Origin of the sequence: Rhodobacter maris, from assembly GCF_900217815.1 — a bacterium.
GTDB classification, from domain to species: domain Bacteria; phylum Pseudomonadota; class Alphaproteobacteria; order Rhodobacterales; family Rhodobacteraceae; genus Rhodobacter; species Rhodobacter maris.
In genome coordinates this window covers 1-56,331 of the sequence record NZ_OBMT01000007.1, presented here as the reverse complement: position 1 = coordinate 56,331, position 56,331 = coordinate 1, and the positions used below count along the sequence as shown (strand labels likewise).

Below are 56,331 nucleotides of genomic sequence, written 5' to 3'. Positions count from 1 at the left end.
AACATCCCTGAGTTCATGGGCGCCGGTCTCCCGGCGCCTCCCCCCCTCTCGCATGGAGCAAGGCCGATGCCCTACCATGAGTTCGAAGTCTCCAAGTGCATTCCCGAGCGGAAAGAGCACGCCGTCATCAAGGGCCCGGGCGAGGATCTGACCTCCTGCCTGCCCAAGGGCTATCTCAACACCATCCCCGGCACGATCTCGGAGCGCGGCTGCGCCTATTGCGGCGCCAAGCACGTGATCGGCACGCCGATGAAGGATGTGATCCACATCTCGCACGGGCCGAACGGCTGCACCTACGACACCTGGCAGACCAAGCGCTACATCTCCGACAACGACAACTTCCAGCTCAAATACACCTTCGCCACCGACGTGAAGGAAAAGCACGTCGTGTTCGGCGCCGAAGGGCTGTTGAAAAAGTCGATGCACGAGGCCTTCGACGCCTTCCCGAACATCAAGCGCATGACGGTCTATCAGACCTGCACCACCGCGCTCATTGGCGACGACGTGGACGCCATCGCCCGCGAGGTGATGGAAGAGCGCGGCGATGTCGATGTGTTCGTGTGCAACTCGCCGGGCTTTGCGGGCCCGAGCCAGTCGGGCGGCCACCACAAAATCAACATCGCCTGGCTGAACCAGAAGGTCGGCACCGTCGAGCCCGAATATCTGGGCGAGCATGTCATCAACTACGTGGGCGAATACAACATCCAGGGCGACCAGGAGGTGATGATCGACTATTTCAACAAGATGGGCATTCAGGTTCTGTCGACCTTCACCGGCAACGGCTCCTATGACAGCCTGCGGATGATGCACCGCGCCCATCTCAACGTGCTCGAATGCGCCCGCTCGGCCGAATATATCTGCGACGAGCTGCGCCAGCGCTACGGCATTCCGCGGCTCGACATCGACGGTTTCGGCTTCCAGCCGCTCGCGGATTCGTTGCGCAAGGTCGGGCTTTTCTTCGGCATCGAGGACCGCGCCGAGGCGATCATCGCCGAGGAATATGCGAAATGGAAACCCCAGCTTGACTGGTATCGCGCGCGGCTCGAGGGCAAGCGTGTCTGCCTCTGGCCGGGCGGCTCCAAGCTCTGGCACTGGGCCCATGTCCTCGAAGAGGAAATGGGCGTCAAGATCGTCTCGGTCTACACCAAGTTCGGCCATCAGGGCGACATGGAGAAGGGCGTTTCGCGCTGCGGCGAAGGCGCGCTCGCCATCGACGATCCGAACGAGCTCGAGTCGGTCGAAGCGATCGAGATGCTCAAGCCCGACATCATCTTCACCGGCAAGCGCCCGGGCGAATTCGTGAAGAAACATGGCGTGCCCTATCTCAACGCCCATGCCTATCACAACGGCCCCTACAAGGGCTTCGAGGGCTGGGTGCGCTTTGCGCGCGACATCTACAACGCGATCTATTCGCCGATGCGCCAGCTTGCGCTGGTCGACATCTCCGCGCCGGATGCCGAGATCACCTCGGGCTTCCGCACCGCGAAGATGAATGCCGATGTGGCCGTGCCCGATGCGCTCAAATTCGACGCGCGCCTGCACGAATACACCGGCAAATATGACTCGATCGCCGAGATCCGTGCCCGCAACCAGGCCTATGCCGCCGAACAGAAGGCGGCGCGTGCCGCCACCGCCGCCGAGTGAGGAATCCATGAAAGACATGAACGAAAAGCTCGACATGCTGGTCGATCACATCATGAAGAACTGCCTGTGGCAGTTCAACTCGCGCGGCTGGGACCGGCTCAAGCAGAATGCCGGCATCCTGAGCCAGACCTGCGAGATCCTCTGCGGCGAGGAGCCGGCGCACGAAACGCCGCTTGACCGCTGCTACTGGGTCGATGCGGTGATCCTTGCGCGCGCCTACCGCGCCCGCTTCCCCTGGATCCACGCGCTCTCCAAGGCCGAGCTGAAGGAGATCTTCGCCGCGCTGCACGAGAAGATCGACCACCTCACCGTGCACGGCTCGCTCAATACCGAGCTCACCGTCCCGCATTACTGACCCGCATCACTGAAAGGAATACCGAAATGACCTGCCAGGTTACCCAGAAGGGGCGGGAAGGCACGATCAACCCGATCTTCACCTGCCAACCCGCCGGGGCGCAATTTGCCTCCATCGGCATCAAGGATTGCATCGGCATCGTGCACGGCGGCCAGGGCTGCGTGATGTTCGTGCGCCTCCTGATCTCCCAGCACATCAAGGAAAGCTTCGAGATCGCGTCTTCCTCGGTCCATGAAGACGGCGCGGTGTTTGGCGCGCTTGATCGCGTTGAAACCGCGGTCGAGGTGCTGCTCACCCGCTACCCGGATGTGAAGGTGGTGCCGATCATCACCACCTGCTCGACCGAGATCATAGGCGATGACGTCGACGGGCTGCTCTCCAAGCTCGAGGATGAACTGCTGCCCACCAAGTTCCCCGGGCGCGAAGTGCATCTGATGACGATCCACTGCCCCTCCTTCGTCGGCTCGATGATCACCGGCTATGACAAGGCGGTGCATGATTTCGTGAAGAAATTCGCGACCAAGGATGAGCCCTCCGAGAAGATCAACCTGATCACCGGCTGGGTGAATCCGGGCGATGTGAAGGAGCTCAAGCACCTGCTCGACGTGATGGAGGTGAAGGCGAATGTGCTCTTCGAGGTGGAAAGCTTCGACAGCCCGCTGATGCCGAACCTCGACCATCATTCGCACGGGAACACCACGATCGAGGATCTGCGCGACACGGCGAACGCCAAGGGCACGATCGCGCTCAACCGCTATGAGGGCGGAAAAGCCGCGGAGTATCTGCGCAAGAAGTTCAAGGTGCCCTCGGTGATCGGGCCGCCCCCGGTTGGCATCCGCAATACCGATGCGTTCCTGAAATCGCTCTCGGAGATGACCGGCCAGCCGATCCCGGCGAAACTCGTGGAAGAACGCGGCATCGCGCTCGATGCGATTGCCGATATCGGGCACATGTTCCTCGCCGACAAGCGGGTGGCGATCTATGCCAACCCGGATCTGGCAATCGGGCTCACCGAGTTCTGCCTCGATCTGGAGATGAAGCCGAAATTGCTTCTGCTCGGCGATGACAACTCCCAATATGTCAAGGATCCGCGGGTGAAGGCGCTTGAGGAAAACGCGCCCGATCTGGAGATCGTGACGAACGCCGACTTCTGGGATCTGGAAGACCGGATCAAGAACAAGGGGCTCGAGCTCGACCTGATCCTCGGCCATTCGAAAGGCCGCTTCATCTCCATCGACTACAAGGTGCCGATGGTGCGCGTGGGCTTCCCCACCTATGACCGCGCCGGCATGTATCGCCACCCGGTCGTGGGCTACGGCGGCGCCATGTTCCTTGCCGAAACGATGGCGAACACGCTGTTTGCCGACATGGAGGTGAAGAAGAACAAGGAATGGATCCTCAACGTGTGGTGACGGCATCGCCATACCACCTGCCGGGCCGCCACGGGTGGCCCGGCCCTTTCCCTCACCCCCGGAGCCTTCCCATGCAGATCGCGCTTTATCTCGATGATACCGACACCCCCGTTTCGCTCACGGAGCCGGGACGGCTCTGCCTTTATGAGGGCACGGGCCAGGACTGGGCACTGATGGAGGAATGGCCCGTCGAGCTGCCGCGCTCGGGGGGCATTGCGGGGCTGCGCGCCGCGGTCGAAAAGATGGTCTTCGCGCTCGCCCCCTGCACCGTGCTGATTTCGTCGGAGGTGCGCGGCTATGTCTATGCGCTGCTTCAAGAGCAGTATGGATTCAGCGTCTGGAAATCCGCGGGCTCGGTTACGGCGATGCTCACCTCGGTCGAAGCGGGGGAGATCGAGCGGCTCACGGCGCAGGCACAGGCCGAGGCCTGCGACTGTTCGAGCCAGTCGGGCTGCGGTTCCTGCGGCTCGGCCCGCCTGGTTGCGATCACGCCGCCCCCCGCGGTGCTGGCCGAGATCCGCCCCGATGGCTCGCGGTACGTCGACCTCGCCCGCGCGCTGGCCGAGGACGCGCGGCACAATTCGCGCTCGGTGCTGGGGCCGATCCTCTCGGCCACGCCGTTCCGCCCGCTCACCATCCGCATGGATCATCCGCCACGCTGGCTCGCGCGCGCGGTGAAATCGCTCGGGCTCGAACGCCACGAGGAACGGCGCGACGGCGCGCTTTTCATCACCCTCATCCAGCCAGTGGCCGCGGAGGTTGCGCCATGAGGGAGGTGCTCGTCTTCGCCTACGGGCTCGACCTCCACCCCGAGGAGATCGCGCGTTTCTGCCCCTCGGCCAAACCGCGCGCCCGGGCCACGGCGCAGGGCTGGCGGCTTGGTTTCTTTGGCTATTCGCGGGTCTGGGACGGGGCGGAAGAAAGCCTGATCCCCGACCCGGAAGCCTCGGTGCCGGGCGTGCTTTATGCCGTCGCCCCTTCCGAGGCCGAGGCGCTCGAAGCTGCACGCGGCGTCAAGCTCAACGGCACCGGGCGGTATTTTCACACCCCGATCGAAGTGGTGACGGAAGAGGGCGAGGAGATCGGCGCCGTCGCGCTGATCAAGACCGAGCGGCGGGCGGAACAGCCGCCCAGCCGCCCCTACCGCGACCGCATCGCCGAGGGAGCGGAGCGGCACGGCCTCTCCCCCGCCCATGTCGCGGCGCTGCGCGCGCTCCCTGTAACCGACCCCGCCTATCCGGTGCCGATGGCCATCACTCTGCCGATCTTCGCCGGCTCCTGCTGTTGAAAGGAACGACCATGACTGTACCCCATGCGCCCTCCGAGCGCACCCGGCTCAAACGCTATCACTGGCTTGCCGCCTATGACCGCGCCACCATCGACGCGATCATCGACGCCGCGCTCGTGTGCCATGTCGGCTATGTGCATGAGGGCACGCCGATCGTGACGCCGACCTGCCACTGGCGGCTTGACGATTACATCTACTGGCATGGCTCCTCTGCCAGCCGGATGCTGCGCAATCAGGCGACGGGGGTGCCGGTCTGCGTTTCTATCACCCATCTCGACGGCGTGGCCTTCTCGCGCGCGGCCTTTGATCACAACATCCTTTATCGTTCGGTGATGGCGTTTGGCAAAACCGAGCTGGTCGAGGGCGCCGAAAAGGAAGCTGCACTGGCCGCCTTCGTCAACCGGCTCGCGCCGGGGCTGTGGGATTACGCCCGCCCGCCCACCGAGCAGGAATGGAAGGCCTCGAAGGTGATCCGCATGAAGCTCGACGAGGTCTCTGCCAAGGTCGCCGCGGGGCTCCCCGAGGAGGACGAAGCCGATATGGCGCTCGATCTCTGGGCCGGGCATGTGCCGGTGCGGATGGTGACGGGCGACCCGGTTCCCGATCCGAAGCTGCGCGAGGGCATCGAGATGCCCGATTTCGTGCGGGATTTCCGGATCTGAGCGGCGCGGCGGCGGCGCTCAGAGGGCCTCGGGGCAGGCCGCAAGCACCGCCGCCACCAGTGCTTCGAGCGGCGCGGTGCCGTTGAGTTCAAGCACCGGCTCGGCGCGCCCCGCAAGCCAGGCGCGATGGCGCGCAAGCGAGCGGCCGGAGAAATAGGGGTCGTCATAGCCCGCCGCCCATTTCAGGAATTGCGCGTGCGACACACCCATGTCGCCGCCCGCCTTGATCCGCTCGCCCCAGCGCGCGGCCTCGCGGCGGCGGATCCGGGCCAGCCGCACCGGGGCGGGAGCGGTCAGAAACACAATGAGACCGGCGCCTGCAATCGCGGTATCGCCCCAGCCATCGGCCGAGCCTGCAAGCACCCAGCCGCCCTCCTCGCCCTGCCCCAGCTGCGCCGCGGCAATCAGCGCGAGCCGCTCCTCGACGGGGCGCTTGGTGGTGAATGGCGGCTCGGTCGGCGCCCAGTAATAATCGTCGGTGTCGAGATAAGGCACGCGCAAAGCTTCCGCCACCGCGCGCCCGACGGTGGAGGTTCCCGTTCCTGCGGCGCCGGTGATGTAGACCCGCGCCGCCATCGCCTCAGTCGTCGCCCTGGGCATCCGCGCGCGATTTCCCCGCCACATCCATCGCCAGAGTCGCCGCCATGAAGGCGTCGATATCGCCATCGAGCACGCCCTGCGTATCCGAGGTCTCGTAGCCCGTGCGCAGATCTTTCACCATCTGATAGGGCTGCAGCACATAGGAGCGGATCTGGTTGCCCCAGCCCGCATCGCCCTTCGCCTCGTGCTGGGCGTTGATCGCGGCATTGCGCTTGTCGAGTTCAAGCTGATAGAGCCGCGCGCGCAGCGCGATCATCGCCGCCTCGCGGTTCTGGTGCTGCGATTTCATCGAACTCGTTACCACGATATTGGTCGGCAAGTGGGTGATCCGCACCGCCGAGTCGGTGGTGTTGACGTGCTGTCCGCCCGCCCCCGAGGAGCGGTAGGTGTCGATGCGGATGTCATTGGCGGGAATGTCGATCTCGATATTGTCGTCCACCACCGGATAGACCCAGACCGAGCTGAAGGAAGTATGCCGCCGCGCCGCCGAGTCGTAAGGCGAGATCCGCACAAGACGGTGCACGCCCGATTCCGACTTCAGCCAGCCATAGGCATTGGGCCCGGAAATCTTGTAGGCCACGGAACGGATGCCCGCCTCGTCGCCCGCCGTTTCCGATTGCAGCTCGACCGTGTAGCCCTTCTTCTCGGCCCAGCGCGTATACATCCGCGCCAGCATCGAGGCCCAGTCGCAGCTTTCCGTGCCGCCCGCGCCTGCGTTGATTTCAAGGAAGGTGTCATTGCCGTCCGCCTCGCCGTCGAGCAGCGCTTCCAGCTCCTTCGCGGCGGCCGTTTCCTTCAGCGCGCGCAAGCTCTTTTCGGCCTCGGCGATGATTTCGGGGTCTTCCTCCATCTCGCCAAGTTCGATCAGCTCGACATTGTCGGTCAGCTCCCGGTCGATCATCCGGTAGGTTTCAAGCTTGTCCATCAGCATCTGCCGCTCGCGCATCAACTTTTGCGCCCGCGCCGGGTCGGACCACAGATCGCCATCCTCGATCAGCGCGTTGAATTCCTCAAGCCGGTGCGGCGCCGTCTCGAGATCCATCCGCTGACCGAGCAGTTTCAGCGACTTGCGGATCGCGTCAACGATATTGATCATCTCGGCGCGCATGAAAGCTCCTCCTTGGGTTCGGGTTTCTCTACAGCCCGACGCCGGTTGGAGCAAGAGGGGCACAGGCGCCAAAGCGCGCGGCAGGGCGCAAGCTTGCGGCCAGCGCCTAGAGCTTTTGCAAGGCGAGCCGGATCGCCCGGTTGTCGCCGCGTTTGAGCACCCAGGCGCCGAATCGCCGTGCGAGTTTCAGATGCCCCTTTTGCACCGCACGGTCAAAAAGCTCGCGATGATAGCGGGCAAAATCGCGCCGCGCGCGCAGGCGGCGGTAAAATTCCGCCTCGGTGAGCGTGCCGGCAAGTGCCGCAAGAATGATCGGGCTCAGGATCCCCATCTGGCTCAGCGAGGAGCCGAGCCGGTGGCCCAGAAGCGGCGCCCGCAGCTTCATCACATTGGGGGCGGTAAAGCGGTTGGCATGACCTGCATCAAGCGGCTCATAAGGGTCATAGAGCAAGAAGATCCGCCGCGCCGCGCTTGAGACCCGGGCCGCATCACCGTATTTGCCAGAGAAATCGGCGTCCCACACCACCTTGTAGCGCATCTCAAAGGGGACGACGGCGCGATCCACCGTCGATTGCGGCGAGATCGCCACCACATCGGCCCCTGGACAAGCGCCCGAGAAGGCACAGGCGGCATAGCCCCCCATCGAGGCACCGTAAAAAACCACGCGCTCGAACTGCGCGAAAAAGCCCTCTGCCGCGAGCCGGTCAAATTCATCGCTCACCCAGCGGTCGCGATACCAGGTCCAGCCGCCCGCCATCACGCCAAGCATCGACCACCCCTGTTTTTCGATGAACTCGAACCCCCAGGGGCGCCGGTCCTCGCGCTTTGTCATCGCAATGTCGAGGTTGTCGAAGCTGACGACGAGGGTTTTCCCGCGCGGAATGTAAAGGAAACTATGCGTACTGTTCCCGGTATAGAAGCCTTCGGGCCCGGCGAGGCCGCGCGCGATTTTCCCCCAGCCGTGATCGGTGGCCTGCGGCGCGGGCGGCGCCGGGGTGAAGCGGACGCGCCGCACCTGCTTGCCATCGCGCGGGCCAAGCTCGGCCAGGATCTCGGTCTCGCCAAGTTCCTTCAGGAAAGGAAAGCTGCCGGTGCCCTTGCGGATGTCGAGAACCATCCGGCTTTCGGCATGAAGGGCCGCACCAAGCACCGGGGCCAGATGCTTGATCTTGTGCCGGTCGCCCCAGCCCGCAAGGTTGAAAATCAGATCGACCGGGCGCAGATCGCGCAGATCGCGCCACACGCGCACCCGCCCGGGGGCGATCCCCGCCGCTTCAAGCGCGGCACGGTAGGGCACGACCCAGTCCGACGGCGCCGCGGGCCAGCGGCCATCCGCCGCCATGTCGATCAGCGCGATGTCGCATTCCCACAGATCATGCGCCGCGATCACCTGATCGAGGGCGCCACCGCCCAGATCCGCCACTGTGGCGACCCGCTCAAGCCCCGCCAGAGCGGCGATCCCGGCGCCTGCGCTCACCTCATTCCTCCGCGTCGGTCTCGGGCGCGGCGCCTGCGGGCAGTCTGAGCGGCGCAAGCGCGGGGTCGATGCCGTGTTTCTTCAGAAGTCGCCCCACCATCGAGCGCGGCCGCGGCACGCCGTCAAATTTCTCGATCAGCCGTGCGCGCATCCGCCGCCCGTAGAAATGGATCGAATAAGTGTCGGGCTTGATATGGCTTTTCCACTCGTAGCCGGGGCGCAGCATGAGCGCGCGATCAGCATATTCAAAGGGGTAAAGCGTCCAGATCGGCATCGCATGGCGCACCTCTCCGGTGGTTTTGAGAAAATGCGTGATCGCATGCGGCCCCCAGACCCCCCAAGGCATCTCGCCGGCATGAACCGGCTCACCGGCGGCCTTCTTTTCCTCAAGCTCGCGCTGATACTCGTCGCCATACCAGCTCGGGATCGCATATTCGTCAGAGGTGAAACCGAGCAGCGCCTGCAGGGTTTCGCTGTCTGGCGGCAGGCCCAGCACGCCGCCGTTGATCCCCTCGGCGCTCTCCCAGGCGTAAAAATGCCCGGTCTCGGTCTCGAAGGGTTTTACGCAATAGGCATCGGTATCCGCCCAGATCGTGCGGTCGTTCTTGGCGAGCAGATGATAGCGAAACAGATCCGAATGCAGCGCCGGGCTGTTGGTGCGGCCGTGGCGCAAAAAGTTCTCCTGCGACAGCACCTCATTGGCATCGGCCATCTCGCAGCCCTCGGGGGCATTGTCGATCGGCTCATAGGAATAAAGCTTCACGTGATGACCGACATCGAGAAAGGATTTCAGGCAGAGCTGCTCGAGGTAGCTCAACGACCCTCCGATCCACAGAGCCGCGATCTGATAGTCATGCGCCATGGCGCGCCTCTCCTCGGTGCTTCGCCAAATGCTTCGTTTTCCGGCATCTATTCAGAAAGCCGGAAGCCTGCCAACGGTTTTCGGCGCCCGTGCGCGTTTGCCTTGTCGCGGGGCTGTGTTAGGAAGACCGAAACGAGAGGGCGGAATGGCACAGGCGAGTGGCGCGATCTTCGCGCGGGAGATGGCCGGTTCGGATGCGCAAGCGCCGGCGATGCTCGACGCGCTCGAATGGGAGGAACCGGCCGAGGCGGGAGCTGGTGCCCTGCGTCAGCTCAGGCTTTTCCTTGCCGGACCCGCCAGTGCCGCACAGCTGCCCGATCAGCCCGAGGGCTGCGTCGAGGTACTGGAGCGGCGCGAGGTCTCGGGCGGCGTTATGGTGGTGGCGCGCGCCCCGCTCGAAGGGCCGCTGAGCATCGCGCTTGCGCCCTCCGCGCCGGACCCGGCCATGCCGGACACCAAGCCTGCGGTGCAGATTGTTTCGCTCTCCCCCGCCACGCCCGAGCGTGCGGCCTTTGCCGGGCAGAATTGCCTTTTCGGTCAGCGGCTCGAAGAGAGTGCCGAAACGCTGGTGGACTGGCTCTCGTGGCATCACGACTATCATGGCGCCACCGCTGCGGTGGTACTCGACCGCGCCCCGCCCGAGAGCCCGGCGCTGCGCGGCGCGGATCTCGCACAGGCCATCGCCGCAGGGTTGGAAGCGCGCGAACTCACCATAACCGTCGCCGTGCTCACCTCTCCCCTGCCGCTGGGCAAACCCGGCCTCGGCCCCGAGAGCCACCCGTTCCTCGCGCCCGATGCGCCGGGCAAGGACCGGATGGAAGTGCCCGCCCCCGACCCCTGGCGCGCGCCGCTCGGGCAAGGCCTCGTGTTCGAGACGGTCAAATGGCGCTTTCTCGCAGATGCTCGGGCCGTGCTCACTCTTGATGTGACAGACCTTCTCAGCCCCCGCCCGCATGGCGCCCCCTCGGCCTTTGATGCCTGCGTGGCGGCGCAATCGGGCGTGGTGCTGCTTGTGGGCCGCCGGATCTACCCCTGGCGGGTGCGCAACGGCCAGCCCGAGCGGTTCTCCGATCATATCTGCCGCCAGTTCGATGCCCGCCGCGGTATTGCGCGCTGGGGCGTTGCGCCCGCAAAGGCCGGGCTTGAGGCGACCTGGCGGGCGATCCGCGTGGCCTATGCCAAGCCCGACCCGCAGAGCATCTTTCCGTTCTGGCGCGCAATGGGGATCCGGGTGCCGGGTCGCGCCGCCTCGGAGCTTGCCCCCAAGACCTCGCTGATCGAGGATGCGCAGCTTCTGGAGCTCGCCACGCAGGTCTGGGGCGCCAAGCCGATCCGTCCGCCCGTTTCGGCCCCCAAGCCCGCCCCCACACGCGCGCTGGATGCCGGGCGCACCTGCATCGTCACCACGATGAAGAACGAAGGCCCCTTCATCCTCGAATGGATCGCCTATCACCGCGCCATCGGCGTCGAGGATTTCCTGATCTATACTAACGACTGTACCGACGGCACCGATGCGATGCTCGACCTTCTGGAGCGCAAGGGGATCTGCCAGCACCGCGAAAACCCGTTTCGCACCATGGATCTGCCGCCCCAGCATGCGGCGCTTCAGGCGGCCGAAGCGGAGCCGCTGATCCAGAATGCGGGCTGGGCGATCTGCATGGATGTCGACGAGTTCATCGACATCAAGATCGGCGATGGCACGCTCAAGGCGCTTTACGAAGCGATGGGCGAGGCCAACATGATCTCGCTCACCTGGCGGCTCTTTGGCAATGCCGATGTGCATGAGTATGAAGACAAGTTCCTGATCGAGCAGTTCACCGCCTGTGCGCCGGAAATCGTGCGCAAGCCGCATCAGGCCTGGGGCTTCAAGACGCTTTTCCGCACGATCGACATTTACAAAAAGCTCGGCGTGCACCGCCCCAAGGGGCTGATCCCCGATCTCTGGGATCAGGTCAAATGGCTCAACGGCTCGGGCCAGCCGATGCCGAAGGAGATGTTCCGCAATGGCTGGCGCTCGACGCTCGAGACCTATGGCTACGATTGGGTGCAGCTCAACCATTACGCCGTGCGCTCGGCCGAGAGCTTCCTTGTCAAGCGCGACCGCGGCCGGGTGAACCATGTCGACCGCGATCAGGGGCTGAACTACTGGTTCCGCATGAACCATAACGCGGTCGAGGAGCGCTCGATCCAGCGCATGCTGCCGCGGCTCCGCGCCGAATGGGACCGGCTGATGGCCGACCCCGAGATCCGGGCCGCGCATGACGTTTCGGTTGCCGCGCATCGGACCAAGATTGCCGAACTCCGCGCCACCGAGAATTACGAGAAGTTCTACGGTGAGCTCTGCTCGGAGCGGTTCGAGAAGCTCTCGCGGATGCTGCATCACTTTGGCTCGGCGGTGTTCAACGCGGGGCCCGGCGTGGTGCCCGAAGACCTGCACCTGCGCGAACTGCCGCCCGATTTCTTCTTCACCGTCACGCATGAAGGGGAGGCAGAGCATTGAGGCCGCTCCTGCGCGGGGCCTGAGCAATGCGGGCGCTTGCGATCCTGACCGTGAAGAACGAGGCGGCCTTTCTTCTGGAATGGCTCGCCCATCACCGCGCCGTGGGCTTTACCGATTTCCTTGTGTTTTCGAACGATTGCTCGGATGGCACCGATGCAATGCTGGACCGGCTGCAGGACCTCGGGCAGCTCACCCATCTGCGCAACCCCGGCCCCTGGTCCGAAGGCCCGCAATGGGCCGCGCTGAAAACCGCCGAGCGGCACCCCCTTCTGGCCGCGGCCGATTGGGTGCTGGTCTTCGACATCGACGAATTCGTCAATATTCATGTGGGCGACGGCACGCTGGGAGCACTTCTCGCCGCGCTCCCCGAGGCCGATGCGATTGCGCTCACCTGGCGGATGTTCGGCAATGGCGGCCTGGTCGATTACGTCGACCGCCCGGTGACCGAGCAATTCTCCCGTGCCGCGCCGCCCGGGATGCTCTGGCCCTGGCGGGCGAGCCTGTTCAAGACGCTCTTTCGCAACACCGGCGCCTATCGGAAGCTTGGCGTGCACCGGCCCCGGGCACCGGTCGAAGCGCGTATGGAGGCCATACGCTGGGTCGACGGATCGGGGCGGAGCCTGCCCGAACGCTATCGCAGGCAGGGACTTTTCACGCCGCTGGGCGAGACCCCCTGGGGGCTGGTGCAGCTCAACCATTATGCGCTCGGCGCGATGCAGAGCTACGTCCTCAAATGCGACCGCGGCCGGGCCAACCGCGAGGCCTCCGCCTTCGACATCAGCTACTGGGTCGAGCGTAATTTCTGCACGGAGGAAGACCGCTCGATTGCCCGTTACGCGACCGCCACAGCGGCGGGAATGGCCAAGTTGCGTGCCGATCCCTTGCTCGAGAGGCTGCACCATGCCGCCGTCGCCTGGCGGCGGGCACGGCTTGTCGAGCTGATGCGCGACGAACCGTTCCGCGCGCTCTTCGGGCGGTTGATGCTGACCCCGCCCTCGCGCCCGCTGCCGCCACCGCTCGCCGCGAGGATGCGCGCTCTCGCACTGGCGGCGGCGGCCCGCCCCGTCCCGCAGGATCCGCATGCCTGAGCGATCAGCACGGAGGCGGAAACAATCTTTCTCTCCTGCGATTACCGGCGCGGAACCGCTTACAATCTAGCGATTTTCTGCATTGATCATGGATTTTCGAGGGCGGCGGTGAGTGTTACGTTAACTCCGGGGAGCCACTCTGGCGCGATGCGTCAGGCGATGGCCTGAAGGGTGCGGGAACATTAAGAATGGTGATGCGGGATCTCGACGACAACGCCTGGCGGGCGCAGCTTGAAGAATTGGGCGAGCAGGAGGGCTATTTCGAGCCGCTCGGTGTGTCCCATGCTGCGCTCTTTGCCGATCGCGGCCCGGTTTTGCTCGTCACTTTCGAGACCCGCGCCGCGATCCGCGCGAGCACCGATGACCAGCGCCCCTTCGGCTTCACCCTGACAAGGACGGCGAAGTATTCCAGCCTGACCCTGATCGCAGATGACGACAGCTGGTTTCGCGACGCCACGGTCTATGCCTATTTCGACCGGCTCGTCGACGAGGCCTTCTTCGAGGATTTCGACCGGGTGGTGTTTTATGGCGCCGGGGCCTGCGGCTATGCGGCCGCCGCCTATTCGGTTGCCGCGCCCGGCGCAACAGTGGTGATGATCGCCCCACAGGCCACGCTTGAGGCGCGCCGTGCCGGCTGGGACGACCGCTTCCGCCGCAAGCGCCGTCTCGATTTCACCAAGCGCTACGGCTATGCGCCCGACATGCTCGATGCCGCGGCCCAGGGCTTCGTGATCTATGACCCGAACGAGAGGCTCGACGCGATGCATGCGGCGCTGATGGCCCGCCCGCAAGTTGCCCTGCTCCCCTGCCGCGGGCTTGGCAGTGCCGCGGAGGCGGTGCTTACAGAGATGGATGTACTTGAGCCGATGCTGGCTCAGGCCTGCGCGGGCGCGCTGGACGAGGCGGAGTTCTGGCGCCTTTATCGTGCGCGTCGCGCCACGGTGCGTTATCTGCGCAACCTTTCAAATGCGCTCGGCAACGCCGGGCGCCCCTGGCTTGAGGCGATCTTGTGCCGCAATGTGGTCCGCCGGCTCGGCGGGCCGCGGTTTCGCAACCGGCTGACCACGCTTGAGGCAGAACTTAACCGTCAGGGGATCGCCCTGCCCGCTCCCCTTGCCCCGGGGCGCGAGAGCGCCTGACCGGCTCCGGCTCCCCGGGCTTCAGCCCCGCAGCCGCGCCTGCAGCCGCGCCTCGACCGCGGGCGGCACGAAACGCGATACATCTCCGCCGAGCCGGGCGATTTCCTTCACCAGCTTCGAGGCGATCGCCTGACGGCGCGCATCGGCCATCATGAACACCGTCTCGATACTGTCGTCGAGCGCGCGGTTCATGCCAACCATCTGGAATTCATATTCGAAATCCGCAACCGCGCGCAGGCCGCGGATGATCACGCTCGCCCCGACATCGCGCGCGCAGTCAATCAGCAGGTTCTCGAACGGATGCACGACAATCTCGCCGCCACAGCGCGCGGTGATCCCCTTGCATTCGGCCTGCAACATCTCGACCCGCTCCTCGAGCGAAAAGAGCGGCCCCTTGTCACGGTTGATCGCCACGCCGATCACCAGCCGGTCAACCAGCGCCAGCGCACGCTGGATGATATCGGTATGGCCGAGCGTCACCGGATCGAATGTGCCGGGGTAAAGGCCGATGCGCATGGTTCCCTCCTCCTGCGCCGCTTCACGAACGGGTGAGGGCACGCAACAGGATTCGCGGCGGATTTGCAAGCGCTCTGGCGCCGCGCCGCAGCGTCACGCGGCCCCGGAGATACGGGTCGGGCTCGCGGCCAAGGCGCCGGTACTGGCGAGGGCTTCGAGCCGGGCCACCTCGCGGCGCATGCCCCGACCGAGCGCAGTTGCAAGCCGCTCAAGCCGGGCGGAGCGGCGGTCATCGGCATGGCGGATGAGCCAGAAGGTGCGGGAGAGCGCGATGTCATCGGGCAGCACCCGCACCACACCCGGCGTGAAGGGCAGCGCAAAATCATGCACGATGCCAAGCCCTGCCCCCGCGCGCAGCATCTGCATCTGCACCGAAACCGAGTTCGAGGCGAGCCGCACCATCTCGGCCCGGGTCTCGGCCAAATAGTCGAGCTCCTTGTCAAAGATCATGTCGGGAATGTAGCCGACGATGCGGTGGGGGGAGAGATCGGCGCGGGAGCGGATCGTCGGATGGGTTGCGAGATAGGCCTCATGCCCCGCCAGATGCAATTGATAATCCACGAGCTTCTGCACCGTCAGCCGCCCCGCCGAGGGCGGGGAGACGGCAATCGCCATATCCGCCTCACGCTTCGAGAGGTTGAACACCCGCGGCAGCGCGACGATCTGGATCTCGAGGCCCGGATGGGCATCCGAGATCTCGGCGCAAACCTGCGGCAAAAGATAGTTCGCGCAGCCATCGGGCGCGCCAATGCGAAGCTGCCCGGTGAGCGAGCCATCCGGGCCTGCGAGCGCCTCGGCGGCCCCGGTCATCGCCGCTTCCGCCGCCTCGGCATGGGGCAAAAGCCGACCGCCGGCTTCGGTGAGCGCATAGCCTTGTGGCGACTTGGCAAAGAGCGCCGCGCCCATTGCCGCCTCCAGCCGGGCCACGCGCCGCCCCACCGTGGCCGCATCGCATTTGAGCACCCGCCCCGCGCCCGACAGGCTCTCGGCCCGCGCCACCGCCAGAAACACCCGCAGATCGTCCCAGTCCATCCGCTACCTTTGCAAAAGTGCAAAACGCTTTTGCCAGACTTCCTGTTTGTGGCGCATTTTCGCAAGGCTAAACTGCGCGCAACAGCACAAATGCGCCCGCGGGGCAGCTCAGTCAGGGAGAGAACGATGAAAGAGATCGGCCACTGGATCGACGGCAAGATGGTCGCGGGCACCTCGGGGCGGTTTACCGAGGTGCTGAACCCCGCGACGGGCGAGGTGATCGCCAAGGTCGCGCTCGCCACCACCGCCGAGCTTGACGCGGCGGTCGCCGCGGCGGCGAAGGCCCAGCCCGACTGGGCGGCGACGAACCCGCAGCGCCGCGCGCGGGTGATGATGAAATTCGGCGATCTGATCAACGCGCATATGGATGAGCTGGCCGAGCTCGTCTCGCGCGAGCATGGCAAGGTGCTCGCGGACGGGCGCGGCGACGTGCAGCGCGGCCTTGAGGTGATCGAGGTCTGCATGGGCGCGCCCGCGCTGATGAAGGGCGAGTACACCGGCGACGCGGGCCCCGGCATCGACCTTTACTCGATGCGCCAGCCGCTCGGCGTCGTGGCCGGCATCACGCCCTTCAACTTCCCGGCGATGATCCCGCTGTGGAAGATGGGCCCGGCGCTTGTCGCGGGCAATGCGATGATCCTCAAACCCTCCGAGCGCTGCCCCTCGACCTCGCTGCGTCTGGCCGAACTCGCCAAGGAGGCGGGCCTGCCCGATGGCGTTCTGCAGGTGGTGAACGGCGACAAGGAAGCGGTCGACGCGATCCTCGACAACGAGACCATTCAGGCGGTGGGCTTTGTCGGCTCCACGCCGATCGCGCAATATATCTATGGCCGGGCCTGCTCGAACGGCAAGCGCGCGCAATGCTTTGGCGGCGCGAAAAACCACATGATCATCATGCCCGATGCCGATATGGACAAGGCCGCCGATGCGCTCGTCGGCGCAGGCTTCGGCGCGGCGGGCGAGCGCTGCATGGCGATCTCGGTGGCCGTTCCGGTGGGCAAGGGCACGGCCGAGGCGCTGGTCGAACGGCTGATCCCGAAGATCGAGAAGCTGAAGGTCGGCCCCTATACGGGCGGCGCGGACATCGACTTTGGCCCGGTCATCACCGCACAGGCGAAGGCGCGGATCGAAGGGCTGATCGACTCGGGCGTCGCGGCGGGCGCGAAGCTCGTGGTCGACGGGCGCGGGCTGAAGATCCAGGGCTATGAGGGCGGCTTTTATGTTGGCCCGACGCTCTTTGACGAAGTGACCCCGGAGATGGAGATCTACAAGCAGGAGATCTTTGGCCCGGTGCTGAGCGTGGTGCGGCAGGAGAGCTACGAGGATGCCCTCAAGCTGATCATCGACAATGATTACGGCAATGGCACCGCGATCTTCACCGCCGATGGCGACACCGCGCGCGATTTTGCGGCGCGGGTGAATGTGGGCATGGTGGGGATCAACTTCCCGATCCCGGTGCCGCTTTCCTACTACACCTTCGGCGGCTGGAAAAAATCGGCCTTTGGTGATCTCAACCAATATGGCCCCGATGCGCTGCGCTTTTACACCAAGACCAAGACCGTCACCGCGCGCTGGTTCTCCGGCATCAAGGACGGTGTGGCGCTGAACTTCAAGGCGCTCGACTGAGGGGCCACGCGCCTTTCGGCGGAAGTATTTGCGGCAGGTTGAAAGGCCCGTCTTTCATCTTGCCGAAAATATCCCGGGGGTGAATTCGCGCCTGCGCGAAGAGGGGGCAGCGCCCCCTCCTCTCCCCTTGCAAAACTGCTGTAACGATTGGCAACTAAACAGACGTTCAATTCAGGCGCTTTGGGAGGGGAGCATGGATTTCACGCTGAGCGAGGAGAGCCGGGCCATTTTCGAGATGGCCCAAGCCTTCGGGCAGGAAGAGATCGCGCCCCACGCGCGCGCCTGGGAGGCGGCAGGAACGATCCCGCGCGCGCTTTGGGCCAAGGTCGCCGCGCTCGGGCTTGGCGGGCTTTATGTCTCGGAGGAGCACGGCGGATCGGGGCTGAGCCGGCTCGATGCCACGCTCGTCTTTGAAGCGCTCGCAATGGCCTGCCCCTCGGTGAGCGCCTTCCTCTCGATCCACAACATGTGCGGCGGCATGATCGAAAAATTCGGCGCGCCCGACCTCAAGGACCGCTTCCTGCCGAAGCTCTGCACGATGGAGACGGTGTTTTCCTATTGCCTCACCGAACCGGGCTCGGGCTCGGATGCGGCGGCCCTGCGCACCCGCGCGGAAGCGGTGCCTCAGGGTTGGAAGCTCAACGGCACCAAAGCCTTCATCTCGGGGGGCGGCTATTCGGACGCCTATATCACCATGGTGCGCACCGGAGAGCCCGGGCCGAAAGGGATCTCGACGGTGATCGTGGAGGCGGGCACGCCCGGGCTCAGCTTTGGCGCGAAGGAAGACAAGATGGGCTGGCGCGCCCAGCCGACCGCGCAGGTGCAGTTTGACGATTGCATCATTCCCGCCGAGAACCTTGTTGGCGCGCCGGGGCGCGGGTTCAGCTATGCGATGGCCGGGCTCGACGGCGGGCGGCTCAACATTGCCGCCTCGGCGCTCGGCGGGGCGCAGGCGGCGATGAATGCGACCCTTGCCTATATGGGCGAGCGCAAGGCCTTCGGCCAATCGCTCGACCAGTTCCAAGCGCTGCAATTCCGCCTCGCCGAGATGGAGGTGAAGCTGCAATCGGCCCGGATCTTTTTGCGCCAGGCCGCCTGGAAGCTCGACCAAGGCGCGCCGGACGCCACAAAGTTCTGCGCCATGGCAAAGCTTTACGTCACCGATGCCGCTTTCGATGTGGCCAATCAATGCCTGCAACTCCATGGTGGTTACGGCTACCTTGCCGATTACGGCATCGAGAAGATCCTGCGCGATCTGCGCGTGCACCAGATCCTCGAAGGCACCAATGAAATCATGCGGCTGATCATCGGCCGCGCTGTTCTGGCGGAGCGGGACTGATGCAAGATGACTGGATGATCGCGCGCAAGGAGGGCCGCGCCGGGCGGCTCACCTTCAATCGGCCGCAAGCACTCAATGCGCTCGACGAGAGCATGGCTGCGGTGATTGAAGCAGCGCTTGACGCCTGGCGCACTGACCCGGAGGTCGCGCTGGTGGTGATCGACGCGGCGGGCGAGCGCGCCTTTTGCGCGGGCGGCGACATTGCCGCCGTCTACCACGCCGGGCGCGCGGGAGATTATGAGCTGGGCCGCGCATTCTGGCGCGCCGAATACCGGATGAACGCAAAAATCGCCGAATACCCCAAGCCCATCGTCGCCTTCATGCAGGGCTTCGTGATGGGCGGTGGCGTTGGCGTGGGCGGCCATGCGAGCCACCGCGTGATTGGCGAGAGCACGCAGATCGCCATGCCCGAAACCGGGATCGGCCTCATCCCCGACGTGGGCGGCTCGCTCATTTTGGCGCGCGCTCCGGGGCGGGTGGGCGAATACCTTGGCACGACGGGCGGGCGGATCGGCGCCGCCGATGCGCTTTACGCGGGCTTTGCCGATATTTTCCTGCCAGAGCCACGCTGGCCCGAAGTGATTGCCCAGCTCGTTGCAACCGGCGAGGCCTCGGTGATCCCGCGCGGCTTTCACCCCGAGGCCAAGGGGTTTCTGGCGGACCGCCGCCCCGAGATCGAGACGATCTTCGGCGGCAAGGACATCGCGGCCATCGTTGCCAAACTCGCCGCGCTACCAACGAAATTTGCCGCCGAAACGCTGGCCACGCTCAAGCGCAACTCCGTGCTGAGCGAGGAATGCACGCTGCGCCTGGTGCGGATGACGCGCGCCACGCCAAATATCCGCGAGGCGCTGAGCAATGAGTTCCGCTTCACCTATCGCGCGGTGGAACAGGCCGAATTCCTTGAGGGGGTGCGCGCGCAGATCATCGACAAGGACCGGATGCCGCGCTGGCGCCACAGCCTCGAAACCCTGCCCGAAGCCTTGGTGACGGCGCTGCTCGCGCCGCTGCCGCGCGGCACGGAGATTGCTTTCGACGCCTGAAAGACGCGTCACAACATTCTGGGAGGACACATGAAAATCGGTTTTATCGGGCTTGGCAACATGGGCGCGCCGATGGCCGCCAATTTGGCAAAGGCGGGCCATGAGGTGGCGGGTTTCGACCTCGCCGCCCCCTGCCCCGAAGGCGTGCGCAAAGCCGCCTCCGCCCCCGAGGCCGCCGCGGGCGCCGCCGTGGTTATCACCATGCTGCCCAATGGCGCGATCCTGCGCGCGGTGGCCGATCAGGTGATCCCGGCAATGGCGGCGGGCGCGGTGCTCTGCGACTGCTCGACGGTCGATGTGGAAAGCGCGCGCGCGGTGGCCGAGCACGCCGCGGCAGCCGGGCTTGCGGCACTCGATGCGCCGGTCTCGGGCGGCGTTGGCGGCGCCACGGCGGGCACGCTCACCTTCATGGTGGGCGGCCCCGAGACCGCCTTTGCCACGGTCGAGCCGCTCTTTGCGATCATGGGGCAAAAGGCCGTGCATTGCGGCGCCGCCGGGGCCGGTCAGGCCGCCAAGATCTGCAACAACATGATCCTCGGCGTCACCATGATCGCCACCTGCGAGGCCTTTGCACTCGCGGACAAGCTCGGCCTCGACCGGGCGAAGATGTTCGATGTGGTCTCCACCTCCTCGGGCTATTCCTGGACCATGAACGCCTATTGCCCGGCGCCCGGGGTCGGGCCGAAGAGCCCCGCCGACAATGATTACAAACCCGGCTTTGCCGCAGAGCTGATGCTCAAGGATCTGCGGCTGAGCCAGCAGGCGGCAGAAGCGGTCGATGCCGATACGCCGATGGGCGCAGAGGCGGCGGCACTTTATGCGCGTTTCGTCGAAGAGGAGGACGGGCGCGGCATGGATTTCTCGGCGATGCTGCCGCGGTTCGAGAAACGCTCCCGCGGCTGAACCCTGGAATTGGGCCATGAGCGGCGCCTTGCCGCGCAGAGATCACATCGGCGCGAGCGGCGACGTATTCTGCCCGCTCGCGCGTAATGAGGGTGAAGAACAAGGAGAACCCTCATGAAACGCATGCTTGTGACGGCCACGATCCTCGCCACCGCGCTCGCCGGTTTTGCCCCCGCGGTTCAGGCGCAGCAAAGCAACACTTGCCAAGGGCCGAACTGTTTTGTCCCCGGCCAGCCGCAGCAAGGGCAAAAGCCGCAAGCTCAGAAACCTCAGGGGCAAAAACCCCAGGGCCAGCAGTCGCAGGGCCAAAAACCTCAAGGCCAGAAACCTCAAGGCCAAAAACCCGGAGGCCAGCAACAAGGGCAGTTCCAGCCCGGGCAGCCCCCCTCGGGCGGTCAGTTCGGCCAGAACGGCCGGGGCAATGGCGGGCATGCCCAGAACGGAAACCCGCAGCAGGGGCAGATCCCGCCGGGCCCGCCGCAACAAGGCGCGCGACCGATAGGCCAGGGCGAGCGCGGCACCCCGCAGATGGCGCAGACCCCGTCCGGCCAGCCGCCGCGGGGCGACGCCCCCGGACAGGGCCATTTCCGCAACCCGCCCGGCCATGCGCCGACCACGGCCCAGCTGCGTCATCTGCCGCCGCCGCCGCATGGGCGTGAATACCGGGTCGTCAATGACCGTGTGGTGCTGATCGATTCCGACACGCTCGCCACTGTGGCGGTGCTCGGCCTGCTCAGCGCGCTCCTGAAAAACTGAGGCGCAGCGCGCTTCCCAAACCCTGCGCCACCGCGAGAGGCGGCCACAGAGCCCTTGTCTTCGGCCCGGCGCAGGGCCTAAATCCTCCCATGACCTGCTGGATCGATACCGCCCCCGCCCTCGCCCGCCTCGGCTCTGCCGAACGCAGCCAACTCGCCGAGCTGACCCCGATGGACGTGCCCAAGGGCGCGGTTCTGTTTCGCCCCGGCGATGCGGTGCAGGGCTTCGTTCTGGTGCTCTCGGGCCGGGTGGAAGTGTTCCTGACCGGGGCGAACGGGCGGGAACTCATGCTTTATGCCGTCGAGCCGGGGCAGACCTGCGTGCAGACCACGCTGGGGCTGCTGGGCGAGGCGGCCTATACCGGCGAGGCGATCGCCACCCAGCCCGCGCGCATCGTGCTGGTGCCGCGCGCCACGTTTTTGCGCCTGATGGAAGACAGTCCCTCCTTCCGTACGCTCGTTTTCTCGGCGATGGCGGTGCGGATGGAAGAGGTGATCCGGCTGATGGAGCGGGTGTCGTTCCAATCCGTCGAGAGCCGGCTCGCGGGCTGGCTCCTCGCGCGCGCCGAAGCGGGCCGGGTCCTGGCCACCCATGCCGAGATCGCGGCGCAAATCGGCTCGGCGCGCGAGGTCGTGTCGCGCCGGCTCGATGCCTTTGCGCGTCGCGGCTGGGTGCGCACCGAGCGCGGCCTTGTCGAGATCCGCGATCCGGCAGCGCTGCGGCGCCTCGATGCCGTCGCCGAGACGGGTTGATCGCGCGCCCGTGAACCGGGTCTGTGACCACGTCACCGACCGGAGCGGCGCGGCGTGCTAGCTTGCCTTCAGCGCCTTTGAAACCATCCCGGGCGACCGGGCAGAGATGGAGTTGCACATGTTCAAGAACAACGTCGGCGGGATCGACAAAATCGCCCGGATCGTGGTCGGTATTGCTCTGATTGCCGCCTTCTTCCTGACCTCGGGCGGGCCGATGCACTGGCTTTTGCTGATCGGCGTCGTGCCGCTGATCACCGGGTTTGCCGGCACCTGCCCGCTCTATTCGATCGTCGGCATCAATACCTGCAAGAAATAACCCGCTTTCGGGGGGCCTCGTCCCGGCCCCCTCCCGCAAACCCGCCGCAGCTCCGGCCCGGCGGGTTTTCATTTGCCCCCACGCACCCTAGACTGCGCGGATGACCCGCCTCGTTTTCGCTGTTATTCTTGCTCTGTTGCTCCCCGCGCCACAGATGCTGCGTGCGGAAGTCCCATCCGGATGCAAGGTGATTGCGGCGACCGGAGACCGCTTTTGCAAATACGGCAACCGCTGGAAACTTGAGAGCATCCGCGCCCCGGATTATGCGGTGGGGGATGCTTTCCCGGTCTATGACCAGTCGATGCTGATGGATCTGCACGGCTATGGACTGCCGCCGGTCGATGGGCCCTGGCGCTATTACCTGCGCGCGGGGGTGATCTATCGGGTCTCGGCCGATACGCATCGGGTGCTCGAGGTGATCGGGCGGCGCAGCCGCCCGTGAGGGCGGAAGGGGGCGCAGCCCCCTATTCTGCAGCGAGCCTGATGCCGAGCATCGGCGCGAGATAGCGCCCGGTATGGCTCTCGGGCACGCGCACGATCGCTTCCGGCGTGCCTTCCGCCACGATCCGGCCGCCGCCATCGCCGCCCTCCGGGCCGATGTCGATGATCCAGTCGGCGGTCTTGATCACATCAAGATTGTGCTCGATCACCACCACCGTATTGCCCTGATCGACGAGCGAATGCAGCACTTCGAGGAGCTTTCTGACATCCTCGAAATGCAGCCCCGTGGTCGGCTCGTCGAGAATGTAGAGCGTGCGCCCCGTGGCGCGGCGGGAAAGCTCCTTGGACAGCTTGACCCGCTGCGCCTCGCCGCCCGAAAGCGTCGTCGCCTGCTGGCCAACCTTGATATAGCCGAGCCCCACCTCGACCAGCGCATCCATCTTCTCGCGGATCGAGGGCACCGCCTTGAAAAACTCCTGCGCATCCTCGACCGTCATGTCGAGCACATCGGCGATCGACTTGCCCTTGAACTCCACCTCCAGCGTCTCGCGGTTGTAGCGCTTGCCCTTGCAGGTCTCGCATTCAACATAGACATCGGGCAGGAAGTGCATCTCGATCTTGATCACCCCGTCGCCCTGACAGGCCTCGCAGCGCCCGCCCTTGACGTTGAAGGAAAACCGGCCCGGCTTGTAGCCGCGCGCCTTCGCCTCGGGCAGGCCCGCGAACCAGTCGCGAATATGGGTGAAGGCGCCGGTATAGGTGGCCGGGTTGGAGCGCGGGGTGCGCCCGATCGGGCGCTGGTCGATGTCGATCACCTTGTCGAGATGCTCGAACCCCTTGATGCTGTCGCAAGGCGCGGGCGTCTCGCGCGCGCCGTTCAAGCGCATCGCCGCGGTCTTGTAGAGCGTCTCGATCGTCAGGGTCGATTTGCCGCCGCCCGAAACCCCGGTGACGCAGACGAATTTGCCAAGCGGAAAATCGACCGTCACATCCTTGAGGTTGTTGCCGCAGGCTTTTGAAATGGTGAGCTTCTTGCCATTACCTTCACGGCGGAGCGCGGGCACGTCGATGGCGCGGGTGCCGCTGAGATATTGCCCGGTGAGCGAGGCGGGATCGGCGGCGATCTCTTCGGGCGTGCCGCGCGCCACCACCTGCCCGCCATGCACCCCGGCGCCGGGGCCGATGTCGAACACGTAATCGGCATGGCGGATCGCATCCTCGTCATGCTCCACCACCAGCACCGTATTGCCCTGATCGCGCAGGTTCTTGAGCGTGCCAAGAAGCCGGTCATTGTCGCGCTGATGAAGGCCAATCGAGGGCTCGTCGAGCACGTAAAGCACGCCCGTCAGCCCCGAGCCGATCTGGCTCGCGAGCCGGATGCGCTGGCTCTCGCCGCCCGAGAGCGTGCCCGCGGCGCGGCTCAGCGTCAGGTAATCGAGCCCCACATTGACCAGAAAGCCGAGCCGCTCGCGGATCTCCTTCAGGATCGCGCGGGCGATCTCGTTTTTCTGCGCGCTCAGGCTCTCGGGCACGGAGCCGATCCAGCGATGCGCCTCCCGGATCGACATCTCGACCACCTGACCGATGTGCAAGCCGCCGATCTTCACCGCCAGCGCCTCGGGCTTCAGCCGGTGCCCGCCGCAGGCGCCGCAGGGCCGGTTGTTCTGGTAGCGCTCCATCTCCTCGCGCGACCAGGCAGAATCCGTCTCGCGGTAGCGGCGCTCCATGTTCGGGATGATGCCTTCAAAGCTGCGGCTGACCTCGTAGACCCGCCCGCCCTCGTCGAAGCGAAACTTGATCTGATCCTCGCCCGACCCGTAAAGAAAGAGCCGCTGCACCTCCGGGGCGAGGTCTTTCCACGCCTTGCGCTTGTCAAAGCCGTAGTGCTTGGCCAGCGCGTCGATGGTCTGGGTGAAATAGGGGCTTTTCGACTTGGCCCAAGGGGCGAGCGCCCCGGCCATCAGGGTGAGCGATACATCGGGCACAACCAGCCGCTCATCGAAGAACAGCTCCACCCCAAGCCCGTCGCAGACCGGGCAGGCGCCGAACGGCGCGTTGAAGGAAAAAAGCCGCGGCTCGATCTCGGGAATGGTGAAGCCCGAGACCGGGCAGGCGAATTTTTCGGAGAATGTGATGCGCTCGGGCTCCTTGCCGGTCTCGGTATCTGCGCTGGTCAGCGCCTCTTCCCAAAGTGCGATGCCGTCGGCAAGGTCGAGGGCGGTGCGCAAACTGTCGGCGAGCCGGGTCTCGAGCCCCGGGCGCACCACGATCCGGTCCACCACCACATCAATGTTGTGGCGGAACTTCTTGTCGAGCACGGGCGGTTCCTCAAGGTCATAGAAAACCCCGTTCACCTTCACGCGCTGGAACCCGGTTTTGCGCCATTCGGCAAATTCCTTGCGGTATTCGCCCTTCCGGTCGCGGATCACGGGGGCGAGCAGGTAGCCGCGGGCGCCCTCGTCCATCGCCATCACCCGGTCGACCATGTCCTGTACCTGCTGTGCCTCGATCGGCAGGCCGGTCGCCGGGCTGTAGGGCGTGCCCGCGCGGGCAAAGAGCAGCCGCAAGTAGTCGTAAATCTCGGTCACCGTGCCGACCGTCGAGCGCGGGTTTTTCGAGGTGGTCTTTTGCTCGATCGAGATCGCGGGCGAGAGCCCCGAGATATGGTCGACATCGGGCTTGCCCATCATGTCGAGGAACTGCCGCGCATAGGCCGAGAGGCTTTCGACATAGCGGCGCTGCCCCTCGGCATAAATCGTGTCGAAGGCGAGCGACGACTTGCCCGAACCGGACAGCCCGGTGATCACGGTCAGCGCATCGCGCGGGATGTCGAGATCGACCCCCTTGAGATTGTGCTCGCGCGCGCCCCGCACCTCGATGAATTTCTGCTCGGCCATGATCGTCCCCTGAACTCTGCCCCATAGATAGGGGGGCAGGACTGAGTCTCCAACGGGAATCTGCGAACAGACCAAGAACTCTTGGGCCGTGCGGCCGCTTTTGGCCCGGTCCGCCCGGATCGGCGGCAGAGCGCCCAAGTTATTCATTTCTTCGCATGTTTATGACAAAAACGCTTGAACCCCGGGCCGGTTTGGCCCCATGAAACAGCGCGGCGCCCCTCCTCGCGCCGACAGGAAAGGAAAGCCAGATGTTCAACTTTCTGCGCCCCTCGGGCAGTGGCGGTGCCAGTGTCGAACGGATCGACCCGCGCGAAGCGGTGAGCAAGGTCGCCAAGGGCGAAATCGTGTTGATCGACGTGCGCGAGGGCATGGAGCTGCGCGCCTCAGGCAAGGCGAAAGGCGCGCTGCATGTGCCGATGGCCGCGTTGAAGATGAAATGCGACCCGTCGAGCCCGGAATGTCTGAAAGAGCTCTCTCTCGACAAGCCGGTGGCGCTTTACTGCGCCTCGGGCGCGCGCAGCCAGGGTGCGGCGCAGATGCTCGCGACGATGGGCTACAAGCATGTCTACAACATCGGCGGGCTGCATGACTGGCACGCCGCGGGCGGTCTGGTCGTCCGGTAAGAAAGCGGGGACGCTGCCCCTTTCTGGCCCCCGGCCAAGTCACTCCCGGGATATTTGGGCAAGATCGAAGGCAAGACCGGTTCTGCCTTCGACCCGGTACGAATATCCCGGAGAGAGTCCGAAGGACGGGGGGCAGCGCCCCCCTTTGCCGCTCGGGATCAGAGCGCGCGCCAGCCGATGTCGCGCCGACAGAACCCTTCCGGCCAGTCGATCGCATCGACCATTTGATAAGCGCGCTCCTGCGCCTCTTGCAGGCTCGCGCCCCGCGCGGTGACATTGAGCACCCGGCCGCCGGTGGCGATGATCCTGCCCTCTTTCAGCGCCGTGCCGGCATGAAAGACCATTTGCGCCGAGCTTTCCGCAAGCGCATCAAGCCCGTTGATTTCGCTTCCCTTTTGATAGGCGCCCGGATAGCCCTTCGCCGCCATCACGACGGTGAGGGCGTGATCCTCAGCCCAGGTTGCCGAAAGCCCCGCAAGCCGCCCTTCGGCACAGGCCTGCAGCAGGTCGAGCGCCTGCGCGCCGAGCCGCAGCATCAGCACCTGACATTCCGGATCGCCAAAGCGGACGTTGTATTCCACAAGCCGCGCCCGGTCCTGATCGATCATCAGCCCGGCATAGAGCACACCTTGGAACGGCGTGCCGCGCGCCGCCATCTCGGCCACGGTCGGGCGGATGATCTGATCGAGCACTTGTTCCTGCAAGGCCGCACTCAGCACCGGCGCGGGCGAATAGGCCCCCATGCCGCCGGTATTGGGGCCGGTATCGCCCTCCCCCACCCGCTTGTGATCCTGCGCGGTGCCGACGGGCAGCACATCCTTGCCATCGCAGAGCACGAAGAAGCTCGCCTCCTCGCCCGCCATGAATTCCTCGATCACCACCTCGGCGCCCGCCGCGCCAAAGGCACCACCGAAAATCTCGCGCAGCCCCGCCTCGGCCTCATCGAGCGTCATCGCCACGATCACGCCCTTGCCTGCCGCGAGGCCATCGGCCTTCACCACGATCGGCGCGCCACAGGCGCGGACATAATCCAGCGCCGGGTCAAGCGCCGAGAACCGTGCCCAGGCCGCCGTAGGCGCGCCACAGGCGTCGCACACTTCCTTGGTGAAGGCTTTCGAGGCCTCAAGCTGTGCCGCCGCCGCCGAGGGGCCAAAGGTCAGCACGCCCGCGGCGCGAAGCGCATCGGCCACGCCCGCAGCGAGCGGCGCCTCGGGGCCGATGATCACGAAATCAATGGCGTTTTCCGCGACACAGGCCAGCACGGCGGCGGCATCGCAGGGGTCGATCTGCGCCAGATCGGCGATCTGGCCGATCCCGGCATTGCCCGGCGCGACGATCAGCCGGTCGCATTTCGGGTTTTGCTTCACCGCCCAGGCCAGCGCATGTTCGCGCCCGCCGCTCCCCAGAATGAGAATGTTCATCGCGCGCTCCCTCTTGGCCCTTGGCCTCGGCTTTCGCGCCTTCTAAGGTTTCGCAAACCCGCAGGCAAGGCGACATGGACATTCTCGAAGACGGCCCGGGCCCGAACGGCCCCTCGAACGCGCATGATTACACCGTGTCGGAGATCTCCGGCGCGGTGAAACGAATGATCGAGGGCGAGTTTGGCCGGGTGCGGGTGCGCGGCGAGGTGGGCCGGGTGAGCCGCCCCTCCTCGGGTCATCTCTATTTCGACCTCAAGGACGCCAATGCCGTGATGGCGGCGGTGAGCTGGAAGGGGCAAGTGGCGAAGATGCAGATCCACCCCGAAGAGGGGATGGAGGTGATCGCCACCGGGCGGATGACGACCTTTCCGGGCCAGTCGAAATACCAGCTCATTGTCGATGATGTGGAGCCTGCGGGGGCGGGTGCGTTGATGGCGATGCTGGAGGCGCGGCGCAAGGCGCTTGCCGCCGAGGGCCTGTTTGACCCCGCGCGCAAGCGCCCCCTGCCCTATCTGCCCGAGGTGATCGGCGTTGTCACCTCGCCCTCGGGGGCGGTGATCCGGGACATCCTGCACCGGCTGCGCGACCGGTTTCCGCGCCGTGTCCTCCTTTGGCCCGTCGCAGTGCAGGGGCAGGCCTGCGCACCCGAGGTGAGCGCCGCGATCCGCGGCTTCAATGCGCTTGCGCCGGGCGGGCCGGCGCCGCGGCCCGATCTGATCATCGTCGCGCGCGGTGGCGGCTCGCTCGAAGATCTTTGGGGCTTCAACGAGGAAGCGGTGGTGCGGGCCGCCGCCGAGAGCCGGATTCCGCTGATTTCGGCGGTGGGCCATGAGACGGATACGACGCTCATTGACCATGCCGCGGACCGGCGCGCCCCCACCCCCACGGCGGCGGCCGAAATGGCGGTGCCGGTGCGCGCCGAGCTGGCCGCACGGCTGAACGATCTGGAGGCGCGGAGCAAACGCGCGCTGCTCTCCCGCCTCGACGCCCGCCGCCAGCGGCTCGCCGACCTTGCCCGCGCGCTCGGTCGCCCCGATGCGGCGCTGCGCCCGAAGCGGCAGCGCTTCGACCTCACCGCCGACCGGCTCCTGCCCGCGCTTGAGCGCGTGGTGGTGAAGAAACGCGCGGCCTTCGCGCCCCTTGCCGCGCGCGTGACGCCGCGGCTGTTGCAAAGCTACCTGCGCCATGAACGCGAGCGGCTCGGCCAGTTGTCCGGGCGGCTCCAGCAAGCGCCCGGCGCGCGCTTCGCCGCGCTCCATGACCGGCTCGACCGGCTTGAACGGCTGCGCCTCACGCTCGGCTATACCGAGACGCTGCGGCGCGGTTATGCGGTGGTGCGTGGCCCGGGCGAGACGGTGCTGACCACGGCCGAAGCCGCGACCCAAGCGGGCGCCTTCGAGATCGAATTTGCCGATGGCAGGCTTTCGGCCGTTACAGGCGCCGCGCCGGGTGCCCCGCCAGCCCCCGCCTCCGCTCCCGCAGCCCCCAAGCCGAAGACCAAGAAAAAAGCCCCGCCGGAGCAGGGCTCGCTGTTCTGAGGCTCAGACCCCGATCTCGGGGCCGGGGCAGTTGAGCGGCACGGTGCTTTCGCGCAGGGAGACGAGCGGCTCGCCGTCCTGCCGCCCCTCGAACCAGGCCACAAGCCCCTCGGGCCCGTGATGGAAGGTCCAGCACTGCAGCCCAACCTCGGCGTGGTGATAATCAAAGCAGATCTGCTCGCCCTGTGCGAACCAGTCTCCCTCCTGGCAATCGCCTTCGGCAAAAGCCCAGACAACCTTGTGCCCGGGTCGGTATTCCTCGATCCCGTAAACCTCGCCTTCGGCGGTGTAGGTAATCGTCTTGCCCAGCGTCAGCGCGTCGAATTCCTCGGCGGTGAGCGGCGGGCCCAGATCTTCCGCGCTGGCAAGCACCGGAACGGCAGCAAGGACGAGGGCAAGGGTCATGGCGCGCATCAGGGTCTCCTTTCGCGCCAGAGTGCCGCAAAGCAGGCGCGGCGCAAAGCCACGCCTGCGTGAGTCTTCACGTCTCGGGCGCCATTTCCACCCGTGGCGCCGCCTCGGCCTTGCGCAGACCCAGCACCCGCTCATCCATCGCCGCGCGCCATTTCGAGGGCACAAGCGCCAGCGCCGCCATCACCCGCAGGCTGTGGGGCAGGATCGGCCGCCCGGGCGCCGCGATATCGCCCAGTCGCAGCGCCGGATAGGGCCGCGTCGGATGAGCGTGATGGTCGGAATGGCGCGGCGCATTGAGCATGACGAGCGAAGAGAGGGTTTCGGTCGCGTCCCAGCTGTGCGCCTCGCTCACCGGCTCATATTGGCCGGGCGCGATCTGGCGGCGCAAAAGCCCGTAATGCTGGACGTAATCGCTCAGCAGGATCTGCAACTGCGCATAGCCACAAAGCGCGAGATAGGCAAAGAGCCCGCCCCAGCCGAAAAACAGCACCGCCCCGATCACGCACCAAGAGCCCCCCAGCAGGTAGAGCACATAGGGGTTGAGCGCGGCGAGGCGCGCCTTCAGCCCCGGTTTCGGCCCGAGCGCCGCCTTGCGCTGCGCGGCCCGCGCTTTTTCGATCTCGAGCCCGGCCTTGAAACCGCCGATCCACGCGCGCGGCGCGAAGGACCAGAAGCTTTCGCCAAGCGTGGCGGTGGCGGGATCTTGCGGCGTGGCCACGGCGGCATGATGCACCAGCCGGTGCGCCGAGACGTGATGGCCGAAAAGAAGCGTGACATAGACCCATTTTCCCAGGGAAAAGAGGCCGCGTTCGGGGCGGTGGATCAGCTCATGGGCATTGGCATGCGAGACCTGCCCGAACCAGAGCCCCGCGGCGACGAGCAGCAGGATCCGCGACACGATCCCGGTGCCGGCAAAGCCCGCGATCGCGCCGACGACAATCACCAGCAGCACGAAATGAGTGATCGCCAGCGCCTTGGAGAGCGTGTCGGCGGCGGGGAATTCGGCGCCCTCTGGCGCATCGGGCGACGGCCCGGGCAAGCGCCGGTCGACCAGATCGATGCCAATCAACATCCAGGCCAGGGCCAGAACGGCCCAGAGCCCGCCAAAGAGCGCACTGAAGAGGATCAAAACGACGGGAACGAACGTCATCAGCGCGAAGCTGTCAACGCCCGGAACCTCGCGGCCAAGGCGACGCAGCCCCTTGAGCGCATCGACGAAAGTCGCGAAGGGCAGTTCGGTGGGCTTGTCGGTGGGTTTTTCTGTCATGATGCGGGATCTCCTGTACGAAGGGTCCGACTTGATTTCCTCCATAGCGGGAAACCAGCGCCACGGGGGGGGTGACGACTTGCCGCGGCGGCGGTTTTGTGGCTCCTTCGGGGGATGGTTGCCCTCACCTTCGTCACCCTGCCGTTTTTCTGTGCTGCCTTCGCGCTCGCGCTCTGGCAGGGGGCGTCTTTTGTCGCGGCCCCGCCGAGCTGGCGCAAATCGCTCGTCAAGACGGGCGCGGTGGCAGCACTTGCCGCCGGGGTGGCGGTGGTCGCACCTGCGGGGCCTGCCGCCCTGATTCTCTGGGGACTGGTGGCAGGCTCGGCCGGGGATTTCGCACTCTCGCGCCCCGGACAGGCCGCGTTTCTTTCCGGCATGGCGGCTTTCGCGCTTGGCCATCTCGCCTATGCGGCAGCGTTTTTCGCGCTGGGGACCGGCGGCCCCGCGCTTTATCCCGCAGTCACCGCAACCGCTCTGGCGCTTTGTGCGCTCCTTTGCATCGCCCCCCGCGCGGGCGCGCTCGGCTGGCCGGTGCGGGCCTATATCGGAGTGATCTGGGTCATGGTGATCGCGGCGCTGCGCGTGCCCGATCTGCGGCTCGTCACCGGCGCCGCGCTTTTCATGACCTCCGATTTCCTTCTTGCGCTTGAGCTGTTCGTGTTGCCCGAGGGGCGGACGCGCCGCCTTGCCGCCTTTGCCGTCTGGGCGCTCTACTGGCCCGCCCAGGCGCTGATCGCGCTTGCCGCGCTCGGCTGACCGGGCTTCACCCTTTCCAGCCGCGTCCCGATCGGCTAGGGATCGGTCAAAATGGAGGCCCCGATGTCGTTCTTCAACAAGCTCAAATCGCGGCTCACCCGCTCTTCCTCGAAGCTCGAGGAAGGACTTGACGCGCTGGTCGCCGAAGCGCCTGCGGAGCCCGACGAAGACATCGCGGCGGCACCGGAGACAACGCCCGGACCGGCCCCGGATGCGCCGTCAACATCTGCGCCAGAGCCCGCACCGCCCCCGGAACCCGAGCCGGAAATCGCGCCGGAAATCGCGCCGGAGCCCGAGATCGGCCCCGAGCTGGATCACGACATCGTGCCCGAACCGGGGACAGAGCCGCAGCTCGAACCGGAATCTGGTGCCGCCGAGGCCCTCCCCGGGCCGGGATCCGTTCATGAGCCCCCGCCCGAGCCGGAACTCGAACCTGCGCCAGAGATGGCGCCCGAGCCCGAGATCGCGCCGGACCCCACGCCCGAACGGGCAGGTGAAGCCGTCGCCGAGCCGGTCGTCGCGCCAGAAACCGCTCATGAACCTGAAACGGAAACCGGGGAAGCCCAGATTGAGCCGGACCCCGCGCCGGTGTCCGAACCGGAAGCCGACCCCAAGCCCCGACCGGCACCCGAGCAGGAATCCGCCCCCGAGCCCGAACCGGAGCCGGAGCCGGAGCCCGAAAAGCGGGGGTTCTTCGGACGCCTGATGGGCCGCGGCCCCGCCGCCCCCGACCCGGCCCCTGCGGCCGAGCCGGAACCGGCCCCGCAATGGGCTCCCCCGCCCGAACCGGTGGAGCCGGCGCCCCCCGAGGTCGCGCGGCCCGGCTTCTTTGGCCGCCTCGCCACGCCGCGCGCCGATGTGCCGCGCCGGGTGCTTGATGACGAGATGCTCGAAAGCCTCGAGGAATTGCTGATCGCCGCCGACATGGGGGTGGAGACGGCGCTGCGCGTCTGCGCCAACCTCGCCGAGGGGCGGATGGGGCGCAAGCTCTCGGTGCCGGAACTGAAGGCGCTTCTGGCCACCGAAATCGCGCGGATCATGGATCCGGTGGCCAAGCCGCTGCCGCTTTATGCGCGCAAGCCCCAGGTGGTGCTGGTCGTCGGCGTGAACGGCTCCGGCAAGACCACGACGATCGGCAAGCTTGCCAGCCAGTTCCGCGCCGCCGGCAAGAAGGTGGTGATCGCCGCGGGCGACACGTTCCGCGCCGCGGCCGTCGAGCAGCTCAAGGTCTGGGGCGATCGTGCCGGGGTGCCGGTGCTGACTGCGCCCGAGGGCTCGGACCCCGCGGCGCTCGCCTTTGACGCGCTCAAACGCGCCAGCGAGGACGGCGCGGACCTTCTGATGATCGACACCGCCGGGCGGCTGCAGAACCGCACGGACCTGATGGAAGAACTCGCCAAGATCGTGCGCGTGATCCGCAAGATCGACGACAGCGCGCCCCACAACACGCTTCTGGTGCTCGATGCGACCACGGGGCAAAACGCGCTCGCCCAGGTGGAGGTGTTCCGCAAGATCTCCGATGTCTCGGGCCTCGTGATGACGAAGCTCGACGGCACCGCGAAAGGGGGTGTGCTGGTGGCACTCGCCGACCGCTTTGGCCTGCCCATCCATGCGATCGGACTTGGCGAGCAAATTGACGATCTCTTCCCCTTCGATCCCGAGGAATTCGCCGCCGCCCTTGTCGGCATCGAGACCGAATAAGACCCGAAGGTGCTGCCCCCTCTTTGCGGGGGGCCACCCGTCCGGGATATTTGTACCAAGTCGACGCAAAACCCTTTCCCCGTCGACGTGACGCAAATATCCCGGGGGAAGTCGCGGCACGCGACGGGGGGCAGCGCCCCCCTCCCCGCCAGATCAGAGAAGACCCTTGCTCGACACCATCAGCGCCATTTCCGGAACCCCCACCGGACACAACGTGGCGATCGGCCTTGCGCTGATGGCCGCCTTTCTCCATGCGCTCTTCGGCGCGATGCAGAAGGGGCGTCACGACCCCTGGATCAGCCGCGGCGTGATCGACGCCTCTTACGGGATCATCGCGGCGCCCTTTGCGCTCTTCGTCGTGCCCTGGCCCGAGCCGCAGATGTGGCCGATCTTCGCCGTCGTCGTGCTGGTCCATATCGGCTACAAGCTCGCCCAGGCGGCCAGTTATACTCGCGGCGCCTATACTGTGGTCTATCCGGTGGTGCGCGGCACCGGGCCGCTTTTCACGGTGATCGGAGCGGGGCTTCTCTTCTCGGAGCATTTCACACCCGGCCAATGGGGCGGCGTGGCGCTTTTGGTCGGCGGTATCTGGGGACTTGCGCTTTACAACCTGCGCACCCTCACCGTGGGGCGCGAGACCATGGTCTCGGCGCTCGCGCTCGCGGTGCTGACCGGCGGCTTCGTTGCCGCCTATACGACGATCGACGCCTACGGCATCCGCGCCACGCCGAACCCCTTCACCTTCCTCGCCTGGTTCTTCTTCCTCGATGCCTGGTTCATGCCGCTGCTCACGCTGCGGCGCTGGCGACACATTCCGGCAGCCGAATGGCCCGGCCTCGTGAAAAGGGGTGTCTCGGGCGCGATCGTCGCCTATTTCTCCTTCGGCGCGGTGATGATGGCGACACGGATCGACCGGGTCGGCGAGGCGGCGGTACTGCGCGAGACTTCGACCGTCTTTGCGGCGCTGATCGGCTGGCTGGTGCTGGGCGAAAAGGTGGGGCCGCGGCGCACCGGACTGATGGCGCTGATCGCGCTGGGGGCGGTGGTGGTGGAATTTGCAGGCAGATGAGAGGGAGAGACGCATGGACGAGAGAAAACCGGTAGCACCAGCCCTGAAGGCCGCGCTCGATTTCGGCCCGCTTCTGGTGTTCTTTGCGGCTTTTTTCCTGTTCAAGGATCATCCGGTCACGCTCTGGGGCGAGAGCTACGGTGGTTTTGTGCTCGCCACTGCAATCTTCGTGCCGGTGCTTGTCGTCGCGATGGCGGCGCTCTGGGCGCTCACCGGGCGGCTTGCGCCCATGCAGATCGCCACGCTGGTGTTGGTGGTCGTGTTTGGCGGGCTTTCGATCTGGTTCAACGATCCGCGCTTCTTCAAGATGAAACCGACGCTGATCTATCTGCTTTTCGCGGGCCTGCTGGGGTTCGGGCTCCTGCGCGGCAAACCTTGGCTGCAACTGGTCATGGACGGGGCAATCCCGATGGCACCGGAAGGCTGGGTGATCCTGACAAAGCGGCTTGTCGCTTTCTTTGTCTTTCTCGCGATCGCCAACGAGACGATCTGGCGGTTGTTCTCCGATACGGTCTGGGTGAATTTCAAGACCTTCGGGCTGCCGGTTCTGTTGATGGGGTTCTTCGCCGCCCAAGCGCCGCTCTTCTCGCGTTTTTCCCCCGAGGAGGGGAAGAAGGAAGACTGAGCGCGGGCCAGATGTCCGGCGTTGCAGGGTCTTTCGCGCCGCTGAAGCGGAGCCGCCGGCAGGTCGCCTCGACCCCGCCGAGGCGACCCGCTGCATTTCACTCGGGCTGGCAGATCTCGCCGCGCGCGATCCCCAGAAGCGTGCGTCCGACAAGTCCGGCAATGACCACAACGAGAAGGCCGAGGAACCCTTCCGCCATCCACAGATGCAATTGCGAGCCGTCAAGCTCGGCATAGAGGAATGTGGCGATCGTCAGCGCCGCAATCGGAAAGCTGAGCGCCCAGAACGACATCGCGAAGGGAAGCCGCAGGATCCGCGGCAGCTGCACGGCCACGAGCGCGGCAAAGACATAGGCGAGCGAAAGGAGCACATGGCCCATCGCATCGACCTGCGCCCCCTCCCCCAGCGTCAGCCGCACCCAGGCGATGAACGCGACCGCCGGCGGCGCGATCATGATCACCAGCGTCGGCTGCAGGCGGCCCGGCAGCGGGTCATGGAACACCAGCCGGTTGAAAACGAGCGTGAGCAGGATCACCCAGAACATCATGCCCGCCGAGAAGAAGAGCCAGGAAATCTCGTTAAAGCCGAGGCCCGCGCCCGCCACCGGCACGATCACATTGCCCACCGCCGGAATGAACCAGGCCGGGTTCAGATGGCCGTGCTGGAAGCTGCGCGTGCCGATCCAGTTCGTCACCACGGCGAGCGTCAGCACGCCTTGCAGCGCTGTCCCCACACCCCAGAGCGCGAGCGCCGCAGGCTTCGAAACCGTCATCAATCCGATCGACATCAAAAGCATCGAAACAGAAATCGTCGGGAAGAAGGAGAGCCGGATCGGATGATGCCATTCCGCATGGACATGCTGCCAGTGCATTGCCGCCTTGGAGAGATAAAACGCTGAAATCAAAACAAAAACACCCACTGTCAGCGCGAGCGTGATCTGGTAGGGCAAGGGCCCGAGGCCAAGCGGCGCAGCCCCCGCGCGCAGCGCCAGCGTCAGCCCGCCCAAGCCCATCGTCGTGGCATAAAAAGTGATCGGGAAATGCGCCAGCCGGCTTTCGCGATGCGGCGTGACAATAGGGGTCTCTGTCATGAAGCTCCTCAATACCATAGGTTGCGGCCCCGCGGATGTCGGGGGCACTGGGATCGGACTGCGAGGCGCACCCGGCCCGGCGCCGGGGAGCGCGGCAAGCACGTGCCGCCGCGCGGCAGACCGTGCGAGCAGATACGAGCGGCGATTCCGCCGCGCCGAATGCGTTATAACATTGCGATTTCTGCATACAATAAAAGAAGCATCGTTCAGACATATTGACGCAAGGACGCTGTTTCACTGTCAATCTGGCCTGACATGACATATGTCAAATTAGCATCTGAGACATGTCTTACCCCCGCCTCAGCCCACCCCTTTGGGAAATTGGAGCCAGCATGCGACTGACGACTCGGACCAATCTGGCGATGCGCACGTTGATGTTCTGCGCCGTGAACGGCGACCGGATCGTGCGCAAACATGAGATCGCCGAAGCCTGCAACGCGTCGGAAAACCATCTTGCACAGGTGGTGAACACGCTCGCCCAACGCGGCTTTGTCGAAACCCAGCGCGGCCGCTCGGGGGGCTTGCGCCTCGCCCGCGACATGGATCAGATCGGCGTCGGAGAAGTTCTGCGCGCCTTCGAAGCCTCGCTCCCCTTCGTCGAGTGCTTCGATTGCGAGACCAATTCCTGCCCGCTCTCGGAGGCCTGCCGGTTCCGCGATGCGCTTGAGGCCGCGGTCGAGGCCTTCTATTCGGCGATGGACAAGCACACGCTGGGCGACATGGTGCGCGACAATGCCGCGCTTGAGCATCTGCTGCGGATGTCGGGCGGCCCGCGGGTCGGGCTTTGTGGCAGCCCGGCGCGCAAACGTACCCCGGCTTCCGCCCCGGCGCATCCAGCCAATCTCGACGCCTGACTCTCCCCGTACCTGACCCGGCACGTGAGTCGTTTTCCGCGGGATCTTTCGTCAGCGCGCGTTTCGGGCATTTTCTGAAAATCCTCCCAACCCCCTCAACTGGTTTGTCTTCTTGACCGGAAGAGAGGGGTTTGCGCTATCATTTCGACGGTGGCGCGGTTTTTCTGCCGGCCTCACGCAATGTCACGCGTCTGTCATTCATAGTGAATTGACCATGCGTCCAGATCGGGCTAGCTGCGTCATAGTGTCGCCACAATCGCAGCGCCCCCTGACGGGGCATGGTGACAGTCAAGAGGCACGACAAGATGCAAAATGGAATGCAGATGGGCATGAGCCCCGCCCCGCAGCAGGATGGCTTTCAGGCGCAGCAATCGAAGCCCGCTTCGGTGCAACAGCAAGGCTCGAGCACGAAACCGGTGCAACCGGGTGCGAAGATCACCGACTGGGCCTCGATCTGAGCCAAGTCTCGCGGGCGACCGTGCATCAGACCGATGGTCTGCGGCCCTGCGCCTGCCATGTTGATCGCGCAAGGATCCGACAGGCTTCGCGAGCCCCGGCATTCCCGGAGCATATTCTGCGTAGCCCAACCAAAAGGCCGCCCCGGAACCGTGGCGGCCTTTGTAATTTCGGGTGTCATTGCGGTTGCGCGACACAGCCCAGGACCGTCTGAACCGCAAGACCGTCTGAACCAGAGGAAGGCCGGCGACGCTCGCCGGCCCCCTGATCTCAGCCGACCAGTTCGAGGCCGGAGAAGAAATAGGCGATCTCGACCGCGGCAGTTTCCGGCGCATCCGAACCATGCACCGAATTCTCGCCCACGGAGAGCGCGAATTCCTTGCGGATCGTGCCGTCGGCCGCATTCGCCGGGTTGGTGGCGCCCATCACTTCGCGGTTCTTCGCGATCGCGCCTTCGCCTTCAAGCACCTGAACCACGACCGGCTCGGAGGCCATGAATTCGCACAGCTCGCCGTAGAAGGGGCGTTCCTTGTGCACTTCGTAGAATTTGCCGGCTTGCTCAAGCGAAAGCTTGATGCGTTTTTGCGCGACGATGCGCAGCCCGGCTTCCTCGAATTTCGCGTTGATCTTGCCGGTGAGGTTGCGGCGGGTGGCATCGGGTTTGATGATCGAGAGCGTGCGTTCGATGGCCATGAGGGAGAGCCTCTTTGGTTGGGGACCGGGAAGCGCCCTGAGGGCCTGCCCGCCGGTCGGGAAAGGGTCTTGCGCCTGCTAGCATGAGGCTGCCGCATTGAAAACCCCCGTGCGACTGCCGTTTTGGTCAGTCTGTGCGACAAATGCGCAAAGAAATGCGGCAGTGCCTATCGAAAAGGCAGTCCGGGCGCAGGTGCCCCAATCCACGCCGGCATTGACCTTGGTGCGCGGCTCGGGCAGAGGCAGGGGATGCTCACGCTCGACGCCATCACCTATGCGATCGAGGGCCGCCCGCTGTTCGAGGCCGCCTCGGCGCGCATCCCCACCGGCCACAAGGTCGGCCTCGTCGGCGCGAATGGCGCCGGCAAGACCACGCTCTTCCGCCTGATCCGGGGCGAGCTCGCGCTCGAATCGGGCGAGATTTCGCTGCCTGTGCGCGCCCGCATCGGCGGCGTTGCGCAGGAGGTGCCCTCCTCCGCCACCAGCCTGATCGACACGGTGCTGGCCGCCGATACCGAGCGCGCGGAGCTGCTGGCCGAGGCCGAGACGGCGACCGACCCCGCCCGCATCGCCGAGGTGCAGACCCGGCTTGCCGATATCGACGCCTGGTCGGCCGAGGCGCGCGCCTCGGCCATTTTGCGCGGGCTTGGCTTTGATGCCGAAGCGCAGCGCCGCCCCTGCTCGGATTTTTCCGGTGGCTGGCGGATGCGGGTGGCGCTCGCGGGCGTGCTTTTCGCCCAGCCCGACCTGCTCCTGCTCGACGAGCCGACGAACTACCTCGACCTCGAAGGCGCGCTCTGGCTGGAGCAATATCTGGCCCGCTATCCGCACACCGTGATCATCATCTCCCACGACCGCGACCTTCTCAATCGCGCCGTGGGCTCCATCCTGCATCTGGAAAACCGCAAGCTCACGCTCTGGCAGGGGCCCTACGACCAGTTCGCCCGCCAGCGTGCGGCGGCGCGCGCGAACCTTGCCGCGGCGGCGAAAAAGCAAGAGGCGCGGCGCGCGCATCTGCAAAGCTTCGTGGATCGCTTCAAGGCCAAGGCCAGCAAGGCGGTGCAGGCGCAGGCGCGGGTGAAGATGCTCGAGAAGATGGAGCCGATCACCGCCCCCGAGGAGGCGGCAAAGCAGGTCTTCACCTTCCCGGTGCCCGAACAGCTTTCCCCGCCGATCATCACGCTTGATGGCGCCGCGGTGGGCTATGGGGAAAAGCCCGTGCTGCGGCGGCTCAACCTGCGCATTGATCAGGATGACCGGATCGCGCTTTTGGGCCGCAACGGCGAGGGAAAATCGACACTCTCGAAACTGCTCGCCGGCAAGCTTGAGACCTGCGAAGGGCGGATCGCGCGGTCTTCCAAACTGCGCATCGGCTATTTTGCCCAGCATCAGGTGGACGAGCTCGACCTTGGCGCGACGCCGCTCTTGCACCTGCAGCGGCTGCGCCCGGAGGAACATCAAGCCAAGCTGCGCGCCCGGCTTGCGGGCTTTGGCCTGCTTGCCGATCAGGCGGAAACCGAGGTCGGCAAGCTCTCGGGCGGGCAAAAGGCGCGGCTCTCGCTGCTTCTGGCCACGCTCGATGCGCCGCATCTGCTCATTCTCGACGAACCGACGAACCACCTCGACATCGAGAGCCGCGAGGCGCTGGTGGAGGCGCTCACCGCTTATTCGGGCGCGGTGATCCTTGTCAGCCACGACATGCATCTGCTCTCGCTGGTCGCGGACCGGCTCTGGCTCGTGAAGGGGGGCGCCGTCGCCCCCTATGCTGCCGATCTTGAGGCCTACCGGGCCGAGTTGCTGGCGGGCGACCCCGAGGACCGGGCCGCCGCAAAACCGGCACCGAAGGAAAAGCCCGCCCAACCCTCGCGCGAGAAGATCCTCGCCCTGCGGGCCGAGGCGCGCAAATGCGAGGAGCGCGTTGAAAAGCTCTCCGAGATGCTCGCCAAGCTCGATGAAAAGCTCGCCGATCCGGCGCTTTACGAGGCCGAGCGGGCCACAGAGCGCAACAAGTGGCTTCTCAAGCATGCCGAGGCGCGCGAAGCGATGGGGCGCGCCGAAGAGCTCTGGATGGCGGCGCTTGAGGCACTCGAAACGGCGATGGCGGGCTGAGCGCGCGCTCTGGACAAGCGTCTTCGGCACGGCGAAAGTGGCGCAAAGGAGTGCGCCATGACCCGCAAGATCATCATCGATACCGATCCGGGGCAGGACGATGCCGTCGCCCTGCTGCTCGCGCTCGCCAGCCCCGAGCTTGAGGTGCTGGGGATCACCTGCGTGGCGGGCAATGTGCCGCTCGATCTCACCGCGCGCAACGCGCGCGTGGTCTGCGAACTGGCCGGGCGCAGCGATCTTCCGGTTTTTGCGGGTTGCGACCGGCCGATGGAACGCGCGCTCGTCACGGCCGAATATGTGCATGGCAAGACAGGGCTCGATGGCATCGCCCTGCCCTTGCCGCGGATGAAGCTGCAAGAGCGCCACGCGGTCGATTTTCTCATCGAGACCCTGCGCGCCGAGCCGCCGGGCAGCGTCACGCTCTGCCCGCTCGGGCCGCTGACGAATATCGCCACCGCCTTTGCCCGCGCCCCCGACATCAAGGAGCGCGTGGCGGAAATCGTGTTGATGGGCGGCGGTTTCTTCGAGGGCGGCAACGTCACCCCGACCGCCGAGTTCAACATCTATGTCGATCCGCAGGCCGCCGATATCGTGCTGCGCGCGGGCGTCGCCGTGGTGATGATGCCGCTTGATGTCACGCACAAGGCGCTCACCACCCGCGCCCGGATCGAGGCCTTTCGCAACCTCGGCACGCCAGTCGGCCATGCGGTCGCAAGCTGGACCGATTTCTTCGAGCGGTTCGACATGGCGAAATACGGCTCGGAGGGGGCGCCGCTCCACGACCCCTGCGTGATCGGCTATCTGCTCCAGCCCGACCTGTTCTCGGGGCGCCATATCAACGTGGCCGTCGAGACCCAGTCCGAGTTGACGATGGGGATGACGGTGGCGGATTGGTGGCGGGTGAGCCCGCGCAAGCCCAATGCGATGTTCATGCGCGATGTCGATGCCGCAGGCTTCTATGCGCTCCTCACCGAGCGGCTTGGCCGCCTCTGAGCTTGACCCGCCGCCTTCCTGCCCCAGATCCTTTCTCATGCCCCTGAATTTCGACAATTCCTACGCCCGCCTGCCGGAACGCTTCTTCTCCGCGCTGCCGCCCGTGGCCGTCGCCAACCCGGGCGCGATTGCGGTGAACCGCGCTCTGGCCGCCGCGCTCGGCTTTGAGGCCGACTGGCTCGCCGGGCCGGAGGGAACGGCGATGCTTGCGGGCAATCTTGTGCCCGAGGGGGCGGAGCCGATCGCGCAGGCCTATGCCGGGCATCAGTTCGGCGGCTTCGTGCCGCAACTGGGCGACGGCCGCGCGATCCTTCTGGGCGAGATCGTCACGCCCGAAGGCGGGCGGTTCGATCTCACGCTCAAGGGCGCGGGCCGTACGCCGTTTTCGCGCGGCGGCGACGGGCGCGCCTGGCTCGGCCCGGTGCTGCGCGAATATGTGGTTTCCGAAGCGATGGCGGCCCTTGGCGTGCCCACGACCCGCGCGCTGGGCTGCGTGACCACGGGCGAAACGGTTTACCGAGACGGCGTGCACAAGCCTGGCGCCGTGCTCGCGCGCATTGCGGCAAGCCATATCCGAGTGGGCACATTTGAGTATTTTGCCGCGCGGGGCGATGAGGATGCACTTGCAAAGCTCTGCAATCATACGATTTCGCGCCATTTCCCCGAGGATGACACGGCGCTTGACCTGCTCGCCTCCGTCACCGCGGCCCAAGCGCGGCTGATCGCGGCCTGGATGTCCTTTGGCTTCATCCACGGGGTGATGAACACGGACAATTGCGCGCTTTCGGGCGAGACGATCGACTATGGCCCCTGCGCCTTCCTGGAGGCCTATCACCCCCAGAAGGTGTTCTCCTCCATCGACGCGCGCGGCCGCTATGCCTATGCCAACCAGCCGCAGATCGCGCTGTGGAACCTCGCGCAACTCGGCTCGTGCCTGTTGTCGCTGATCGGCGCGGGCGAGCAGGCCGTCTCCGAAGCCCAAGCGGTGCTCGACGGTTTCGCCCCCGCCTATCAGGAGGCATGGCTCGCCCGGATGGGCCGCAAGATCGGCATCGCCCGGGCCAACCCCGGCGACCGGGTGCTGATCGAGGCACTCCTGAACCGGATGGCAAGCGAGGGCGCCGATTTCACGCGCACGTTCCGTGGCCTGAGCACCGGCACCGCGGCGCAGGAGTTCGCTGACCCGCAGGCCTTCGAGACCTGGGCGCCCGACTGGCGCGCCCGGATCGCACGGGAAAAAGACCCCGAAGCGGTGATGGCGGCGGCGAACCCGGTGCGCATCCCGCGCAACCATCGCATCGAAGAGATGATCGCCGCGGCTGTCGCGGGGGATTACGCCCCCTTCCACCGGCTTCATGCAGCACTCGCCGCCCCCTTCACCCCCGCGGAGAGCTTCGCCGATCTCGAGGCCGCACCGCGCCCCGAAGAGCGGGTGGCCCGCACCTTCTGCGGCACCTGAGGCGATCTTGTGGCGGATACAATCCGCCGCTTGCCCCGGCCCGCGCGCTCGGGCACATCGCCCGCATGGGACATGGTGTGGAAAATCTGCGCGGCAGTCTTCTGATGGTGGCGGCCATGGCCGGCTTTGCCCTCGAAGACATGTGCGTCAAGGCGCTCAGCCAACACATGCCGGTGGGCGAAGTGCTGGCCCTGATGGGGATCGGCGGCACGGTGATCTTTGCCGTGCTCGCGCTGCGCAATGGCGACCGGCTCTTGTCGCGCGACCTGCTGAACCCGGCCGTGATCGGGCGCAATTTCGGCGAACTTGTGGGCACGCTCGCTTTCGTCTGCGCCGTTGCCTTCACGCCGCTGGCCCAGGCTTCGGCGATCTTGCAAGCCACACCGCTCGCCGTGACGCTCGGCGCCGCGCTTTTTCTGGGCGAAAAGGTGGGCTGGCGGCGCTGGTCGGCGATCCTTGTCGGCTTCATCGGCGTTCTGGTGGTGATCCGCCCCGGCACGGCGGGCTTTTCGGTGCTCTCGCTCTTTGCCGTGGTCGCAGTCGTTGGCCTTGCCGCACGCGATGTGATCACAAGGCGCGTGCCGCGCTCCATCACCTCGATGCAACTTGCCACCTACGGCTTTGCCACCTGCATTCCCGCTGGCGCCGCCCTGCTCCTGCTGCAGGGCCCGCCGGTTCCGCTTTCCCTGAGCGATGTCGCGCAGCTTGGCGCGGCGCTTGTGGTCGGCACGGCGGGCTATTACGCGCTGATCGCCGCGATGCGGATCGGCGAGGTGGCGGTGATCACGCCCTTCCGTTACACGCGGCTGATCTTTGCCGTCGCTATCGGCTGGACCGTCTTTGCCGAACACCCGGATCAGTGGACCCTGATCGGCGGGCTCATCATTGTCGCCTCGGGGCTTTACACGCTTGCACGCGAACGCGCCCGGGCCCGCGCCGCCCGCGCCACTGCCGCGACCCTCGGCTGAGCCAAAATATTCCCGCAAAGTCCGTCGCTAACACCGCCGTTATCGCTATCATCACCCTTTTCGCAGCGGCAGCATGCGGCTATAGAGAGAGCGATTTTTCAATCAACGCCCAATCGGAGCACAGCCATGAGCACGATCATCGACATCCACGCGCGCGAAATCCTCGACAGCCGCGGCAACCCGACCGTCGAGGTCGACGTGACCCTCGAAGACGGCACCATGGGCCGTGCCGCCGTGCCCTCGGGCGCCTCGACCGGTGCCCATGAAGCGGTGGAACGTCGCGATGGCGACAAATCGCGGTACATGGGCAAGGGCGTCCTTGAGGCGGTGATGGCCGTCAATGGCGAGCTGGCCGAGAACCTCGTGGGCGAAGATGTCACCGATCAGGAAGCCATCGACAAGCTGATGATCGAACTCGACGGCACGCCCAACAAGGGCCGTCTGGGGGCCAACGCGATCCTCGGCGTCTCGCTCGCCTGCGCCAAGGCTGCGGCCGATTTCACCGCGCAGCCGCTTTATCGCTACGTGGGCGGCACCTCGGCGCGCATCCTGCCGGTGCCGATGATGAACATCATCAACGGCGGCGAACATGCCGACAACCCGATCGACATTCAGGAATTCATGATCATGCCGGTTTCTGCGGGCAATATCCGCGACGCCGTGCGCATGGGCTCCGAGGTGTTCCACACGCTGAAAAAAGAGCTTTCCTCCGCGGGGCTTTCGACTGGCCTTGGCGATGAGGGCGGCTTTGCGCCGATGCTCGCCTCCACCCGCGACGCGCTCGATTTCATCCTGAAATCGATCGAAAAAGCGGGCTACAAGCCGGGCGAAGACATCTATCTGGCGATGGATTGCGCCTCGACCGAATATTACAAGGGCGGCAAATACGAGATGAAGGGCGAAGGCCTGAGCCTGACCTCGGAAGAAAACGTCGCCTACCTTGAAAAGCTCGTGGGCGACTATCCGATCATCTCGATCGAAGACGGCTGCGCCGAAGATGACTGGGCGGGCTGGAAACTGCTCACCGACACGCTCGGCGGCAAGGTGCAACTCGTGGGTGACGACCTCTTCGTGACCAACCCCGAACGGCTCGCGCGCGGCATCAAGGAAGGCGTCGCCAACTCGATGCTGGTGAAAGTGAACCAGATCGGCTCGCTCTCGGAAACGCTCAAGGCCGTCGATATGGCGCACCGCGCACGCTACTCCAACGTGATGAGCCACCGCTCGGGCGAAACCGAGGATGCGACGATTGCCGATCTCGCCGTGGCCACCAACTGCGGCCAGATCAAGACCGGCTCGCTTGCCCGCTCCGACCGGCTCGCGAAATACAACCAGCTGATCCGCATTGAGGAAATGCTCGGTGAAACCGCCGAATACATGGGCCGCGGCATCCTGAAATAAGCCAGCGTCAAAGACAGGAGACCCCGCCGGGCCCCCGCCCGGCGGGGTTTTCTTTTGCCCGTGCGCCGCTACTGTGGCGCCAAACGGAGGATGCCATGAGCGACGCAGATCAGATCATCGACCGGCTGCGGCTGCAGCCCCATCCCGAGGGCGGCTGGTATCGGCAAACCTGGATCGCCGAGGCCGCGCCCGGCACACGCCCCGCGGGCACGGCGATCCTGTTTTTGCTCAAGGCGGGCGAGGCGAGCCACTGGCACCGCGTCGATGCCGCAGAGATCTGGCATTTCCATGCCGGAAGCCCGCTTGAGTTGCGCCTCAGCGCCACCGACGCCGGCCCCGCGCAGGCGCTCCGCCTTGGGCCCGATGTGCTGGGCGGCGAGGTTGTGCAAGGCATCGTGCCGCCCTTCCATTGGCAGGCTGCGCGCACGCTTGGCGCCTGGAGCCTTGTTGGCTGCACCGTCTCTCCGGGCTTCCGCTTCGAGGGGTTCGAGCTCGCCGCGCCGGGCTTCGAGATTCCGGGTTAGGCCTACCAGAAGCTGCGCTTGAAGAAATCCATCCCGTCGGCGAGCCAGCTTGCGGGCGGCAGATCGACGATGGCAAGGCCGATGAGCGCGGCAACGATGGCAAGGGCCAGCCCCACTTCGCGGCGGTGACACAGCGCATGCTCGCGCATCGACCAGACCAGATTGCGGATCACCGACCAGTGCAGCGCAATATGCCAACCCGCTGCAAACAGAAAGAATATCCCGAGCGTCAGGTGCAGGCGTTCCCATTGCACCCGGCTCAGGCCGATGAGCTGCCAGTGCAAATTGAGTGCGATCCGGCCCGAGGGCGCAATCGCCACGGCGAGGCCGGAGATCACCAGACCAAGGAATGTGAACCCCGCCAGAAAGACCGCACTCGCGCGGCTCGAAAACGGCGGGCAGGGCTTTGTCAAAGCTTCGGAAGCAGGATCACGCATCGCATCCTCCATGATCTTCCCTGATGCGATAATATAACGCGAAATACGGCCCTGTTCCGTCGTTTTCCGGCTCAACCCCCCTGCGGCACCGAGACGCGCCCGCCTCCGACCAGAGCGGCCACCCCGGTGGTGGAGGGCCCGGTTGTCGGCAGGCCGCGCGCCACCCGCACCGCAAGATAGGCAAAGGCCTGCGCCTCGAGCATGTCCCCGTCCAGCCCAAGATCCTCGACGGGCGTGACCGGGCAGGCCAGAAGCGCACCCAACTCGTTCATCAGCGCGTGATTGTGCCGCCCGCCGCCTGCCACGAAGAGCGCCGCCGGCGCCGTCGGGAAATGCTCGAAGCCGCGCGCCACGGCGGCGGCGGCACAGGCACAAAGCGTGGCCAGCGCATCGGCATCCTCAAGGGGGGCGACAATCCCTTGCAAGATCTCGTGGAAGTCGTTGCGGTCCAGAGATTTCGGCGGCATCCGCAGGAAAAACGGATGGGCGAGAAAGCGCGTCACCGCCTCCTGATCGACACGGCCGGAAAGCGCGAGCGCCCCGCCCGCGTCGTTTTGCAGCCCAAAGGCGGCGCGCATGTAATCATCGATCGGCGCATTGGCAGGCCCGGTATCGAAGGCCAGCACCGCGCCCGGCGCCTCGGGCCCCGCCGCACGCGGATCAACCCAGGTGACATTGCCCACGCCGCCAAGGTTGAGAAATCCGGCCGGTTCATCGAGCCCCGCCCATTGTGCGCAAGCGAAGTGAAAAAACGGCACGAGCGGTGCGCCCTGCCCGCCGAGTTCCACATCCGAGGAGCGGAAATCCCACACCACGTCGCGCCCCAGCACTTCGGCCAGCACATCGCCATCGCCCGCCTGATGCGTGCGGCGGGGCCCCGCGGTCCCTTGCGGATCATGCGCAAGCGTCTGACCATGAAAGCCGATCAGCACCGCTTCCGGGCAGGTGGCGAGCAGATCCGAAAGCACCTCGGCATGCGCGGTTTCCACCACTTCGGCCGCCGTCTCCACCCCCTCTTCGCCCGGCCAGAGCCCAAGCGCCGCCTCGATCACCGCGCGCTCGGCACGGCTATAGGGGCGGTAGGCGGTCGGCCCGAAATCCAGGATCGTCACACCATCCGTGAGAAGGGCGGCCGCATCAACCCCGTCCAGCGAAGTCCCCGACATCGCGCCCAGCGCCCAGACCGGCTCTGCCTTCAACATGGCTTCCCCTTTGGTTTTCTGGCCGATATACGCATGGCCAAGCCAGAGGAACAAGCACGATGACCTATCACCCGAAATCGGAATTCCTGCGCATCATCATCGAGCGCGGCTTCCTTGCCGATTGCACGGACCTGCAAGAACTCGACGCGGCCCTCGCGAAGGGGATGGTGACGGCCTATATCGGCTATGACGCAACGGCGGCCTCGCTGCATGTGGGGCATTTGCTCAACATCATGCTGCTGCGCTGGTTCCAGAAAACCGGCAACAAGCCGATCACGCTGATGGGCGGCGGCACGACGAAAGTGGGCGACCCGAGCTTCCGCTCCGAAGAACGCCCCCTGCTCACGCCCGAAAAGATCGACGAGAATATCGCCGGCATGCAGCGCGTGTTCGCGCGCTATCTCGACTATTCCGATGCCGGCAATGGCGCGCTGATGCGCAACAATGCCGAATGGCTCGATGATCTCAATTACCTCGAGTTCCTGCGCGACATCGGGCGGCATTTCTCGGTCAACCGGATGCTGAGCTTTGAATCGGTGAAGTCGCGGCTCGATCGCGAGCAGAGCCTCAGCTTCCTCGAATTCAACTACATGATCCTGCAAGCCTATGACTTCCTTGAGCTGAACCGCCGCTACGGCTGTTTGCTGCAGATGGGCGGCTCGGATCAATGGGGCAATATCGTCAACGGGATCGACCTCACGCGCCGCGTCTGCGACCAGGAGATCTTCGGCCTGACCACCCCGCTTCTGACCACCTCGGACGGCCGCAAGATGGGCAAATCCCAGGGCGGCGCAGTCTGGCTCAATGGCGAGATGCTCTCGCCCTATGAGTTCTGGCAATTCTGGCGCAACACCACCGATGCCGATGTGGGCCGGTTCCTCAAACTCTACACCGATCTGCCGGTGGAGGAATGCGAGCGGCTGGGCACGCTCGAAGGCTCCGAGATCAACGGCGCAAAGATCATCCTCGCCAATGCGGTGACAACGCTTTTGCACGGCGCCGAAGCCGCCGCCGCGGCGGAAGCGACCGCGCGCGAGGTGTTTGAAAAGGGCGGCGTGGGCGAGGATCTGCCGACGCTGAGCCTGCCCGCGGCGGAGCTGGCCGAGGGCATCAGCCTTGCGCAACTTGTGGTGCGCTCGGGCCTTGCCAAAACCGGCAAGGACGGCAAGCGCCTGATCGCCGAGGGCGGGCTCAAGGTGAATGACGAGATCTGCACCGACGCCGGGCGGATGTTCTCCGCCACCGATCTGGCCCAGCCGGTCAAGCTCAGCGCTGGCAAAAAGCGCCATGCGCTGGTGCAGATCGGCTGAGCGGAGAGAGGGGGCGCTGCCCCCTCTTGGCCTCTCGGCCAATTCACTCCCGGGATATTTTCCCAAAGCAGAAGGGCGCCCGTTTCGGAGCGCCCTTCTGGTTTCGACTTTGCGAAAATATCCCGGGGGGAGTCCGCTTGCGGAGGGGGGGCAGCGCCCCCCTGCCCGGCGGATCATATGCGCCTCACTCGATCGTGGCGCTGACGATGTAATCGGGATCCTCGACGAGCCCGTTTTGCTGCGGCGCGCCCTTCTTGATTGCATCGACCACATCCATGCCTTCGACCACATGGCCAACGATCGTGTACTGGCCGTCGAGATGGGGGGCGTCTGCGAACATGATGAAAAACTGGCTGTTGGCCGAATTCGGATCGGCCGAACGCGCCATCCCCACCATGCCACGGGTGAAGGAGCGGTTCGAAAACTCCGCCGGCAGATCGCCGTATTTCGACCCACCCATCCCCGCCATCGCGAGATCGCCGCCGCGCTTGCCGAACTGCACATCGCCCGTCTGCGCCATGAAGCCCTCGATCACGCGGTGAAACACCACGTCGTCATAGGCATGTTCATTGGCGAGCTGGGTGATCCGCTCGACATGCTGGGGCGCAACATCGGGCAAAAGGTCGATCACGACCTTGCCCGAGGTGGCGCCGCCGATCTCGAGCACGAGGTTCGGCCCCGGCCCGTCAGGCGCGGTGGTGCCGTCCTGCGCGAAGGCGCCCACCGCGAAACCGGTTGCGGCGAGCGTCAGAACGGTTGCGCCCAAGAGCTTACGCATCGGCAGCCACCTTGACCGAGATCATCCGGTCGGGCTTTGCCGGCGGCTCGCCACGGGCGATCTTGTCGACGAATTCCATCCCGGAGATCACCCGCCCATAGACGGTATATTGCCCGTTCAGGAAGTGGTTATCCTTGAAATTGATGAAGAACTGGCTGTTGGCCGAGTTCGGGTTCATCGAGCGCGCCGCGCCGAGCGTGCCGCGGTCATGCGGCAGCTTGGAGAATTCCGCCTTGAGATCGGGGTATTTCGACCCGCCGGTGCCCGCACGGCCCGGGTTATAGTCTTTCTCCATATTGGCGTTTTCCACATCGCCGGTCTGCGCCATGAACCCTTCGATCACCCGGTGAAAGGCGACATTGTCATAGGCGCCGTCGCGGGCAAGCTGCTTCATCCGCTCCGCATGCAGCGGCGCCACATCGGCAAGCAGCTCGATCACCACCGGGCCATCCTTGAGGGTGATGATGATGGTATTCTCGGGATCCTTGATATCGGCCATGGGGCTCTCCTGATTGGTCGGGGCCAATCTAGGGACTCCCTGCGCGGGAGAAAAGGGCAAAGCGCCGCAAGGTTTTCACGAGGGGGTGCGGCAGGGGGCGTTGACGAGGCCCTCACATCGGGGCAATTTTGCGCGAGCCGCGGGAGGCGAGCCCGCCCGCGCCCAGATCAGGAGAATGCTTATGGCTTGGAAAACGCTCGACCAGATGGATCTTGCGGGCAAGGTCGTCTTGGTGCGCGTCGATATCAACGTACCGGTGGAGAACGGCGTTGTGACCGATGCAACCCGGATCGTGAAAATCGTGCCGACGGTGAAGGACATCCTCGCCAAGGGCGGCAAGCCGGTCCTGCTCGCCCATTTCGGCCGCCCGAAAGGCAAGGTCGTGCCGGAGATGAGCCTCAAGCCGCTGGTGCCCGAGCTTGAAAAAGCGCTCGGCGTGACAGTGAAATTTGCCGATGACTGCATCGGCGGCCCGGCGAAAACCGCCGTTGCCGCGCTTGAGCCGGGCGAAGTGCTGCTTCTTGAGAACACCCGGTTCCATGCCGGCGAAGAAAAGAACGACCCGGAACTGAGCGCCGCGCTGGCCGCTCTGGGCGAAGTGTATGTGAACGACGCCTTCTCGGCCGCGCACCGGGCGCACAGTTCGACCGAAGGAGTCGCCCATATCCTACCCGCCGTTGCGGGGCGGCTGATGGAAGCGGAGCTGAAGGCGCTTGAGGCGGCGCTTGGCAACCCGGTGCGGCCAGTCTGCGCCGTGGTGGGCGGCGCCAAGGTCTCGACCAAACTCGACCTTCTGGGCAATCTCGTGAGCAAGGTCGATCATCTGGTGATCGGTGGCGGCATGGCGAATACCTTCCTTGTCGCGCAGGGCATCGACGTGGGCAAATCCTTGGCCGAACGCGAAATGGCCGAGACCGCGCGCGAGATCCTCGAAAAGGCCCATGCCGTGGGCTGTGCGATCCATCTGCCGGTCGATGTGGTGGTGGCGCGCGAGTTCAAGGCGGGGGCCGAGAACGAGACTGTCGCGAAGGATGATTGCCCTTCCGATGCGATGATCCTCGATGCCGGACCGAAATCGGTCGAAGAGATCGCCGCCGTGTTCGAAGCCTCGAAAACGCTGATCTGGAACGGCCCGCTCGGCGCCTTCGAAATCGCGCCGTTCGATGCGGCGACCAATGCGGCGGCACAGAAGGCGGCCGAACTCACCAAGGACGGCAAGCTCGTCTCGGTGGCGGGCGGCGGCGATACGGTGGCGGCGCTCAACAAGGCGGGCGCGGCGGAAGATTTCAGCTATATCTCGACCGCGGGCGGCGCTTTCCTCGAATGGATGGAAGGCAAGGAGCTCCCCGGCGTCGCGGTGCTGACGAAGTGATCCGGACCTGAACGGGGCGGGCCTTCAGGGGCCCGTCACGCCTCTTGCGCGGGCATATGGCGGGCGCGGGTTGCCGCGGCCCAGCGTGCACAGTTTTCCGCCATGACATCGCGGCGCCGCAGCATCGGCCGGACACGCGGCGCATAAACGCTCTCGACCCGTGCCCCGCCCAGAAGCGCGGGCGCCAGCGCCGGGCAGGCCGCGAGCAGATCGCGCAGCGCCCCCGCTCCGAAACTCGTGCAGCCGATCGGCCCGGGCCAGAAGCTTTCCGCCCAGAGGCCCTCCGCGCCGACCAAAGCATGGCGCGCGAGCAGCAGATGATAATAGCGGGCGCCCCGCCCGTCCTCGATCTGGCGTACCCCGTCCCATCCTGACAGAAGCAGATGACGCGCCCGCGCGAGCCGCTCCCCCGCCTCGGTGCGCAACAGCACCCCATGTTGCCCCGAGACCCGCAGCGGCCGGGTATTGCCCAGTGCGCCGATGCGGATCTCGATCGGGCGGCTCGCCGGATCGGCACGCAGCCGTGCCGCCCCGACATGGCGCTGGCCGACCCACAAGATCGTCTCCGGCGCGCCGTCGCGCGTGGTTACCCGGTCGCCTGCGCGAAGCCGCTCGATCGGCACTGGCCCGGCCGGGGTCGCAATCAAGGTACCCGAAAGAAAGCATGGGATTCCAATTGCATGGAGCGCGAACTTGCCGCTCACCTGTGCCGGGCTGATGCCCGTGAGCGTCAGGCTCTCGCCATTTGGAAAAAGCAAGATCGCGTCGCCCGTCCCGTCACCCGCCGTGTCGGATACGGTCACATCGCTCCAGTTCACCGGATCGCCGAGCTTGTTCGTCAAATCCGAGACATCGAGCTGATCGCTGGCATGCCCGCTGTCAGCGCCAGTCAGGTCGAAATCGCTCACCGTGTCTTGGCCGCTGCCATCCGCCAGCCCGAGCGTGTCAGCCCCGGTGCCGGAGACAAAAAGGTCATCGCCCGCACCGCCGGTCAGCAGATCATTGCCCGTGCCACCGTCGAGCCGGTCGGCGCCCGCGCCGCCGGTCAAGACGTCATTGCCCGCCCCCCCCGCGAGCGTGATCGCCCCGCCCGCGGCAGAAGCGTCGATCGTGTCGCCGTAACTCGTGCCGGAGATCGCCTCAACTCCGCTCACGATGCCGCTGGCGGTGCCATAGCTGTAGGAAAAGGTGTCCGGCGCGGTTGAGGTGAGGGTGACGCCGGTGCCCGCATCGCCCAGAAATTTCAGCGTGTCGGTGCCGGTGCCGCCAGTGATCGTGGCACTGCCATTGCCCGCCCAAACCTCGAAAAGGTCATTGCCTGCGCCGCCGTCGAGCGTGTCGGCGCCTGAACCGCCCGAGAGCGTGTCGTCCCCCGCCTCGCCATAGATTGCGTCGTTGCCGCCGTTGCCATAGGCGATATCATTGCCTTCGCCGAGCCAGACCGTCTCGGCCGCGCTGCCGCCATAGACGGAATCGTTGCCCGCGCCGGTCGCATAGGTGGAGGTGGTGGTGTTGTCATAAGTCGCCGCGTCGATCCAGTCGGCATATTGCGTGCCGACGATCCCCTCGATGCCGGTGGCGGTGCCCTGGAGCGTGAAGGGCGCGGGCCAGACCCAGTAGCTCAGCGCACCTGCGCCCGAATAGACCACGAAAGTGCCGGTCGTGGCGCCCGAATCGACATAGAATTCAATTGTGTCGGTACCGCCGTCGCCCTGGATCACGGTGCCCGCACCGTTGGAATCATAAACCCGGAACGTATCGTCGCCGAGCCCGCCCGCCAGCGTATTGGCCCCCTTGCCGCCGGAGATCAGATCGTTGCCCGCGCCGCCGGTGATCGAATCATTGCCGGTGCCACCCTCGAGCGTATCCGCCCCAGAGCCGCCGATGATCACATCATTGCCCGCGCCACCGCCCAGATAAACCCCGCCCGCATCGGCTGCGGCATTGAGCGTGTCGTTATAGGAAGTGCCGCCGATCCCCTCGATCGAGGTAAAGATGCCGCTGTCGGTGCCGGAGCTGAAGCTGTAACTGCCGGTGCCGGTGCCGGAATAGGTGACGCTGACGGTATAGGTGGCGCCGCTGTAATCGGAAAACCAGATCGAATCGTGCTCGGTGCCGCCGTCGATCGTCTCGTGGTCATGACCATTGGTGACAATGAACTCATCCGCGCCGGCCCCGCCAAAGAGGCAATCGCTGCCGGTGCCGCCAGAGAGCGTGTCATTACCCTCGTCCCCGTAGAGCGTGTCATTGCCCGGCCCGCCGATCAGCAGATCGTCGCCCGCGCCACCATAGACGAGATCATTGCCGGTTTCGCTGGCGTAATCGCCAAAGACGTCATTCCCGTCGCCCAACCGGACGGTATCGTTGCCCGCACCGCCCAGAACCGTGTCATCTCCTGCCCCGCCATAAAGCGAATCGCTCAAGGTGCCGCCGGTAACCGTGTTGTCGAGATCGGGGTCGGCAGTCGGCGTGTGGATCGTGCTGTAGCTCGGCCAGGTGGCGGCGGTGGTGGCCTCGTCATAAGCGCCGATCTGGAACGTCACCCCGGGGGGCAGTTCGCCGTCCGAAATCAGCCCGATCGGATAACCATCCGTCGCCCCGGTCCAGACATCCCAGACATGCACCGTCGAGCCGTCGGGCAAAACGAAGGTGGCGCGCCAGCCAACCCTCAGCGTGCCGGAATAAAGCTGTGTTCCCGACGCATCGGTGACGGTGCCGGTCTGCTGGGTCGTGTCATAAGTGCCCCAGCGTGACCCCGCGAGCGTGCTGTCGTCATCAGTGATCGTGAAGGTGATCGCATCGGTCGCGGCGTCGAAATCGGAGCGGATATGGAACGTCGATCCGATCGCCGGGCTGGCGCCGGTGTATTCGGAAATGCTGTACCCCTGAAAGGTATAAACGGTCATCCAGAACACCAAAAAAGTTGGCGGAAGATGCTGATTTTAAGGGCAAAACCGGAAAGAAAGGATTTACGCCCCCCAGATCAGGCGCCCGGATCTGGCGCGGTGGTGCCCCGCCCCGGGCGGTCCACCGCCAGCGAGCTGGGCCGGACGACGGGGAGGGACCGTCGTCCGATCCGGGATTGACTGGAACAAGCGCGCGCCCGCTAGAACAGGAAGGCGTCGATATCGTCGCTATCGGCGACAGGCGGCGGCGCGGCGTCTTCGGGCGTCTCCGGTGGCAGCCCGGTGATCCGGTCGTGGATCTGGCGCTCCTTCCGCATCGTGTACCGCGTGCGGATCGTGGCCAAAATCTCCACGGCCACCGCCTCTGCCCGGGGCGCCTCCGGCGGCCCCGCGGCCGCAACCACATCGGCGAGCCCCGCCCAGTCGCGCCCCCCCGCCGAAATCGCCCGGCTCAGGCGCGCGGTCTCGTCCAGGAGCGTGGCGGCGCGCGGGCAGGTCTCGGCAAGCACGCCGGTATTGGCCGAAAGCCGCCCCAACACCGCCTCGAGCCGCTGCGCGGCGGCAAGCGGCGCCTCGGTCAGATCCCGGCCCTCGAATTGCGCCGCGCGCCGACGCGCGGTCTCGATGGCGGTTTGCGCCCCCGAAAGGATCCGGCGCACCCGTGTCGCCGCGGCGCTGGTGTCGCGCGCCAGCCCGCCGAGCTCGGCGGCAATGACCCGAAGCCCGCTCGCCCGATCACCGAGCGCGCTACAACGGATCGCCATGTTCAGGCCCAAAAGCCGCACGTCGCGCTCGATCCGCTCAACCAGATCGATTTGCGCCAGCATCTGCCCCATCGCATCCGCAGCACTTTCGCTGAGCTGGCGCGCGCGGGCGCGGTTTTCGGCCTCCTTCTGCAGCAACGGTCCAAGCGATTGCAGATCCGCCGCAAGCGCCGCAAGCGCGGCGCTGCTGTCGGCGATTGAACGGCCGGCGCGGTCGGTGCCATCGCGCAGCACCTGCCCCGCATCCTCGCGCAAGAGCTCGACCGCCGAGAGCAGCGTGGCGATCTCTTCCATGAAATCCTCATTGGTGGAGGCAAGCTGTGCCGCGCCGAGATGCCAGAGCATCGCCGCCGTGGCCGTGCCCGTATCCTGCGCGTCGATCTGCGCGAGGATCGCCTCGACATGCTCAAGCCGTTGGCGCGTGCCGTCGCCCACCTGCGTCGCCACCACCGCATCGCCGATCCGTGTGCCGATCGTCGTGGCGAGGCCTGCCGAGCGGTTGGCATGTTCGGCCGCCTGCACGCGCTGCGCCTCGACAATGCGCAGATGTCCGTCGAGCCGGGTGGCGATCTCGGCCATGGTGCTGGCGTGGTCGCGGCCGAAATCGTCCTGCAACTGCACGCTGGCAGCCACTGTGCTGCTGACCCGGTTCTGCACCTCCGTGATGGTGCAAAGCGTCGTCTTGGCGCCGCGCGACATCTGGATCATCTCATCGGTGAAAGCCACCATATCGGTCTGGGTTGTGCCGAGCGCCGCAGCGACGATGCGGGCGTTGACGGCCACCAGTTCAAGCAGCCGGATCGCCTTTTCGGTCTCGTCGAGCGGATGGGCGAGCGCGCGGATGGTCTCGCCAAGCTGGCTGAAATCGGCATCTCCTGCGGAAACGGCGGTGATGATCGTGGCGACCTCACCGCGCAGAGCATCAATTTCGCGCACGGCCGAGAGGAAATCCTCGCCCTCGAATTCGGTTGCCATCGCACGATGCGCGCCCGACACGGCCTCAAGCAGCCGCGCGGCGGAAACGAGCCCGCCTCCCATCGCCAGAAAGGCCTGTTCGATCTCCCGGCGTGGCGCCGCGATCCGGGCGGCAAGCTCTGCCGGATCCGCGCCACCCTCTAATGCTGCGTCCTGTCCCTGCGGCAGCGGCCGTGCAAAGGGCGCGCTCATGCGGGTTTTCCCGCATCGAGCGATACCGGCCGGGCGTGCAGCACCGCTTGCGCCATGCGCGACAGCGGCAAAACCTGCGCGGCGGCGCCGCGCTCGATCGCTTCCTTCGGCATGCCAAAGACGATGCAGCTTTCTTCATCCTGGGCAATTGTCGTTCCACCTGCCTGACGGATTTCAAG

At 65.7% G+C, this 56,331-nt stretch carries 52 protein-coding genes; 33 read left to right on the top strand and 19 right to left on the bottom strand.

Features of this window, described 5'->3' with window-relative positions:
* Window positions 1-66 precede the first annotated feature (66 nt).
* The 6 genes from anfD (at window position 67) to CRO22_RS10920 (ending at window position 5,361) form a co-directional block, all read left to right on the top strand.
* On the top strand, window positions 67-1,644 hold the full coding sequence (anfD, locus tag CRO22_RS10945; protein ID WP_097070192.1) for a nitrogenase iron-iron protein, alpha chain: 1,578 nt from the start codon (window positions 67-69) through the stop codon (window positions 1,642-1,644).
* Window positions 1,645-1,651: 7 nt separating this feature from the next.
* Window positions 1,652-1,999 carry a Fe-only nitrogenase subunit delta gene (anfG, locus tag CRO22_RS10940; RefSeq protein WP_097070191.1) on the top strand — a complete coding sequence of 116 codons (348 nt, stop codon included), beginning with the start codon at window positions 1,652-1,654 and terminating at the stop codon, window positions 1,997-1,999.
* A gap of 26 nt (window positions 2,000-2,025) precedes the next feature.
* Window positions 2,026-3,411: a Fe-only nitrogenase subunit beta gene (gene anfK, locus CRO22_RS10935; protein ID WP_097070190.1), complete on the top strand. Its 1,386-nt coding sequence runs from the start codon at window positions 2,026-2,028 to the stop codon at window positions 3,409-3,411.
* Window positions 3,412-3,482: 71 nt separating this feature from the next.
* Window positions 3,483-4,181 (top strand): Fe-only nitrogenase accessory protein AnfO, encoded by a 699-nt coding sequence (gene anfO, locus CRO22_RS10930; RefSeq protein ID WP_176518624.1) that lies wholly within the window; start codon window positions 3,483-3,485, stop codon window positions 4,179-4,181.
* A complete protein-coding gene (locus CRO22_RS10925; RefSeq protein ID WP_097070188.1) occupies window positions 4,178-4,699 on the top strand; it encodes a gamma-glutamylcyclotransferase family protein in 522 nt (173 codons plus the stop codon). The genes anfO and CRO22_RS10925 overlap by 4 nt, the downstream gene beginning before the upstream one ends.
* Window positions 4,700-4,710: 11 nt before the next feature.
* The gene (locus CRO22_RS10920; protein ID WP_097070187.1) at window positions 4,711-5,361 is read left to right on the top strand and encodes a pyridoxamine 5'-phosphate oxidase family protein; all 651 of its coding nucleotides are present in this window, start codon (window positions 4,711-4,713) and stop codon (window positions 5,359-5,361) included.
* An 18-nt stretch (window positions 5,362-5,379) separates the two neighbouring features.
* On the opposite strand, the gene CRO22_RS10915 is transcribed toward CRO22_RS10920, so the two are convergent.
* The 4 genes from CRO22_RS10915 to CRO22_RS10900 form a co-directional block, all read right to left on the bottom strand.
* Window positions 5,380-5,961 (bottom strand): AAA family ATPase, encoded by a 582-nt coding sequence (locus CRO22_RS10915; protein WP_245860950.1) that lies wholly within the window; start codon window positions 5,959-5,961, stop codon window positions 5,380-5,382.
* On the bottom strand, window positions 5,942-7,069 hold the full coding sequence (gene prfB / locus CRO22_RS10910) for a peptide chain release factor 2 (protein WP_097070185.1): 1,128 nt from the start codon (window positions 7,067-7,069) through the stop codon (window positions 5,942-5,944). The genes CRO22_RS10915 and prfB overlap by 20 nt, the downstream gene beginning before the upstream one ends.
* 106 nt (window positions 7,070-7,175) lie before the next feature.
* A complete protein-coding gene (locus CRO22_RS10905) occupies window positions 7,176-8,546 on the bottom strand; it encodes a hypothetical protein (RefSeq protein WP_097070184.1) in 1,371 nt (456 codons plus the stop codon).
* Window position 8,547: 1 nt separating this feature from the next.
* Window positions 8,548-9,408 (bottom strand): glycosyltransferase family 32 protein, encoded by an 861-nt coding sequence (locus CRO22_RS10900; RefSeq protein WP_097070183.1) that lies wholly within the window; start codon window positions 9,406-9,408, stop codon window positions 8,548-8,550.
* A 145-nt stretch (window positions 9,409-9,553) separates the two neighbouring features.
* Here CRO22_RS10900 and CRO22_RS10895 point away from each other — a divergent pair, with 145 nt between their 5' ends.
* The 3 genes from CRO22_RS10895 to CRO22_RS10885 all read left to right on the top strand — a co-directional run bounded on the left by CRO22_RS10895 (window position 9,554) and on the right by CRO22_RS10885 (window position 14,135).
* Window positions 9,554-11,908 (top strand): glycosyltransferase family 2 protein, encoded by a 2,355-nt coding sequence (locus CRO22_RS10895; protein WP_097070182.1) that lies wholly within the window; start codon window positions 9,554-9,556, stop codon window positions 11,906-11,908.
* A 26-nt stretch (window positions 11,909-11,934) separates the two neighbouring features.
* Window positions 11,935-12,996, top strand: coding sequence for a glycosyltransferase family 2 protein (locus tag CRO22_RS10890; RefSeq protein WP_097070181.1), 1,062 nt, complete (start codon window positions 11,935-11,937; stop codon window positions 12,994-12,996).
* A 194-nt stretch (window positions 12,997-13,190) separates the two neighbouring features.
* Complete coding sequence (locus CRO22_RS10885) at window positions 13,191-14,135, top strand: phosphoadenosine phosphosulfate reductase (RefSeq protein WP_245860949.1); 945 nt, start codon at window positions 13,191-13,193, stop codon at window positions 14,133-14,135.
* A 21-nt stretch (window positions 14,136-14,156) separates the two neighbouring features.
* Here CRO22_RS10885 and coaD read toward each other — a convergent pair whose 3' ends face one another.
* Window positions 14,157-14,651, bottom strand: coding sequence for a pantetheine-phosphate adenylyltransferase (gene coaD / locus CRO22_RS10880; protein WP_097070179.1), 495 nt, complete (start codon window positions 14,649-14,651; stop codon window positions 14,157-14,159).
* Window positions 14,652-14,744: 93 nt separating this feature from the next.
* Window positions 14,745-15,683: a LysR family transcriptional regulator gene (locus tag CRO22_RS10875; RefSeq protein ID WP_097070178.1), complete on the bottom strand. Its 939-nt coding sequence runs from the start codon at window positions 15,681-15,683 to the stop codon at window positions 14,745-14,747.
* A gap of 126 nt (window positions 15,684-15,809) precedes the next feature.
* On the opposite strand from CRO22_RS10875, the gene CRO22_RS10870 reads away from it, so the two are divergent.
* From CRO22_RS10870 to CRO22_RS10835, 8 genes are all read left to right on the top strand, one after another.
* A complete protein-coding gene (locus tag CRO22_RS10870) occupies window positions 15,810-17,309 on the top strand; it encodes a CoA-acylating methylmalonate-semialdehyde dehydrogenase (protein ID WP_097070177.1) in 1,500 nt (499 codons plus the stop codon).
* Window positions 17,310-17,502: 193 nt separating this feature from the next.
* A complete protein-coding gene (locus CRO22_RS10865) occupies window positions 17,503-18,648 on the top strand; it encodes an acyl-CoA dehydrogenase family protein (RefSeq protein ID WP_097070176.1) in 1,146 nt (381 codons plus the stop codon).
* On the top strand, window positions 18,648-19,691 hold the full coding sequence (locus CRO22_RS10860; RefSeq protein ID WP_097070175.1) for an enoyl-CoA hydratase/isomerase family protein: 1,044 nt from the start codon (window positions 18,648-18,650) through the stop codon (window positions 19,689-19,691). Before CRO22_RS10865 ends, CRO22_RS10860 begins: the two co-directional genes overlap by 1 nt.
* Before the next feature lie 30 nt (window positions 19,692-19,721).
* Window positions 19,722-20,594, top strand: a complete 873-nt coding sequence (gene mmsB / locus CRO22_RS10855; protein WP_097070174.1) for a 3-hydroxyisobutyrate dehydrogenase — start codon at window positions 19,722-19,724, stop codon at window positions 20,592-20,594.
* A gap of 114 nt (window positions 20,595-20,708) precedes the next feature.
* Window positions 20,709-21,350, top strand: coding sequence for a hypothetical protein (locus tag CRO22_RS10850; protein ID WP_097070173.1), 642 nt, complete (start codon window positions 20,709-20,711; stop codon window positions 21,348-21,350).
* 89 nt (window positions 21,351-21,439) lie between these two features.
* On the top strand, window positions 21,440-22,102 hold the full coding sequence (locus tag CRO22_RS10845) for a Crp/Fnr family transcriptional regulator (RefSeq protein ID WP_097070172.1): 663 nt from the start codon (window positions 21,440-21,442) through the stop codon (window positions 22,100-22,102).
* A gap of 118 nt (window positions 22,103-22,220) precedes the next feature.
* The gene (locus CRO22_RS10840; RefSeq protein WP_097070300.1) at window positions 22,221-22,418 is read left to right on the top strand and encodes a YgaP family membrane protein; all 198 of its coding nucleotides are present in this window, start codon (window positions 22,221-22,223) and stop codon (window positions 22,416-22,418) included.
* A gap of 187 nt (window positions 22,419-22,605) precedes the next feature.
* On the top strand, window positions 22,606-22,860 hold the full coding sequence (locus tag CRO22_RS10835; RefSeq protein ID WP_097070171.1) for a hypothetical protein: 255 nt from the start codon (window positions 22,606-22,608) through the stop codon (window positions 22,858-22,860).
* Window positions 22,861-22,882: 22 nt separating this feature from the next.
* Here the strand turns inward: CRO22_RS10835 and uvrA are convergent, their stop codons facing one another.
* On the bottom strand, window positions 22,883-25,756 hold the full coding sequence (gene uvrA / locus CRO22_RS10830) for an excinuclease ABC subunit UvrA (protein WP_097070170.1): 2,874 nt from the start codon (window positions 25,754-25,756) through the stop codon (window positions 22,883-22,885).
* A gap of 248 nt (window positions 25,757-26,004) precedes the next feature.
* Between uvrA and CRO22_RS10825 the strand changes: the two genes are divergently transcribed.
* Entirely contained in the window at window positions 26,005-26,379 is a 375-nt protein-coding gene (locus CRO22_RS10825; RefSeq protein ID WP_097070169.1) for a rhodanese-like domain-containing protein, read from the top strand.
* A gap of 158 nt (window positions 26,380-26,537) precedes the next feature.
* Here CRO22_RS10825 and purD read toward each other — a convergent pair whose 3' ends face one another.
* A complete protein-coding gene (purD, locus tag CRO22_RS10820; protein ID WP_097070168.1) occupies window positions 26,538-27,800 on the bottom strand; it encodes a phosphoribosylamine--glycine ligase in 1,263 nt (420 codons plus the stop codon).
* A gap of 74 nt (window positions 27,801-27,874) precedes the next feature.
* On the opposite strand from purD, the gene xseA reads away from it, so the two are divergent.
* Window positions 27,875-29,338, top strand: a complete 1,464-nt coding sequence (gene xseA, locus CRO22_RS10815) for an exodeoxyribonuclease VII large subunit (protein WP_097070167.1) — start codon at window positions 27,875-27,877, stop codon at window positions 29,336-29,338.
* A 3-nt stretch (window positions 29,339-29,341) separates the two neighbouring features.
* Here the strand turns inward: xseA and CRO22_RS10810 are convergent, their stop codons facing one another.
* Window positions 29,342-29,752 carry a hypothetical protein gene (locus CRO22_RS10810; RefSeq protein WP_097070166.1) on the bottom strand — a complete coding sequence of 137 codons (411 nt, stop codon included), beginning with the start codon at window positions 29,750-29,752 and terminating at the stop codon, window positions 29,342-29,344.
* Window positions 29,753-29,819: 67 nt separating this feature from the next.
* Entirely contained in the window at window positions 29,820-31,019 is a 1,200-nt protein-coding gene (locus CRO22_RS10805; RefSeq protein ID WP_245860948.1) for an alkane 1-monooxygenase, read from the bottom strand.
* 114 nt (window positions 31,020-31,133) lie between these two features.
* Between CRO22_RS10805 and CRO22_RS10800 the strand changes: the two genes are divergently transcribed.
* The 4 genes from CRO22_RS10800 to CRO22_RS10785 all read left to right on the top strand — a co-directional run bounded on the left by CRO22_RS10800 (window position 31,134) and on the right by CRO22_RS10785 (window position 35,170).
* The gene (locus CRO22_RS10800) at window positions 31,134-31,775 is read left to right on the top strand and encodes a lysoplasmalogenase family protein (RefSeq protein WP_097070165.1); all 642 of its coding nucleotides are present in this window, start codon (window positions 31,134-31,136) and stop codon (window positions 31,773-31,775) included.
* Between the two features lie 63 nt (window positions 31,776-31,838).
* The gene (gene ftsY, locus CRO22_RS10795) at window positions 31,839-33,476 is read left to right on the top strand and encodes a signal recognition particle-docking protein FtsY (RefSeq protein WP_097070298.1); all 1,638 of its coding nucleotides are present in this window, start codon (window positions 31,839-31,841) and stop codon (window positions 33,474-33,476) included.
* A gap of 166 nt (window positions 33,477-33,642) precedes the next feature.
* Window positions 33,643-34,545, top strand: a complete 903-nt coding sequence (locus CRO22_RS10790) for an EamA family transporter (RefSeq protein ID WP_097070164.1) — start codon at window positions 33,643-33,645, stop codon at window positions 34,543-34,545.
* A gap of 13 nt (window positions 34,546-34,558) precedes the next feature.
* The gene (locus tag CRO22_RS10785; RefSeq protein ID WP_097070163.1) at window positions 34,559-35,170 is read left to right on the top strand and encodes an inner membrane-spanning protein YciB; all 612 of its coding nucleotides are present in this window, start codon (window positions 34,559-34,561) and stop codon (window positions 35,168-35,170) included.
* Between the two features lie 97 nt (window positions 35,171-35,267).
* On the opposite strand, the gene CRO22_RS10780 is transcribed toward CRO22_RS10785, so the two are convergent.
* A complete protein-coding gene (locus CRO22_RS10780) occupies window positions 35,268-36,260 on the bottom strand; it encodes an SLAC1 anion channel family protein (protein WP_097070162.1) in 993 nt (330 codons plus the stop codon).
* A 332-nt stretch (window positions 36,261-36,592) separates the two neighbouring features.
* Between CRO22_RS10780 and CRO22_RS10775 the strand changes: the two genes are divergently transcribed.
* Both CRO22_RS10775 and CRO22_RS18870 read left to right on the top strand, forming a co-directional pair.
* Window positions 36,593-37,114, top strand: coding sequence for an RrF2 family transcriptional regulator (locus tag CRO22_RS10775; protein WP_097070161.1), 522 nt, complete (start codon window positions 36,593-36,595; stop codon window positions 37,112-37,114).
* A gap of 305 nt (window positions 37,115-37,419) precedes the next feature.
* On the top strand, window positions 37,420-37,572 hold the full coding sequence (locus tag CRO22_RS18870; protein WP_176518623.1) for a hypothetical protein: 153 nt from the start codon (window positions 37,420-37,422) through the stop codon (window positions 37,570-37,572).
* 268 nt (window positions 37,573-37,840) lie between these two features.
* Here the strand turns inward: CRO22_RS18870 and ndk are convergent, their stop codons facing one another.
* Window positions 37,841-38,263: a nucleoside-diphosphate kinase gene (gene ndk / locus CRO22_RS10770; RefSeq protein WP_097070160.1), complete on the bottom strand. Its 423-nt coding sequence runs from the start codon at window positions 38,261-38,263 to the stop codon at window positions 37,841-37,843.
* A 249-nt stretch (window positions 38,264-38,512) separates the two neighbouring features.
* Here ndk and CRO22_RS10765 point away from each other — a divergent pair, with 249 nt between their 5' ends.
* From CRO22_RS10765 to CRO22_RS10740, 6 genes are all read left to right on the top strand, one after another.
* Window positions 38,513-40,372, top strand: coding sequence for an ABC-F family ATP-binding cassette domain-containing protein (locus tag CRO22_RS10765; RefSeq protein ID WP_097070159.1), 1,860 nt, complete (start codon window positions 38,513-38,515; stop codon window positions 40,370-40,372).
* 57 nt (window positions 40,373-40,429) lie between these two features.
* Window positions 40,430-41,365: a nucleoside hydrolase gene (locus tag CRO22_RS10760; protein WP_097070158.1), complete on the top strand. Its 936-nt coding sequence runs from the start codon at window positions 40,430-40,432 to the stop codon at window positions 41,363-41,365.
* 37 nt (window positions 41,366-41,402) lie between these two features.
* Window positions 41,403-42,824, top strand: a complete 1,422-nt coding sequence (locus tag CRO22_RS10755) for a protein adenylyltransferase SelO (protein WP_097070157.1) — start codon at window positions 41,403-41,405, stop codon at window positions 42,822-42,824.
* Window positions 42,825-42,901: 77 nt separating this feature from the next.
* Window positions 42,902-43,792: a DMT family transporter gene (locus tag CRO22_RS10750; RefSeq protein ID WP_176518622.1), complete on the top strand. Its 891-nt coding sequence runs from the start codon at window positions 42,902-42,904 to the stop codon at window positions 43,790-43,792.
* Between the two features lie 126 nt (window positions 43,793-43,918).
* Window positions 43,919-45,193 (top strand): phosphopyruvate hydratase, encoded by a 1,275-nt coding sequence (eno, locus tag CRO22_RS10745; RefSeq protein ID WP_097070155.1) that lies wholly within the window; start codon window positions 43,919-43,921, stop codon window positions 45,191-45,193.
* Between the two features lie 95 nt (window positions 45,194-45,288).
* Window positions 45,289-45,717, top strand: a complete 429-nt coding sequence (locus CRO22_RS10740; protein WP_097070154.1) for a cupin domain-containing protein — start codon at window positions 45,289-45,291, stop codon at window positions 45,715-45,717.
* Window positions 45,718-45,719: 2 nt separating this feature from the next.
* Here the strand turns inward: CRO22_RS10740 and CRO22_RS10735 are convergent, their stop codons facing one another.
* Both CRO22_RS10735 and CRO22_RS10730 read right to left on the bottom strand, forming a co-directional pair.
* Window positions 45,720-46,154, bottom strand: coding sequence for a DUF4405 domain-containing protein (locus tag CRO22_RS10735; RefSeq protein WP_176518621.1), 435 nt, complete (start codon window positions 46,152-46,154; stop codon window positions 45,720-45,722).
* Window positions 46,155-46,225: 71 nt separating this feature from the next.
* Window positions 46,226-47,356: an anhydro-N-acetylmuramic acid kinase gene (locus CRO22_RS10730; RefSeq protein WP_097070297.1), complete on the bottom strand. Its 1,131-nt coding sequence runs from the start codon at window positions 47,354-47,356 to the stop codon at window positions 46,226-46,228.
* A 59-nt stretch (window positions 47,357-47,415) separates the two neighbouring features.
* Between CRO22_RS10730 and tyrS the strand changes: the two genes are divergently transcribed.
* A complete protein-coding gene (tyrS, locus tag CRO22_RS10725; protein WP_097070152.1) occupies window positions 47,416-48,666 on the top strand; it encodes a tyrosine--tRNA ligase in 1,251 nt (416 codons plus the stop codon).
* A 184-nt stretch (window positions 48,667-48,850) separates the two neighbouring features.
* Here tyrS and CRO22_RS10720 read toward each other — a convergent pair whose 3' ends face one another.
* Entirely contained in the window at window positions 48,851-49,444 is a 594-nt protein-coding gene (locus tag CRO22_RS10720) for a peptidylprolyl isomerase (RefSeq protein ID WP_097070151.1), read from the bottom strand.
* Window positions 49,437-49,943: a peptidylprolyl isomerase gene (locus tag CRO22_RS10715; protein WP_097070150.1), complete on the bottom strand. Its 507-nt coding sequence runs from the start codon at window positions 49,941-49,943 to the stop codon at window positions 49,437-49,439. The genes CRO22_RS10720 and CRO22_RS10715 overlap by 8 nt, the downstream gene beginning before the upstream one ends.
* A gap of 181 nt (window positions 49,944-50,124) precedes the next feature.
* Here CRO22_RS10715 and CRO22_RS10710 point away from each other — a divergent pair, with 181 nt between their 5' ends.
* Window positions 50,125-51,315, top strand: a complete 1,191-nt coding sequence (locus CRO22_RS10710) for a phosphoglycerate kinase (RefSeq protein WP_097070149.1) — start codon at window positions 50,125-50,127, stop codon at window positions 51,313-51,315.
* A 35-nt stretch (window positions 51,316-51,350) separates the two neighbouring features.
* On the opposite strand, the gene CRO22_RS10705 is transcribed toward CRO22_RS10710, so the two are convergent.
* The 3 genes from CRO22_RS10705 to CRO22_RS10695 form a co-directional block, all read right to left on the bottom strand.
* The gene (locus CRO22_RS10705) at window positions 51,351-54,221 is read right to left on the bottom strand and encodes a Hint domain-containing protein (RefSeq protein ID WP_097070148.1); all 2,871 of its coding nucleotides are present in this window, start codon (window positions 54,219-54,221) and stop codon (window positions 51,351-51,353) included.
* A 200-nt stretch (window positions 54,222-54,421) separates the two neighbouring features.
* Window positions 54,422-56,152, bottom strand: a complete 1,731-nt coding sequence (locus CRO22_RS10700; protein ID WP_097070147.1) for a hypothetical protein — start codon at window positions 56,150-56,152, stop codon at window positions 54,422-54,424.
* A partial coding sequence (locus tag CRO22_RS10695) for a chemotaxis protein CheB (protein WP_281254752.1) occupies window positions 56,149-56,331 on the bottom strand: 183 nt, incomplete at its 5' end. The genes CRO22_RS10695 and CRO22_RS10700, both read right to left, overlap by 4 nt.

Coding starts and splice junctions, on each gene's coding strand:
- CRO22_RS10870 (WP_097070177.1), top strand. CDS start 15,810: ATGAAAGAGATCGGCCACTGGATCGACGGCAAGATGGTCGCGGGCACC.
- ftsY (WP_097070298.1), top strand. CDS start 31,839: ATGTCGTTCTTCAACAAGCTCAAATCGCGGCTCACCCGCTCTTCCTCG.
- CRO22_RS10865 (WP_097070176.1), top strand. CDS start 17,503: ATGGATTTCACGCTGAGCGAGGAGAGCCGGGCCATTTTCGAGATGGCC.
- CRO22_RS10800 (WP_097070165.1), top strand. CDS start 31,134: ATGGTTGCCCTCACCTTCGTCACCCTGCCGTTTTTCTGTGCTGCCTTC.
- CRO22_RS10705 (WP_097070148.1), bottom strand. CDS start 54,221: ATGACCGTTTATACCTTTCAGGGGTACAGCATTTCCGAATACACCGGC.
- CRO22_RS10805 (WP_245860948.1), bottom strand. CDS start 31,019: ATGACAGAAAAACCCACCGACAAGCCCACCGAACTGCCCTTCGCGACT.
- CRO22_RS10760 (WP_097070158.1), top strand. CDS start 40,430: ATGACCCGCAAGATCATCATCGATACCGATCCGGGGCAGGACGATGCC.
- mmsB (WP_097070174.1), top strand. CDS start 19,722: ATGAAAATCGGTTTTATCGGGCTTGGCAACATGGGCGCGCCGATGGCC.
- CRO22_RS10900 (WP_097070183.1), bottom strand. CDS start 9,408: ATGGCGCATGACTATCAGATCGCGGCTCTGTGGATCGGAGGGTCGTTG.
- CRO22_RS10825 (WP_097070169.1), top strand. CDS start 26,005: ATGTTCAACTTTCTGCGCCCCTCGGGCAGTGGCGGTGCCAGTGTCGAA.
- CRO22_RS10810 (WP_097070166.1), bottom strand. CDS start 29,752: ATGCGCGCCATGACCCTTGCCCTCGTCCTTGCTGCCGTTCCGGTGCTT.
- anfK (WP_097070190.1), top strand. CDS start 2,026: ATGACCTGCCAGGTTACCCAGAAGGGGCGGGAAGGCACGATCAACCCG.
- CRO22_RS10730 (WP_097070297.1), bottom strand. CDS start 47,356: ATGTTGAAGGCAGAGCCGGTCTGGGCGCTGGGCGCGATGTCGGGGACT.
- CRO22_RS10850 (WP_097070173.1), top strand. CDS start 20,709: ATGAAACGCATGCTTGTGACGGCCACGATCCTCGCCACCGCGCTCGCC.
- anfD (WP_097070192.1), top strand. CDS start 67: ATGCCCTACCATGAGTTCGAAGTCTCCAAGTGCATTCCCGAGCGGAAA.
- CRO22_RS10780 (WP_097070162.1), bottom strand. CDS start 36,260: ATGACAGAGACCCCTATTGTCACGCCGCATCGCGAAAGCCGGCTGGCG.
- CRO22_RS10765 (WP_097070159.1), top strand. CDS start 38,513: ATGCTCACGCTCGACGCCATCACCTATGCGATCGAGGGCCGCCCGCTG.
- coaD (WP_097070179.1), bottom strand. CDS start 14,651: ATGCGCATCGGCCTTTACCCCGGCACATTCGATCCGGTGACGCTCGGC.
- anfO (WP_176518624.1), top strand. CDS start 3,483: ATGCAGATCGCGCTTTATCTCGATGATACCGACACCCCCGTTTCGCTC.
- eno (WP_097070155.1), top strand. CDS start 43,919: ATGAGCACGATCATCGACATCCACGCGCGCGAAATCCTCGACAGCCGC.
- CRO22_RS10755 (WP_097070157.1), top strand. CDS start 41,403: ATGCCCCTGAATTTCGACAATTCCTACGCCCGCCTGCCGGAACGCTTC.
- CRO22_RS10710 (WP_097070149.1), top strand. CDS start 50,125: ATGGCTTGGAAAACGCTCGACCAGATGGATCTTGCGGGCAAGGTCGTC.
- CRO22_RS10885 (WP_245860949.1), top strand. CDS start 13,191: ATGCGGGATCTCGACGACAACGCCTGGCGGGCGCAGCTTGAAGAATTG.
- CRO22_RS10785 (WP_097070163.1), top strand. CDS start 34,559: ATGGACGAGAGAAAACCGGTAGCACCAGCCCTGAAGGCCGCGCTCGAT.
- xseA (WP_097070167.1), top strand. CDS start 27,875: ATGGACATTCTCGAAGACGGCCCGGGCCCGAACGGCCCCTCGAACGCG.
- CRO22_RS10860 (WP_097070175.1), top strand. CDS start 18,648: ATGCAAGATGACTGGATGATCGCGCGCAAGGAGGGCCGCGCCGGGCGG.
- CRO22_RS10840 (WP_097070300.1), top strand. CDS start 22,221: ATGTTCAAGAACAACGTCGGCGGGATCGACAAAATCGCCCGGATCGTG.
- CRO22_RS10875 (WP_097070178.1), bottom strand. CDS start 15,683: ATGGACTGGGACGATCTGCGGGTGTTTCTGGCGGTGGCGCGGGCCGAG.
- anfG (WP_097070191.1), top strand. CDS start 1,652: ATGAAAGACATGAACGAAAAGCTCGACATGCTGGTCGATCACATCATG.
- CRO22_RS18870 (WP_176518623.1), top strand. CDS start 37,420: ATGCAAAATGGAATGCAGATGGGCATGAGCCCCGCCCCGCAGCAGGAT.
- CRO22_RS10845 (WP_097070172.1), top strand. CDS start 21,440: ATGACCTGCTGGATCGATACCGCCCCCGCCCTCGCCCGCCTCGGCTCT.
- CRO22_RS10890 (WP_097070181.1), top strand. CDS start 11,935: ATGCGGGCGCTTGCGATCCTGACCGTGAAGAACGAGGCGGCCTTTCTT.
- CRO22_RS10775 (WP_097070161.1), top strand. CDS start 36,593: ATGCGACTGACGACTCGGACCAATCTGGCGATGCGCACGTTGATGTTC.
- CRO22_RS10915 (WP_245860950.1), bottom strand. CDS start 5,961: ATGCCCAGGGCGACGACTGAGGCGATGGCGGCGCGGGTCTACATCACC.
- CRO22_RS10715 (WP_097070150.1), bottom strand. CDS start 49,943: ATGGCCGATATCAAGGATCCCGAGAATACCATCATCATCACCCTCAAG.
- purD (WP_097070168.1), bottom strand. CDS start 27,800: ATGAACATTCTCATTCTGGGGAGCGGCGGGCGCGAACATGCGCTGGCC.
- CRO22_RS10735 (WP_176518621.1), bottom strand. CDS start 46,154: ATGCGTGATCCTGCTTCCGAAGCTTTGACAAAGCCCTGCCCGCCGTTT.
- CRO22_RS10700 (WP_097070147.1), bottom strand. CDS start 56,152: ATGAGCGCGCCCTTTGCACGGCCGCTGCCGCAGGGACAGGACGCAGCA.
- ndk (WP_097070160.1), bottom strand. CDS start 38,263: ATGGCCATCGAACGCACGCTCTCGATCATCAAACCCGATGCCACCCGC.
- prfB (WP_097070185.1), bottom strand. CDS start 7,069: ATGCGCGCCGAGATGATCAATATCGTTGACGCGATCCGCAAGTCGCTG.
- tyrS (WP_097070152.1), top strand. CDS start 47,416: ATGACCTATCACCCGAAATCGGAATTCCTGCGCATCATCATCGAGCGC.
- uvrA (WP_097070170.1), bottom strand. CDS start 25,756: ATGGCCGAGCAGAAATTCATCGAGGTGCGGGGCGCGCGCGAGCACAAT.
- CRO22_RS10925 (WP_097070188.1), top strand. CDS start 4,178: ATGAGGGAGGTGCTCGTCTTCGCCTACGGGCTCGACCTCCACCCCGAG.
- CRO22_RS10720 (WP_097070151.1), bottom strand. CDS start 49,444: ATGCGTAAGCTCTTGGGCGCAACCGTTCTGACGCTCGCCGCAACCGGT.
- CRO22_RS10895 (WP_097070182.1), top strand. CDS start 9,554: ATGGCACAGGCGAGTGGCGCGATCTTCGCGCGGGAGATGGCCGGTTCG.
- CRO22_RS10920 (WP_097070187.1), top strand. CDS start 4,711: ATGACTGTACCCCATGCGCCCTCCGAGCGCACCCGGCTCAAACGCTAT.
- CRO22_RS10740 (WP_097070154.1), top strand. CDS start 45,289: ATGAGCGACGCAGATCAGATCATCGACCGGCTGCGGCTGCAGCCCCAT.